Genomic DNA, 57,671 nt, shown 5'->3' on the forward strand with positions numbered 1-57,671 from the left:
TTAATGGTGTTTGGTGTTTTAAGCAAGTCTCTGTTGTCCCAGGCCTGCTCTATGGTTAGTTTTAAGGTATTCATGTTTGTGTGCTATGTTTTTTGCAAATATACAGGTATAATTTTTTAATGATTGGCGAACAACACCAAAACTTTGTAAGGAGTTTTTTATTTTTGCAGTATGATGGGAAGAATCTTAGCAATTGACTTTGGTGCCAAACGAACAGGGATAGCCGTAACCGATGAGTTGCAAATTATCGCCTCGGGTTTAACTACCGTGGCAACCAGTACGCTATTGGCATTTTTAAAGGACTACGTTTCTAAGGAGCAGGTCGAGCTCTTTGTCGTAGGCAAACCCAAACAGATGAACAATCAAGACTCGGAAAGCGAGGTGCTTATTCTCCCATTTTTAGATAAGTTGAAGGCTACTTTCCCTAAAATTCCTATCGAACGTGTTGACGAACGGTTTACGTCTAAAATGGCATTTCAAACCATGCTAGACAGTGGATTGTCTAAAAAGCAACGGCGCAACAAAGCTTTGGTCGATGAAATTAGTGCGACCATCATACTTCAAAGCTATTTATCGTTGAAAAATTAAATTCAACGAATATTACAGGTTTTTTTTGAAGGAACTTTGCTGTTTGTACACTTTCGCCTACAAACTTTTTAAAATTAACAACTTATGAAAAAACATTACTTTTTATTTGTAGGTATGCTATTTGCCTGCATGTTTGTTGCGAATGCCCAAGACTGTCCACCAAGCTTGGCAAATGGCTCTAGTGCAACAACATTAATTTTTAGTTTAACCGGAGGGTCTTATCCTTGTGGTAATTACCCAGAGACCATAACTATAGGGTCTGCAACGTATACAAAAGGCTATTGCCATGGTAATTCATTAGAGTACGTATTAGCTTCAGGAAGTATTGGCGATGATCAAAATTTTACTGTAAGTTTTGGTCTTAACACTTGCGAATATGTTGACGGGGTTTTAGCAAGTGAAACACTTTCTACGGCAGACAATACATTGTTAAGCGAGCGTATAAAATTATTTCCAAATCCAATTGCTTCAGGAAATACATTAAAAATTGATCTAGGAGCACGTTTAGAGGCCAAAATAGAAATATACAACATTACAGGTAAATTAGTTTTAGCCGAAAACACAAACCGTTTAAGCGAGAAAGAATTAAACGTATCGTCGTTAACGAATGGTATTTACATAGTAAAGGTATCTGCCAACACGACGTCTATAAGCAGAAAGCTTGTAATCATGAAATAACATAAGCCTATTTTTATAGCGAAAACTCCTTAATTTTAAGGAGTTTTTTTATTTAAAAAACAAGGCATTCGTTTTAAGTATTGTATTTTTGCAAAAATTAATTTTACAATGATTTTACCAATAGTAGCTTACGGCGACCCTGTGCTTAAAAAAATGGGAGCAGACATACCTAAAGATTATCCTAACCTAAACGCGTTAATAGATAACATGTACGAAACCATGGAGCAAGCCTATGGTGTAGGATTGGCAGCACCACAAATAGGATTGCCCATAAGGCTCTTTATTGTTGATACGGCACCTTTCTCTGAAGATGAAGATTTGCCAGAGGAAGAGCGTACATTTTTAAAATCGTTTAGAAAAACATTTATCAATGCAAAAATCACCCAAGAAGAAGGTGATGAGTGGGCGTTTAACGAAGGCTGCTTAAGCATACCAGATGTACGGGAAGATGTTTTTAGAAAACCTAAAATAACCATAGCTTATCTTGATGAAGACTTTAACGAGCATGTAGAGACTTTCGAGGGGCTGGCAGCTCGGGTAATTCAACATGAGTATGATCATATTGACGGGGTGTTGTTTACCGATAAGCTATCTAGCTTAAAAAAGCGTTTAATTAAAGGAAAACTAAATAACATCTCGAAAGGGAAGGTTCAGGTGGATTACAGAATGCGTTTTCCCAATCAAAAAAAACGCCGATAAATTTGGTGAACCAAGACAAACACAGCATATTTGCACACTTTAAAATTAAGTTATGGGATTAGAAAAAGTTTTAGCCATATCGGGAAAACCAGGATTGTTTAAATTGGTAACACAAACACGTACAGGATTTGTGGCCGAGTCTTTAATAGACAAAAAACGCATGTCGGTTAGTATTCACCAAAACGTTAGTTTGTTAAGCGAAATTGCTATTTATACGCTTTCAGAAGAGAAGCCTTTAAGAGAGGTATTTGCTTTAATTAAAGAAAAAGAAAATGGCGCGCAAACAGCGGTTGGTCACAAGGAAAGCAAAGACAAACTGGAAGAATATTTCTTTGGTATTTTACCAGATTACGATGAAGACAGAGTTTATGCCAGCGACATAAAAAAAGTTATACAATGGTATAATTTATTGCAAAAGCACGATTTGTTGGATTTTGAAGAAACCGAAACATCAACAGACGAAGAAGAATAAAATGTTTATAAAGTTCTTATAAAAATCCAGCATTGTTTGCTGGATTTTTTTGTTTAAGTCCTAACTTACTTATAAATAATAAAACTAATGAATTCAAGAGAAGAACAGCTTACGGCTTTTGATCGTTTGTTGACGATTATGGACGACCTTCGTGAAAAATGCCCGTGGGACAAAAAACAAACCATGGAGAGCCTTCGTCATTTAACCATAGAGGAAACTTACGAATTGGGTGATGCCATTTTAGATAAGGACCTAAACGAGGTTAAAAAAGAGCTTGGCGATGTGTTATTGCATATAGTGTTTTATGCCAAAATAGGAAGCGAAACCAGCGCTTTTGATATGGCCGACGTTTGTCATGGTATTTGTGATAAACTTATAGAAAGGCACCCACATATTTATGGCGATGTTACCGTTGAAAATGAAGAAGACGTAAAACGAAACTGGGAAAACATCAAGCTAAAAGAAGGCCGGAAAAGTGTGCTCGAGGGTGTGCCAAAAAGCTTGCCAGCACTAGTTAAGGCCAATAGAATACAGGACAAAGTGGCCGGCGTAGGCTTTGATTGGGAACAGCCCGAACAAGTGTGGGAAAAAGTACAGGAAGAATTAAAGGAGTTTAAGGAAGAGGTCACGCACGGCAGCAAAGATGGTATAGAGAGCGAGTTTGGCGATGTGCTATTTTCTTTGGTTAATTACGCTAGGTTTTTAGGTGTAAACCCAGAGAATGCATTAGAGCGTACCAATAAAAAATTCTCAAAACGGTTTCAATATTTAGAAGGAAAATCGGCAGAAATAAAGACGCCTTTAAAAGACATGAGCCTAGACCAAATGAATGTGTTTTGGGAGCAGGCCAAAAAAAAGTAATTTTTTTTTGTTTTAGCGTAATCCAAAAACAAACTTGCGGCGTATATATAACAAATGACATTTACATATCATAATTTGGATTAATAGCAAATAATTTCACTTCCTTTTATAAATGTCATTTTACATATACATAAGTAGGTTATTTTAGTTGGGAAAATAACTATTTAGTTAGTTTAGTTAGGAGCCAAAATCCTACTTGCATTTGCAAGTAGGATTTGGTTTTTTTAGGAGTACAATTCTTTTATTTTACCAAGCTTTGTTTGCCATAGTTTTAGCTCGTCTTTATGCGCTTGTATGTTTTTATGCACGTCTTTAACCAATGGGTTGGTGTCGTCTACATTGGTAAAGAATTGCAAATTATTTTCCAGCTGTGTAATTTCTCCTCTTAGTTCTTTTATTTTTTTAGAAATAAATACCCTTTCGTTATCTAAACGCTTCGAGTCGTTATCGTTATTAAGCACCTCAAGCTTTTTATCGAATTTTATAAGTTCGGCCTCTGTTTTGTTAAGTTTTAGGGTTTTAAAAAAGCCGTCCAAGGTGTTGTTAAGCTCTTTTTCAATGTTGCTTTTGTTTCTAGGAACGTTGCCAAAAGCTTTCCATTTTTCTACGTGGTTTTTAATAACGGCAAGGTCTTGCGCTTTGTCTCCAGATAGCGGTATGGCTTTAATCTCTTCTAATAACTTGGTTTTGGCTTCGAAATTTTCGAGCTCTTCTTTGCTGGATTGGTTTTTTAAAGCATGAAGCCTATCAAAATAATGGTTACAAGCTGCTTTAAATTGTTTCCAAACCTTATCGCTGTCTTTTCTGGGAACATGGCCAACCTTTTTCCAATCACTCTGAATTTTCTTCATTAAAGGTGTTGTGGTCTCAAAATCGTCGCTGTCTTTATTGTCTTCGGCAATTTTTACAAGCTCTTGCTTTTTTTCAAGGTTTTTGTATTGTTCTTTTTTAAGGTTTTTGTAAAACGCATTTTTCTTGCGGTTAAACGTTCTTACGGCATCCTTAAATTTTGCCCAAGTGCCTTCATTTACTTTAATAGGCACTTTTCCGGCATTAAAAAACACTTCGCGTAAGGTTTCAACCTCTTTAATGCTTTTTTGCCAGCCGTTGTGAGACGTCGCGCCTTTGCTACTTATCGCTTGAATTTGGTCGATAATCTCTTGCTTTTTCTCTAGGTTTTTTTCGTAGATTTTATTGAGCGCTTCGAAATACATTTGGCGCTTATCGTGTATGGCTCTGGTGGCTGCTTTAAAGCGTTCCCAAATGGCTTCGCGCTGCTCTTTAGCAACAGGGCCAAGTTCTTCTTTCCACATTTTATGTAGCACTTGCAATTCCCTAAAGGCATGGTTAATATCGTCCTCTTTGGCCAATGCTTCGGCATGCTCGATAATTTTTATTTTTTTCTCCAGATTGTGCTTAAAATCCAAATCGCGCAAATCCCGGTTTAAATGCAGAAAATCGTAAAAATTTTCAACATGGTGGTGGTAACTGTTCCAAGCATTGTTATACTTGTCTCTTGGAATAGGCCCAGCATTATGCCAGCGTTCTTGCAGTTCTTTAAAGTGTTTGTACGTGGTATTTATGTTTTCTTCAACGTTAATTAAACCTTTAATCTCATCGATAATGGTTAAGCGTTCCTGTAAATTTTCCTTCAGGTTTTTTTGAAGGTTGCTATAGTGGTTGTTGCGTCTTTCCCTATAGTTGTTATAGGTTTGGTTAAAACGCTTTTGAAGCGGATTGGAGTAGTGGAAGTCTATTTCGTTACCACCATTTTCTATAAATTCTTCTTTTTTCTCTTCAACAAGGGCGTTGAATTGCGACTTAAACTCTTTTCTAATTTCGTAAATGGGCTGTTTTATGGCCTGAATTTTTTCGTTTTTTACGAGGGTTTCTAGCTCATCGGCAAGTTGCTCTAAAGACATTTTTTCATATTCTTTGAGTTCTATTTCTTGGGTTCCACCCTCATGGTCTTCGGCTTCCTTGGCGTTGGAGGCTTCAATTTCTGAAATGGCTTGGTCGTTTTCTGAAACATCACTTAAAACCTCTGGGGTTTCTGGGGTGTCTGTTTCATTTTTTAAGGGAGTTTCGGCCTTGTTTTCTGGGGTAGAATGAGTTTGAGTTTGCTCTTGTCCATCTGCCTGTGGCAGGTTATCTTTCTCTGTTGACATCTTTAAAAAAACGTTAGGGTTCTTGAAATCGCTTCTGCGTTAAAGATAACAACAACTTTATTACAAACAAAACCTTACATTCTGTTTGTTTACCCTAAGGTAAACGGGTGGGTTATTTGTTCCAGATGCGCCAGGCTTTGTCGGCTTGTAACTTTAACATTTTTAGGCCGTTAATGGTTTTAGCGCCTTTTTTCTTGCCGAAGTTTAAAAATGCGGTTTCTTTAGGGTTGTACACCAAATCGTACAGGATATGTGCCGATGTTATGCCTTGGTAGGGAATGTTTGGTGCATCATCTACATTAGGGAAGGTGCCTAAGGGGGTGCAATTAACTATAATTTGATGGTCTTCAACCAATTCCTTGGTAAGCCCGGTATATGTAAAATGCCCTTTTTTTGATGCTGTTCTAGATACAAAATTAACATCTATATGGCTCTTTTTTAACGCGTATGCAATGGCTTTGCTGGCCCCGCCGGTACCAAGAATTAAAGCTCTTTTATGGTGGTCTTCCAATAAGGGAGCGAGCGATTTTTTAAAACCGTAGCAGTCTGTGTTGTATCCTTTTAATTTGCCCTTTTTAGTTATTTTTATGGTATTGACAGCGCCTATTTTTTTGGCCTTTTTATCAATGCTGTCCAAATACGGCATAATACTTTCTTTATACGGAATGGTAACATTTAACCCCTTAAGGTGTTTGGTGGTTTTAATAATGGCTTTAAAATGTTCTATGCTGTCTATATCAAAGTTGTCGTAGGTAGCATTGATGTTTTCCTGCTCGAATTTCTTTGAAAAATAGGCCTTAGAAAACGAATAGGATATATTTCTGCCAATAAGCCCAAATTTATCCATGAATTTTTCTTGTTTTTTGTCCGTAAAGTTCCAGTCCTAAAACAATTAAGATACCTAAAAACACAAACCCAATGGCAGTGTAGGTTTCTGGTGTTAGTTCGGGGATGTAACGGATGTAGTTTTCAACAATCTTTCCTCCTGTAGAGTCTAGGATAAAAGCATTTTGTGCATTGGTTTTATACAGAGTCTCTTTCCAGGGCCAAACCACGCCTAACGATCCAATAATAAACCCTATAATGGTAGAAATGGTAATGTTTTTGTAATGCTTTAAGATGTAGTTAAGTACATGCGAAAAAGTGACCAAACCAGCGACAGATCCAAGGGTGAAAACAGCCAATACTTTAAGCATGCGCACACGATTGGGGTCGTTTAAAAAAGAAAAATCTCCCTGAAAAACACTTGAAATGCTATCGTACAAGGCATTTACCGAATCGACGAGCAGCAACACATAGTTTCCTAAAAGAATAAGTATAAAAGAACCCGAAAGCCCGGGGAGGGTCATACCAGAAACACTTATCATGCCGCAAAAAAACACAAACCAAAGGTTGTCGTTTTCCTTGGCGGGATCTAAAAAACTAATACCCAAACCAAGAGAAATGCCTAAAGCTAAAGCAATATAAGTCTTTGTATTCCAGGATTTAAAATCTTTGCTAATGTAATAAATAGAGCCTATAATCATACCGAAAAAAACACTCCACACATAAAGTTCGTAACGTACAATAAGGTAATCTAGAATTTTAGAGACACTAAAATAACTGATAATCATGCCCGTAAATAACAGAAGTAAAAACCGGCCGTTTATGTATTGGAAAAAACTGCGATATCTTTTGTTAATCAGTAGCTTAAACGCTTTGCCGTTTATTTTTTGAAGCGAATAGATAAACTCTTCATAAAACCCGGCAACAAAGGCAACCACTCCACCAGATACACCAGGTACCTTATTGGCGGCTCCCATGCCCAAGCCTTTTAAGATTAAGAAAATTTTATCTTTAAATGTTCTGGTGCTTTGCATTTATTGTACTTGTTTAGAGCCTAGTTTCTCCAAAAGAAAAATGGTTGAAAATCCTAAAAACATGAGCCCAATTGCCGGAAACAGGTAAGGGTTGGCGCCATCGTTCACAGCATAATATTCAAAGGGCAGGATGCTTTTTTCGGTAACTATTTTATAGGTCTCAAAGTTATTTATCGTTTGCTGGTATAAGTTTAAAGTGTTTAAAGGGGTTAGGTCGCTTAGTGGCATAACTGTTCCTGTTTCTTTTTCAATCACGGTTTGTGTAAGCTTCCAGGGCCAAATTTTATTAAGCGATCCCACTATGAATCCCGTTAAAAGAGCCATAGTTAAATTGTAGTAATGCTTAAAAAGCCATTTTAAAACACGGCTAAAACTTAACAGGCCTACAACAGCACCCAAAACAAAAACAGCGAGCTTCTTAAAATCGAAATCGTGAATGGCATCGCTAAGCGTTTTGTAGGCTCCTAAAATAACCAAAATAAACGATCCTGAAATTCCTGGTAATATCATGGCGCAAATGGCTATGGCACCAGCAAAAAACAAAAAGAATTGGTTGGTGCTACTGGCCAGAGAAGGGAGTGTAGAAATATAAAAGGCAACAGCTGTGCCAATAAGCAATGCGGCAAATGTGTTTGTCCGCCATTGATTTACTTGTTTCCCTACGTAGTAAATACTTGCAATAATAAGCCCAAAAAAGAACGACCAAATAAGGATGGGGTGCTTTTCGATAAGGTATTTGGCAAGCCGCATAAACGAAACAAAACTGATTAAAATACCGGTTACAAGCGCCACTAAAAAATTGCCATTAAGGGCCTTCCAGGCAGCTTTAAACCCCTCCTGTCTTAAAGTAGTAATAAGGCTAAGTTTAATGTTGCTTATGGTTGCAATCAGCTCCTGGTAAATACCCGCTATTAGGGCAATGGTGCCTCCAGATACACCTGGTACCGCATCGGCTGCTCCCATGGCAATACCTTTCATAGAGATGATAAGATAATCAATAGGTTTTCTATTCATGTTTTTAATTCAAAATCAAGAAAACCAAAGGTAGCTAATTTTAGGAAGACGTTACCTACTAAAGCGAAGCATTTAATAAGTTTTTAACTTGTGGCTTATGTAGCATTTTAGGGAAAAGTTCCTCTAAGATAAAAATATAATCGCCGTTGTGGCTCAAGGCATTTTTTAAGTGGTAAATCCCTTTATCGGCTTCTTGTGTTAAATCGTAAAGCCCCGATAGGCGGTATTCTATCTCGGCATTTTCAGGATAAAATTCTTGGGCTTGTAGCAAATTGGTAATTGCCGCTTCGGGCTCGCCAAGTTTAAGTAAGATATCGGCTCTAAGAAGCCAAGTGTCTAATTCGTAGTTGCCCAGTTCTAGAGCTTTTTTGTAGCCGCGTTCGGCTTCTTCAAGCAGGTTTAACCTGTGGTTTATTTTGGCGTAATGTTTCCAGTAAAAAACGTTGTCGCCATCAATATTTATTGCCTTTTTAATATAGTATAAGGCCTTTTGGTAATTTTTTTGTTTGATGTAAAATTTGGTTATGGCAATCCAACCTTTGTCTAGCAAAGGGTCTTCGTGTACTGTTTTTTTGTAATATTGAATGGCCAAGTCTTTTTGCCCAAGTTTTTCATGGCAAAAACCAATTCTTAAAAGCGCAAAGGAGGTTGGGTCGTCTAGTTGCAAGGTGTACATATAGCACTCCAAGGCTTCGTTATAGCGTTTTAACTGCTCTAGTACCTTGCCTTTTTCAAGGTAGGCTCCAAGAAATCTATCGTCAGAGATTATTGCAAAATCAAAAGCAGCTAAAGCTTTTTTAAATGCTTTTGACATAAAGTATTGCTTGCCCAGTTGGTGCCATGCAACTTCGCAATACGGGTTGCTGTCTAGGTACATGTTAAGGTATTCTATGGCTTCGTTGTGTTGCTCCAGAAAATCGAAGCAGTACATAATGTTGTATAGGGCAGAGTAGTCTTCAAGATCGGTTTCTAGGCATTTCATGAAAAAATACTTCGCATCTTCAAATTGATCTAAAAACAAGTATTCCATGCCTATTAAGGAGTAAATGTCTGAAGCATCTTCGGCAAGCTCTAAGGCTTTCTTTAAAGCCGTTATGGCTTTGCCATGATTGTCTTGTTTAGAAAGAATGTTTGCTTTCTGGATATAAATTTCCTCGTTTAACGGTTCGAGTTCATGAAGCGCATTGAGTAAGTTGTCTGCAGGGCTTAGTTTGTTTTCGAAAATAAGCACTTCAACCTTAAATAATTTTAAGTTGGTCGATGATGGGTGCTGCTCAAGCCCTAGCTTAATCGCTTTTTTTGCTAATGCCACTTTACCTTGGGATAGGTAGTGGTGGATTATGTTCTCGAATTCTTCCGAATCAAAAAACAACACATGGTTGGTTTTTAACATGGATTCAAATTTGGTAAGCGGTAAATTGTTGTCTTCGTTATGACTTAATTCCATAAGCAATGGTGTGATTTACTCTAATAAATGTAGGGCACAATTTGTATGATACGATTTGTGAAGCACAAATGTTTTCAACATAATAATCAACAAATTGCGGCTCGTGTTTTCTTTTATTCTGTAAATCAGGTATTTATGTGTTTTGTTCGCGGTGTATTTCATCTAGTGTTTCTAGAATGATTTGGCAGCCTTTAACAATTTCTTCTTCTGAAATGGTTAGAGGTGGGGTAATTCGAATGGCTTTAGGCTCGAAAAGCAGCCAAAATAAGATAAGCCCCTTGTCTTTGCATCGAAGGATAACCTCGTTGGCAATGTCGCTAGAAGGTGTTATTGCGGCCAACATAAGGCCTTTTCCTCTTATGCTCTTAATAAGTGGGTGTTTTAAGTGGTTGTGTATAAGTTTTTCTTTGTTAAGGGTTTCTGGAATTAAGGTGCTGGTTGTCACCTCGTTTAAGGTGGCCAGGGCAGCCGCAGCAATAACAGGGTGCCCGCCAAAAGTGGTAATGTGGCCCAGTTTTGGAGCGTCGCTTAAAAGCGCCATAAGGTTGTTAGAGGCGGTAAAGGCGCCAATAGGCATGCCGCCACCCAACCCTTTTCCTGTAACAAGAATGTCTGGAATACAGTTAAAATGTTCGAATCCAAAAAGCTTTCCTGTACGCCCAATGCCGGGTTGTATTTCATCAAGAATTAATAAAGCGCCAACGGCTTCGCATTGTTTTTTAACCTTGCTAAGAAAGTCGTTCTCGGGCACAATAAAGCCTGCACCGCCTTGTATGGTTTCTAGTATAACGCAGGCGGTTTTTTGGGTTATTTTTTTTAAGTCGTTTTCGTTGTTAAATGTTATAAAGCTGGCCCCTGGAATTAAGGGTCTAAACGCTTGTTTACGCTCTTCGATGCCCATAACGCTCATGGCGCCCATGGTGTTGCCGTGGTAGGCTTTTTGGGCAGCGATAACTTCACTTCTTCCTGTGGCGCGCTTGGCAAGTTTAATGGCACCTTCTACGGCTTCGGTACCAGAATTTGTTAGGTAGGTTTGGTTTAAGCTTGCAGGTAGGTTTTTGGCCATAAGCCTTGTAAGGGCAACGGCCGGAGCTTGTGCGTATTCGCCATAAACCATAACATGCATGTGTTTGTCTACTTGCTGTTTTATGGCCTGGACAACTGCTGGATGGCCATGACCTAGCGTACAAGCCGAAACGCCTGCAACAAAGTCGAGGTGCGCCTTGTTTTGGGTGTCGTAAATGTACGATCCCTTGGCGTGTGAAACCTCCATGGCTAACGGATGGGGAGAGGTTTGGGCTTGGTATTTAAAAAAATCTGAAATCAAGGCTTTACGTAATTAGAGGGTGTCTTTATCCTGCTTTAATTGATCGATGACTTCTTTGGGAAGTTTTCGTGAGGTTTTCGGCCGCTTTTTCTGGATAGAAAGTTGTTTTTTAGGTTGTTTTCCAGTGTTTTTATCAGCGGCTTCAGCTTTTTCAATACGCTTTAGCATGGGGGCATCAAAAAAATCTTTTTGAGGCTCGTATGCGTCCAGCCCTTTTATTACCGGTAAATCCAGAGGAGGGTCGTCGCTAAATAGGTCGTCTACACTTTTGGGGCGTTCGTCTTCGCGCCAAACAAACCCTCGTAGTTTTCTAGCATTTTTAGGGAAAGCAGATTCGGGGTAAATCTTTGCATCAATTTGGTTGTAGCGGCTAAAACGTACCATTTCGCCATTTAAAAAGTTAATGCGTATGCGTCCCGATTTGGCCTTGTCTATTCCTATTAACTCTTGTTTGTCGTTTCTGGAGAAGAAAATCGATTCGGCATTTTTAATAAGGTCTACCTGCTTAAGCTTGTTTTTTTCATTAAACAAACCAACCAGTTCTTTGCCTTTTATTTGGTTGTAGTTGTCTTCGCTTATGGTATCCTTGCTAATTAAAAAAGCATCGTAAAACACAAGAAGCGAGTCTATTTTCTCTGTTTTCGGGTTGGAGATGATGTGAATGGTGTCGCCTGTCATTTGGTTGCCTTCGTTCCAGAGTATAGGTCTGCGTTTGCTGGCAAAGGCATCTTGCGAGTTAAGGTGGGCTAGATTAATAAGTTGTGTTAGCCCGCTTTTATGATCAACGTGAATGGAATCTGCTTTACCGCTTAAGTCGCTTTTGTAAAGTTTTACATTTTTAAAGGCCCTTGTTATTCTGTTCTCTGGGGTTCCGGTAACCATTAAGGTATCGGCATGCATATAAACCGAATCTTTTTCTTGAACGGTGATGGCCAAAGCGCGTTTGGTAATAAAAACCGAATCTTTGTTTTTGTAAACCTCGGCATAATGGCCTTTAATAAGGCTGTTGTTTGCGGTATCGGTAACCTTAATGTTGTTAGAGGCAGAGGCAAAACTCCTGTTGTTGTCGAAGTACATGCTATCGCCCTCAAAAATGCGACTGTCGTAGTCTATGCGTGTATTTTTAACGCCGTAGCCTTGTTTGTTTTCGGTGTCGTAAAACCCTCTTTCGCAGTAGGTTTTGCTGTCTGCTGTGGTTATGGTTGAAGGCCCATAAAGGTAAGCATGGCCGGTTTCGGTATAAAAATCGAGTTGTTGGGTGTTAATGTTGTAGTCTGGGTGTACCAAGATCACATCCTGAACAAATTGGTATTTGCTGTTATTCATATAATAACGTCCAATTTGGCTTGTTATGGTGCCAGACGAATCGCGAACTACGGTGCCACCACTTTTATAAAACGATTCCTGTTTAACACGGTCAAAATACAAAGTGTCTGTGGTAAGCCTGGAGTTGGGGTCGGTTAAAACCACATCGCCACTAGCAAAAGCGAGTTTGGTTTGCCCGCTATATTCCACATATTTGGCGTTCATGTTTATGGTGTCGCCTTGTTTCATTTTAACGTTACCGTAGGCTTCTATAAAATCCTCGTCGCTGTAAAGCAACGCTTGGTCGCACCACATGTTAACGCCTTCGTGAACAACATGTATTTGTTGCTTGTCGTCGCGAGTCATCACTTTTAATCCCGGACTTTCATGGTCGTTAAACTCTAAAAAGCCAGAATATTTTATCTGAATGCGCTTTTGTTCTTGGGCGTGGTTTGTTGCCGAAATAAGCAATAGGGCAAAAAGGCTAAAGAACAGGTGCTTGGTTATTTTCATTTGCCTTGAAATTTGCTTCAAAAATACGGATTTAAACGTTTTAAGTCTTGTTGTTATGATTTTTTTAATACGAAAAAGACCTGTTGGTAATAACAGGTCTTTGGGTTTTATAGGGTGTTATTTCTTATCTGAAAATGGTTTGCTTTCTGTCTGGGCCAACCGATACGATTTTAATAGGAATGTCCAATTCTTTCTCAAGAAAAGCGATATAATCATGAAGTTCCTTTGGAAGTTGTGAGGCATCGCTCATGCCTGTTAGATCGGCTTTCCAACCTTTCATTTCAGCATAGATAGGTGTTACGTTTTCTTCTTCAATATTGTAAGGCAGATGTGTTACGGTTTCGCCTTTATAGGTGTATGCCGTACAAACTTTTAGGGTATCGAAGCCAGAAAGTACATCGGCTTTCATCATCATTAATTGGGTTACACCATTAATTTGGCAGGCGTATTTTAAGGCTACTAAATCTAGCCAGCCACAACGTCTTGGTCTTCCTGTGGTGGCGCCAAACTCGTTGCCCACCTTTGCCATGGTTTCTCCATCCTTATCAAACAGCTCGGTAGGGAATGGGCCAGAACCTACACGTGTGGTATAGGCTTTAAAAATTCCGAAAACATCCTTAATTTTATTTGGGGCAACCCCTAAACCGGTGCAAGCTCCTGCAGCAGTCGTGTTCGATGAGGTTACGAAGGGATAGGTGCCAAAATCGATGTCTAGTAAAGACCCTTGTGCGCCTTCGGCCAAAATGGATTTTCCGTCTTCTTGTGCTTGGAACATGTAGGCTTCGGAGTCTATGAATTGTAGGGTTTTTAATTTTTCTACACTTTCAAAAAACTCAGCTTCCAGTTCGTCTAAATTATATTGAATGTCTACATTGTAAAAGGCAATCATGGCTTCGTGCTTGTTTGCTAAAGCGCGGTATTTTTCTTTCCAATCGGCCATTTCTAAGTCGCCCACACGAATACCGTTACGCCCTGTTTTGTCCATATAAGTTGGGCCAATGCCTTTAAGGGTCGAGCCAATTTTGGCTTTTCCTTTAGCTGTTTCGCTAGCAGCATCTAGCAGTCTGTGGGTTGGCAGTATAATGTGTGCTTTTCTCGAGATAAGCAGGTTTTTTTTGTAATTAACATCTTGCTCCTCTAGCTTTTCAAGTTCTTTTTTGAAAATTACAGGATCTATTACAACGCCATTGCCTACTAGGTTTGTGGCCTCGTCGTGAAATATGCCTGAGGGTATAGTATGAAGGACGTGTTTTTTGTTGTTAAAAACTAGGGTGTGCCCTGCATTAGGCCCACCTTGAAATCGTGCAATAATATTATATTTAGAGGTAAGAACATCTACAATTTTTCCTTTGCCTTCGTCTCCCCATTGTAATCCAAGTAGTAAGTCTACTGCCATTATGTAATTAGGTTAATTTGTTTTTTTTCGGTTACCGTAAAAGTAGAGTGAATGGTTTTTTATTTCGATATCAAAAACCTCTTCGATGGTTTTTTTTATGGATTGAATTCTGGGGTCACAAAATTCAATAACCTCCCCCGTATCTGTAAGAATCACGTGGTCGTGCTGTTTGTCGAAATACGATTTTTCGTAATGGGCCTGATTTTGGCCAAATTGGTGTTTTCTTACCAAGCCACATTCTAGAAGCAGCTCGATGGTGTTGTATAGTGTAGCCCGGCTAACCCTGTATTTTTTGTTTTTCATGGTTAGGTACAGCGACTCTATATCGAAGTGCTCTTCGCTATCGTAGATTTCTTGTAAAATCGCATATCGTTCTGGTGTTTTGCGGTGCCCGTTTTCTTCTAGGTAGGCCGTAAACACATTTTTAACGATTTCTTGGTTTTTTGAATCGGTTTTTACACTCATAATTTCACTGCAAAGTTACACTTTTTTTACACTCTTGATACTTTATCGATACCATTAATTTTTTTGAGGTTATCCATGAGTTTATTAAGCATGTTACTGTTTTTAACCACCACGTTAATCTTGCCTGTAAAAACGCCGCCGTCACTTTCAAAGCTGATACTTTTCATGTTAACATGCATGTTGGATGAGATGACTTGTGTAATTTGATTAACCAGCCCCATGTTGTCTATACCCGACAGCTTGATTTGCGTGGCAAACTCTTGTTGGGACGAGTCGATCCATTTTGCAGACATGATGCGGTAGGCATAATTAGATTGGAGGCTTACTGCGTTAGGGCAGTTTTTTTTATGCACTTTAAGCCCGTCGTTAATGGTTAAAAAGCCAAATACAGGATCTCCTGGAATGGGGTTGCAGCAGGAGGCGAGTTTGTAATCTAGTTTTTGTTCGTCTTTCCCAAAGACCAAGAGGTCGTACTTGTTGGTAATTTCGTCTTTTTCAATCTCTTCTTTGGGAAGGCTAGATTTTCTAACAATCTTGTTTTTAATGTAGCTAACCAGAGCATTGCTTCGTGAAGAGGCGTAGTCTTTAAGTTTGGTATTGTCTATTTTTCCTATGCCAACACGGTAAAATAGGTCGAGGCTGGTTTTAAGTTTAAAGTAATTTACCAGCTCGTTTACGGTGCGTTCGTTTAGGGTTATTTTAAGTTGTTTTAGTTTGCGTCTTAAAATTTCCTTGCCTTCTTCGGCAATTTCCTTCTTTTCGGCTTTTAAGAGCGACTTTATTTTGCTTCTAGCCTTGGCTGTAGTAGCGTATTCCAACCAGTTGGTGTTGGGTTTTATGGTTTCGGAGGTGAGTATTTCTATGCGGTCGCCACTTTTTAGAATGTGGCTTAAAGGGACTAGTTTTCCGTTAACCTTGGCGCCTCGTGTTTTCATGCCTACCTCGGTATGTATGCTAAAGGCAAAATCTAGCGGGGTGGCTCCTTTGGGCAAGGATTTTAAGTCGCCTTTTGGGGTGAACACAAAAATTTCTTTTGAATAGAGGTTGAGTTTAAATTGCTCTACAAAATCTACGGCATTCATCTCGGGGTTTTCCAAAGCGTCTTGAAGGCGGGATATCCAGATGTCTAGATTGTCGTCTTGTTGGGCGCCTTCTTTGTATTTATAATGTGCAGCGTAGCCTTTTTCGGCTATTTCGTTCATGCGTTCGCTTCTAATTTGGACTTCTACCCAGCGACTTTTTGGGCCTATTACCGTTATGTGTAAGGCTTCGTAGCCTGTAGATTTTGGCGAGGAGATCCAGTCTCTAAGCCTGGTTGGGTTTGGCCTAAAGTGATCGGTTACTATGGAGTAGATTTTCCAAGCTAGAAATTTCTCGTTTTCTACATCGCTTTTATAAATGATTCGTATGGCAAACTTGTCGTAAACTTCATCGAAACTAACGCCTTGGTTAAGCATTTTTCTTCTTATGGAAAAAATACTTTTTGGACGTCCTTTTATGTCGTAATTCAGTTTTTCTTTGTCTAATGCCGTTTTTATGGTGTTGCTAAAGGCTTCTATGTAGGCATCTTGCTCTTCCTTACTGTCTTCCATTTTAGTAAGGATGTCGTTGTATACTTCGGGTTCGGTATATTTTAACCCCAGGTCTTCTAGTTCTGTTTTAATGTTGTAAAGGCCTATTCTGTGGGCTAAAGGCGCGTAAATATAGAGCGTTTCTGAGGCGATTTTCACCTGCTTGTCTGGCCGCATCGAGTCCATGGTTAGCATGTTGTGCAGGCGGTCGGCAATTTTAATGATAATAACCCTAACATCATCGTTTAGGGTAAGCAGCATTTTCCTGAAATTCTCTGCTTGCAAGGAGATGTCTCCAGACTTGTTTAGAGAGGATATTTTGGTTAGTCCGTCTACAATGCGAGCAACGGTTTCGCCAAATAGTCGTTCTATATCGGCTAGAGAATAGTCTTCGTTGTCTTCTACCACATCGTGCAGCAAGGCAGCGGCAATAGAGGTAGCGTCCAACCCAATTTCTTGGGCGACAATTTTTGCCACGGCAATGGGGTGGAAAATATAGGCTTCTCCAGATTTTCGTCTTTGGTCTTTATGAGCGTCTAGGGCAACATCAAAAGCTTTTCTAATAAACTTTTTGTCATCCTTAGAAAGGTTGCGGTAACTTACACGAAGCAATTCGCGATAGGCTTTTGCAATGGCCGTGTTTTCTTTTTCTATATCCAATTCTGTCATACAACTAAAATAACATAAAGTATGTTAATGAACAACAGTTGTTTTAAAACAAAATAACCAGCGTTTTACGTGCTGGTTATTAAGTGTTAAGGGTTGGTTTTGGTTATTTTGTTGTGATAATGACAACGCCATTTTTGCCTTTGCTACCATATTTTTCTGTGGCTTTTTCTCCTTTTAAAACATTTATAGACTTAATTTCTGAAGGCGCAATGGCATCGGCCTTGGCTTTTGTGGTTTCTTTGCTGTTAAGGATGTATAGGGCATTTTGTAATTGAGAAAGGGTAACGGCCTGGTTGCCTCCGGTTTTTGTGATAACCTCGTACGTTTTGCCGTCTTGGTCTGTCCAAACGGTTTTGTCGGTGTCGTTGGTTGTCCAGGTGTTACCTTCACCTTTAATCACGATAATCTCTTTTTCGGGGTTGTCGCTGTCTGTGGTTTCGTTTTCAACTATTTTAATGATTTCTACATTTGTGTCGGTGTCTTCATCTACGTTAATTTCGATAATTTTTTTATCTCCAATAACCGTTTTTACATCATCGTTTGTTTTAATGATGATTTCTTTTTTAATTTTTTTGCCGTCTGCCGGAGCTACTACAAAAACCTGTTCGTCATTGCTGTCAAATTCGATGTCGACATTATGTTCGTCAATAATTGTTTTGGCGGTATTAATAGATAAATTTTCGTCTTGGCGGTTGTACGAAATTTTAATTGGGCTAATGGGTGTGCTGTTGTTAATGCTGTAATTGGCATTGGTGTTGTTGGTGCTTAAATCGATTTTTATAGCTGTGATTTCGCCCTTTTCGTTGCGTTTAATGTTTTTAAACTTGGCTTTAACGCCTTCTTTTTCTAGTTTGGATTTTAGCTTGTTTAAATCGGCGTCTGAAGATGCTTTGGTAATGATGAACAGCACGACCTCTTTGGTGCTTCTGTTTGTGGTTTCAGGTGTTGCTTTTTGGCTTGGTAAATAAACTTCTTTAGTGTTGAAGCTCATTAAGAAAAGCGCAAGCACCGGAAGGATTAACGCGTACTTTAAGGCATTTAGTTTGTTTGATTTTGATTTGTGTAACATAACGATTCGTTTTTTGATTAATGAATTGTAAAAATTATTGGCCATAGCCAATTGATGATTGTGAATGCTGGTTTTAACCATGAGCATTTGATAGCTTTTGTTGCAGTTGGCGTGTTGTTGTGCGTGCAAATCGGCTATAAATTCCAGGTTTTGTCTCACTTCTTTTTTGTACAGCCACATTAAGGGGTTCCACCATAATAGAATGGTAGCGATTTCTGTAACAATAACATCTAAAGAGTGCCATTGCTTGGCATGGGCTTTTTCGTGGTTTAAAATGTGTTCTATTTCGGTTTCGCTAAATTGTTTGGGGTTGTAAACAATCCAATTAAAAAACGAAAATGGCAAAGTGTCGGTATTTGTGGTAATAAGTTTGTAGCGGCCTTTGTGTTGTGAGGTGTTTTTACGCAGCACCTTAATTAAAGAAAAGGTTTCTATAATAAGTTTGGTTAAAAAGAAACATACGCCCGACAAATAGCCCCATGTTAAAATGGTAGTTATACTTAGGGATGATGGTGTGGTGGTCTTTTGTGTGAGATTGGTTGTAGCAAAGCCTTGTAGTGTGTAGTGGGGTTGTTCAATATATATAGGGATAACAAGGTAAGGGAGTGTAAAGGCCAAAAGCATGCCAGAGAATAAATACCAGCGGTTGCCATTAAAAAAGGTTTCGCGCTGTAACAGTATTTTGTAGCTTAGGTAAAAGACAACAACAATGGCCGATGATTTTAACAGATACTCCATTACAATTCTTTTTTGTTTTCTATTAAATGAATGATTTCCTTAAGCTCTTCTATGCTTATTTTTTCTTCTTTGGCAAAAAACGAAACAACATTTTTGTACGAGTTGTTAAAGTAGTTTTCGATAGCCGTGTTCATAAACTTTTTCTTATAAGCTTCTTTGCTAACAATAGGGTAGTACTGGTGGGTTTTGCCGTAGGCATTATAAGAGACATACCCTTTGTCTTCTAGGTTTCTAATTATGGTCGACAGGGTGTTGTAGTGTGGCTTATCGTGTGTTATGGCTGCAAGCACATCTTTTACAAAGGCTTTTTCTAGCTGCCATAGTATGTGCATGATCTCTTCTTCTTTGTTTGTTAATTTTTGCATGTGCTGTTTTTCTAACTGAAAACAAACGTATAACTATTTTTGTAGTTATACAACTGTATTAATAGTTATTTAACGAAAATTTTAGTTTTTATGTTAAACCAAAACTAAATATTATCTTCGCCGATTGAAAATGTAATGGCCCTTTTTGGGTGTTTAAAATTAAGTTATGAGTGTTGTTTGGGTCTTGTTAGGATTGCTGCTTTTGGTTGTAGGAGGGGAGTTTTTGGTGCGTTCATCGGTGGCGTTATCGTTTAAGCTTAAGCTTTCTAAATTGGTTATTGGTATGACGGTGGTTTCTTTTGCAACCTCCGCGCCAGAGCTATTGGTGAGTTTGCAAGCGGCGCTGGATGGGTCTTCCGATATTTCATTAGGAAACGTTATAGGGTCTAACATTGCAAACATTGGTTTGGTTTTAGGGGTTACCGCAATCATTTCACCTTTGGTGGTCGACAGGGACTTTTATAGACTAAACTGGCCCATGATGATGATTTTATCGTTGTTGCTTTATGTGTTTTTAAGGCATGATGGCCTTTTGAGTCAGCTTGAAGGAGTGTTTTTTATGTTGGCGTTGTTTGTGTTTTTAGTGGTGTTAATTAGAGACTCGAGAAAGAGCGCAGCGGTTAATTTAGAAGAGGTTGATGATACCCTGCAACAAACCTCTAATTTTAAAATACTCATTTGGCTTTTAATTGGAGCGGCTTCCTTGTATTATGGAAGCGAGTGGTTGGTAAATGGTGCAAAAGACTTGGCGCAATCGCTAGGGGTAAGCGAATATGCGATTTCGGTAACGGTAATCGCTATAGGAACTAGTGTGCCAGAACTGGCAGCCTCGGTAATAGCAGCCTTAAAAAAAGAGAAGGCCATTTCGTTGGGAAATTTAATAGGGTCTAATATTTTTAATATTGCTTCGGTTTTGGGGGTAACGGCCATTATTAAGCCTATTCAGGTTAATCCCAATACCCCAGAAATTTTGTCGACCAATATTTTTTGGATGATTGGCTTTGCGGCTGTCTTAATTCCAATGGTTTTTATTCCTAAACGGTTTGAAATAGGGCGCTTAAAAGGGTTTTTACTTTTTGGGGCTTATCTGGTGTTTATCCTAATTTCGGTGTTGTAGCCTAAACTTGCTGAACAAGATTGTTTGCGTGGCGCGGCATCTTAAATCCGTTTTTTTACTTCTAAATCTTTAAGTCCTTGTAATGGTTGTGTCTGTTAATAAGGTATTGGTTGACGCATTTATTTTTTGTTTGGCGCTATTTTGTAGGGCGATGAACACAATTTTAATTGAGTCTATTCAGATTTGTTTTTGATCAGGGTATTTTTTTAGGGGTGTGTTTGAGGTTTTTGTTCCTTTTCATTGAATCAGCCCTTGTTTTTTAGGGGTATTTTTGTTTTTAGTTGATTTTTTTAATAAAAAAATGTTTTTTTTTCTTTAATGCTAGTGTTTTGATGCTTAAGTTTGTGCCGTAATTAATTAAAATAAAAATAATTATGTCAACGCTAAGGTTTTATGCCATTAAAGAATCTTTAAATAGAAAGGCTATTAAAATTGAAGAGCCTAAAAGACGCTCAGAAGGTTTTGCTGCTAATGTGTTTAATCAAAACGCTATGCGACAGTATTTAACCAAAACTGCTTATGCTAGTGTAACAGATGCTATAGAGAAGGGGACGAAGATAGATAGAGATACTGCCGATCATATTTCTACAGGTATGAAAGAGTGGGCTATTTCTAAAGGAGCTACGCACTATACACACTGGTTTCAGCCGTTAACAGGTACAACGGCAGAAAAGCACGATGCTTTTTTCGAGCCTATTGGCGATGGTTTAGCGATAGAAAAATTTGGCGGCGGGCAATTGGTGCAACAAGAGCCCGATGCGTCTAGTTTTCCTAATGGTGGAATAAGAAACACCTTTGAGGCTAGAGGGTATACCGCTTGGGATCCCACATCTCCAGCATTTATTTATGGGACCACACTTTGTATTCCTACAGTTTTTGTGTCGTACACAGGAGAAGCCTTAGATAATAAAACGCCGCTTTTAAGAGCCTTGCAAGCCATAGATGCAGCAGCGGTTGATGTGTGTAAGTATTTCGATAAAAACGTTAAGAAAGTCAATGCGTCCTTAGGTTGGGAGCAAGAATATTTTTTAATAGACAGGGCTTTGGCGGTGTCAAGACCAGACATAACCTTAACAGGAAGGACTTTGTTGGGGCATTCGGCAGCTAAAGGCCAGCAGTTGGATGATCATTATTTTGGGAGCATTCCTAAGCGGGCGATGTCTTTTATGCAGGACTTAGAAAACGAGTGCTTGCTTTTAGGAATTCCGGTTAAAACACGACATAACGAGGTGGCACCAAACCAGTTCGAGCTAGCGCCAATTTACGAAGAGGCTAATTTGGCAGTTGACCACAACTCCCTTTTAATGGATGTTATGGAGCGTGTAGGTGAGCGTCACGATTTAAAAGTATTGTTGCACGAAAAGCCTTTTGCGGGTGTAAATGGCTCTGGTAAACACAACAACTGGAGTTTGAGTACAGATACGGGGATAAACTTACTTGGTCCGGGGAAGACGCCTATGAGCAACCTTCAGTTTTTAACCTTCTTCATAAATACAATTAAAGCTGTAATGGATAACGAGGAGCTGTTAAGAGCTTCTGTAGCTTCGGCTGGCAACGACCATAGGTTGGGTGCAAACGAAGCGCCGCCAGCTATTATTTCGGTGTTTATTGGAGAGCAGTTAACCAATGTTTTAAATGAATTGGAGCATGTAACCAATGGTAAATTAACGCCGCAGGAAAAAACCGACCTAAAACTTAATGTGGTTGGTAAAATCCCAGAAATTCTTTTAGACAATACCGACAGAAACCGCACCTCGCCATTTGCTTTTACAGGCAATAAATTTGAATTTAGAGCGGTAGGTTCTTTGGCAAACTGTGCAAACCCTATGACGGTTTTAAACACCATAGTGGCAAAGCAGTTAATAATGTTTAAAGAAGAGGTAGATGCGTTAATTAAGGCTAAAAAACTTAAAAAAGATGAGGCTATTTTCAATGTGCTAAGAGAGTATATTAAAGTGTCTAAACGTATCCTTTTCGAAGGAAATGGTTATAGTGAGGCTTGGGAGAAAGAGGCTGAAAAACGCGGTTTGAGTAATAATAAAACCACCCCCGAAGCACTAAAAGTAAAAGTGAGCGATAGGGTTGTTGCTTTGTTTGAGGAAATGGGTGTGATGAATAAGGTAGAGTCCAAAGCACGCTATGAGATAGAGATGGAAGAGTATGTTTTACGAATCCAGATAGAAGGCCGCGTGTTAGGTGATATTGCTAGAAACCATGTCGTGCCAATCGTTGTGAAGTACCAAAATGTGTTGATTGAAAATGTAAAAGGTCTTAAGGAGATTTATGGGGCAGGCTTTAAAAAGCACGCCAAGGAGCAGTTGAATTTAATCGAAGACATTTCAAGACGATTGGAGGTTATTAACTCGACCATAACGCAAATGATCGAAGAGCGCAAAAAGGCCAATAAAATTGAAGATGTAGAAGAAAAGGCCCATGCGTATTGCCATAAGGTAAGACCGTTGTTTCAAGACATACGCTACCATTGCGATAAATTAGAACTGTTGGTAGATGATAAGCTTTGGCCGCTAACCAAATATAGAGAGCTGCTGTTTACTAAGTAGTAAGCAAAAGTACTAGATAAACGTAGTAAAGGCGTTTGATAAAGATGTGTTCTGTCCTGAAAAAAAAGGGGGGGGAGGCAAGTCTTTGTTAAGCGCCTTTTTTTATGGATGTCTTGGGAGGGTTTTAATCGTTAAAACTAGCTTAATTTAAAGCAAAAATAAATTACAATGCTTACTTTTGTGCCTTAAAACCAGCCCATGAGTGAAGAAATAAGCAAAAGGTACTCGCAACGAGGTGTTTCTGCATCTAAAGAAGATGTGCACAGCGCCATTAAAAACATCGATAAAGGTTTGTTTCCAAAGGCCTTTTGTAAAATTGTTCCTGATTATTTAACCGGCGATCAAGATTATTGCTTGGTTATGCATGCCGATGGGGCGGGAACCAAAAGTTCCTTGGCCTATATGTATTGGAAGGAAACAGGAGATCTTTCTGTTTGGAAGGGCATTGCTCAAGATGCATTAATTATGAATGTTGATGATTTGTTGTGTGTAGGAGCGGTAGATAACATCATGCTTTCTTCAACCATAGGAAGAAATAAAAACGTGATTCCTGGCGAGGTAATTGCGGCAATAATTAATGGAACTGAGGCGCTTATTTCAGAGTTGGAAGCATTTGGTGTAACAATCCACTCAACAGGAGGCGAAACAGCAGATGTGGGCGATTTGGTGCGTACAATTATTGTAGATTCTACTGTAACGGCTCGTGTTAAACGCGATCAAGTTATTGATAATGCCAACATAAAATCGGGAGATGTTATTGTGGGGCTGGAGTCGTTTGGACAAGCAACCTACGAAAAAGCATACAATGGCGGTATGGGAAGCAATGGGCTTACATCGGCAAGACACGATGTGTTTCATAAATATTTAGCCGAAAAGTTCCCAGAAAGTTTTGATGGTGCTGTTCCTATGGATTTGGTGTATTCTGGAAATGTTAAATTAACCGATGCGGTTGAGGGTGTGCCAATAGATGCTGGGAAGTTAGTGCTTTCGCCTACAAGAACCTATGCGCCTATAATCAAGAAAATCTTGTCAAAATATAACAGTGCCGATATTCACGGAATGATTCACTGTAGTGGTGGTGCGCAAACTAAGATTCTTCACTTTGTTGAAAATTTACACATCATAAAAGATAATATGTTCGATGTTCCGCCGTTGTTTAAGCTTATTCAGCAGCAATCAGGAACCGATTGGAAAGAAATGTACCAGGTGTTTAACTGTGGGCACCGTATGGAATTGTACGTAAGTCCCGAGGTTGCCGATGATATTATTGCGATATCGAAAAGTTTTAACGTAAATGCCAAGGTCGTTGGTCGTGTGGCAGCATCCGATGAGAAAAAGCTAACCATAAAAAGCGATTACGGAACGTTTGAGTATTAATAATTAATAGTAGCAAAAGCATAAATTTTATGAAAAACCTCTTTTGTTTGTTTGTGTTATTTTTATCCGGTTATGTTTATGCGCAACCGGATTCTTTATTCTTTAAAGTGCCCGGGGGTAAAATCGAGGCGAAAGAAGGGACTTGGGTCCATAAAAATAAAGCAGGATTGGACATTAGTGAGGTGGCTTTTGTAAATTGGAATGCAGGAGGTAGTAATTCCATCTCGGCTTTGTTGAGTTTTGAGAGTCAATTAAAATATGAATTCCGTCATTTTTTCTGGACATCAACCCTGTTAACACGTTATGGTGTGAACAAGCAGCAAGAACAGGAAATGCGAAAAACCGACGATATTATCGACGTGAGTTCTGTGGTGGGCTACCGCAAAGACACATTAACCAACTGGTACTACTCGGCGCGCTTTAATTTTAAGTCTCAGTTTACCAATGGATATCATTATCCAGATAAAAACAAAGCCATTTCTAAGCTTATGGCGCCAGGGTATTTGTTTTTGGGAGGTGGTGCGGAATATGGCAAGAACATCGATAAATTTTCTAGTTACTTTTCGCCCCTAACCTTAAAGGCTACCTTTGTTTTAGATGATGAATTGGCAAACTTAGGATCGTTTGGGGTAAGGCCGGCAGAATATGATAGTGCCGGTAATTTAATACGAGAAGGGGAGCGGGTGAGGAAAGAAATAGGTGTGCTGTTTACCAATGCCTATGAAACCAAGCTTTTCGAGAACATTTCGGTAAAACATTTTGTGAGTCTTTATACCGATTACATTAACAACTTTGGGAATGTTGATATCGATTGGCAGGTAAACTTCGATTTTAAGGTAAACGATTTTGTACGCGCTACTTTGGGGTCGCATTTAAAGTACGACGACGATACCAAGGTTTTGGTAGAAACAGATGTGGCTGGAGAGTATGAGGAAGAAGGTGCTACGGTACAATGGAAGCAGCTGTTAGGTGTGGGGGTTGTTGTTGATTTTTAGTCTTCTTATGTTTTTAAAACTTTTTAAAAATTGTTAACTTTTCTGTGTTGATAAATTTTTAATCTTCTATCTATCAGCACATTAACAATTGGTTATTGATAACTTTATAGTTTCGGTTGTTTTTTTAATTGGTTTTTTTGTTAAGTTCACACTTTAATTCTAATCCATTAAAAAACCAAAAGTCACTATGAGTACCAATACAGTCACAACACAAAAAAAAACGTACACACAGCAGCAAGCTTTTGAAGCTGCGGTGGAGTATTTTAACGGTGATGATTTGGCAGCGCGCGTATGGGTAAATAAATATGCTTTAAAAGATTCTGAAGGGCATATTTATGAGCTTACACCCAACGATATGCATAAGCGTATTGCCAAAGAAATTGCCAGAATTGAAACCCGTTATCCAAATCCAATGTCAGAGGAGGAGGTGTTTCAGCTTATTAAGAATTTCAAATACATCGTCCCTCAAGGCAGCCCAATGGCGGGTATTGGTAACCCCTACCAAATGGCCTCCTTATCTAATTGTTTTGTAATTGGTAACGATGGCGATTCTGATTCTTATGGAGGAGTCATGAAAATCGATCAAGAGCAGGTGCAGCTCATGAAACGCCGCGGGGGCGTTGGCCACGATTTGTCGCACATAAGACCCAAAGGCAGCGCTGTTAAAAACTCAGCCTTAACATCAACTGGGATTGTACCTTTTATGGAGCGATATTCCAATTCTACAAGAGAGGTTGCTCAAGACGGTAGGCGAGGTGCTTTAATGTTGTCGGTGTCCATAAATCATCCAGATTCAGAAGATTTTATCGATGCTAAAATGGAGCAGGGCAAGGTAACTGGAGCCAATGTGTCTGTACGTATAGACGATGGCTTTATGCAGGCTGTTAAAAACAATGCCGACTACACACAAAAATACCCGGTTTTTAGTAGCAATCCTAAGGTTTCAAAAACGATTAAAGCCGAAAAACTTTGGAAAAAAATAGTGCATAACGCATGGAAATCAGCAGAACCGGGCATCCTGTTCTGGGATACCATAACCCGCGAATCGGTTCCAGATTGTTATGCCGATTTAGGCTATAAAACCGTATCGACCAACCCTTGTGGCGAAATTCCTTTATGTCCATACGATTCTTGTCGCCTATTGGCCATTAACTTGTTCTCTTATGTAGAAAACCCTTTTACGGCTCAGGCAACGTTTAATTTCGATCTGTTCAAAAAACACGTGGCTTACGCACAGCGTATCATGGACGACATTATAGATTTAGAGCTGGAAAAGATAGATGTGATTATTAAGAAAATAGATGATGACCCCGAATCTGATGAAATAAAAGGCACCGAGCGCCGCTTGTGGATGAACATTAGAAAAAAGGCAGAAGAAGGAAGAAGAACGGGAATAGGTATTACGGCAGAAGGCGATATGTTGGCAGCTCTAGGAATTCGTTATGGCTCTGAAGAAGGAAATGCTTTTTCTGTAGAGGTTCATAAAACCTTGGCTATAGCAGCCTACAGAGCTTCGGTATATGCTGCTAAAGAGCGTGGAGCATTTGCCATTTTTGATGCCGAGCGCGAAGCGGAAAACCCATTTATCCAACGCTTAAAAGAAGCCGATGAGAAATTGTATTACGAAATGTTGGAGTATGGCAGACGAAACATTGCCTTGTTAACCATTGCGCCAACAGGTACGACAAGCTTAATGACACAAACCAGTTCTGGAATCGAGCCCGTGTTTATGCCGGTGTATAAAAGACGAAGAAAAGTAAATCCAAACGATAAAGATGTGCGTGTGGATTTTGTTGATGAAGTAGGAGATTCTTGGGAAGAGTATGTGGTGTTCCATCATAGGTTTAAGCAATGGATGGAAGTTAACAACATAAAAGTAGACGATAATTGTCCGCAAGATGAGCTGGATGCCATAGTAAAACAATCGCCGTATTACAAGGCAACATCCAACGATGTAGATTGGTTGAGCAAAGTGAGTATGCAAGGGGCGGTTCAAAAATGGGTAGACCACTCAATAAGTGTAACCATTAACCTGCCAAACGATGTGTCTGAAGATTTGGTGGGCGAATTGTATTTGAAAGCCTGGGAAGTAGGCTGTAAAGGAGTAACCGTTTATCGTGATGGATCGCGATCTGGAGTGTTAATTTCTAACGACGACAAAAAGGAAGAGACAGAATCGTTAACCGATTTCCCGACCAAACGACCGCAAACCTTAGAGGCAGAAGTGGTTCGTTTTCAAAATAATAAGGAAAAATGGATTGCTTTTATAGGATTAATAGATGGTAAGCCCTACGAAATCTTTACAGGTTTGGCTGATGATGAAGATGGTATTTTAATGCCACGCTGGGTAACAGGAGGTTTAATTATAAAAAACAGAAACGAAGATGGGAGCTCGCGATACGATTTTCAATACCAAAACAAACGCGGGTACAAAACCACAATCGAAGGGCTTTCGCATAAGTTTGATCCGGAGTACTGGAACTATGCCAAGCTAATATCCAGTACCTTGCGCCACGGTATGCCAATAGATAAAATTGTAGATTTAATTAACAGTTTGCAGTTGGATAGCGAATCTATTAATACCTGGAAGAATGGTGTGGGACGTGCCTTAAAACGTTATGTAGAGGACGGAACAAAAGCAAAAGGAACGTGTTCTAATTGTAATTCAGACAAGGTAGTTTATCAAGAAGGCTGTTTAACCTGCCAAGATTGTGGCTCGTCTAAATGTGGATAAACACATTGTTGCTATAAAACTTTTAAAAAGGGCGCTCTTAGGTGCCCTTTTTTTATACCAACGCGTCACAGTAGTTAATGTTTTTGGTGATGTAGGGTTAAGGCATTTTAAGTGGTGATATGGTTTAATGTTGCTTGGGGGTGTTTGGCAATTCATAAATTATCGTATTTTTGCCCAACTAATAAAACAGGTAGATGTTAGAGAAGTTAGAAATAGTTAAACAACGCTTTGATGAGGTTAGCGATTTAATTATCCAACCGGATATTATTGCCGACCAAAAGCGTTACGTTCAATTAAATAAAGAGTACAAGGACTTAAAAGTCTTGGTCGATAAACGCGAGGAATACAAAACAATTTTAGATAGAATTGCCGAGGCTGAAGAGATTATTAGCGATGGTAGCGATGCTGAAATGGTAGAAATGGCCAAGATGCAAATGGATGAAGGCAAAGAGCGAATTCCGCTTTTAGAGGATGAAATTCGATTTTTGCTTATTCCTAAAGACCCGGAAGATGCCAAGAACGCAGTAGTAGAATTACGTGCCGGAACCGGTGGTGATGAAGCGAGTATTTTTGCCGGGGACTTGTTTAGAATGTATACCAAATATTGTGAAAGCAAAGGGTGGAAAGTTAGCACCGTAGATTTTAGCGAAGGCACTAATGGTGGCTTTAAAGAAATCCAATTCGAGGTTGAAGGTGATGATGTTTACGGAACTTTAAAGTTCGAGGCAGGTGTACACCGCGTGCAGCGTGTTCCGCAAACCGAAACGCAGGGGCGAGTGCATACCAGTGCAGCAACGTGCATGGTGTTTCCAGAAGCCGAGGAGTTTGATGTAGAAATCGACCCTAAAGATGTGCGTATCGATTATTTCTGTTCTTCAGGGCCTGGAGGGCAATCGGTAAACACCACTTATTCGGCGGTTCGTTTAACACATACACCAACAGGATTGGTAGCCCAATGTCAAGATCAGAAATCGCAACACAAAAACAAGGAGAAGGCCTTTAGGGTATTGCGCTCTCGTTTGTACGATTTAGAATTGGCTAAAAAACAAGCAGAAGAAGCCGCAAAACGTGGGAGCATGGTAACTTCTGGCGATAGAAGTGCTAAAATTAGAACATACAACTACCCGCAAGGGCGTGTTACCGATCACAGAATAAACCTTACCCTGTACGATTTACAGAACATCATTAATGGTGACATACAAAAAATTATAGATGAATTGCAGTTGGCCGAAAATACCGAAAAACTAAAAGCTAGCGACGAAACAATTTAAACAACAAGCCTCATTTTGGGGCTTTTTTTATAAGATGACAACACAAGAGCTAATAAACCAGATTAAAGTAAAAAAATCCTTTTTGTGTATAGGATTGGATGTCGATTTAAATAAAATACCGCCACACCTTTTAAGTGAAGAAGATCCTATATTTGCTTTTAATAAAGCCATTATCGATGCAACACACCACCTGGCGGTGGCCTATAAACCCAATACGGCATTTTACGAAGCTTATGGTGTAAAAGGGTGGGAATCCCTCGAAAAAACCATAGCGTATCTAAATGCAAATCACCCAGAAATGTACACCATTGCCGATGCAAAACGTGGCGATATAGGGAATACAAGTAAAATGTATGCCCAAGCATTTTTTGAGGATCTGGGGTTTGATAGTGTTACCGTTGCACCCTATATGGGAAAAGATTCGGTAGAGCCTTTTCTGTCGTTTAAAAACAAGCATACCATTTTATTGGCGCTAACCTCTAATGCGGGCGCCTTCGATTTTCAAACTCAAGAAATAAACGGTAAAGAACTTTACAAACAGGTGTTAGAAACATCTAAAACTTACGAAAACTCTGAAAATTTAATGTATGTGGTTGGTGCTACCAAGGCTGAATTTTTAGCAGAAGTTAGGCAGATTGTTCCCAGCAGTTTTTTATTGGTGCCTGGTGTTGGAGCTCAAGGTGGCGACCTAAAAAGTGTTTGCAAATACGGCATGTCCCCAAACGTTGGACTGCTTATAAACTCATCAAGAGGCATTATATATGCGTCTAATAACACTGATTTTGCACAAGCGGCTGCCATAAAAGCTAAAGAACTTCAGCAGCAAATGGAAGAGATCCTGAATCATGCAGGTTAAGGATCAATTGCAAAGAACATTGGTTTTTTCAAAGCCTCCAAGGCGAATTGTTTCTTTGGTGCCTAGCTTAACAGAGCTTATCTGCGATCTGGGGCTAAAACAGTCTTTGGTAGGGGTTACAAAGTTTTGTGTACATCCAGAATCCATTAGAACGCAAGCAGACGTTGTAGGAGGAACCAAGCAGGTTCATTTTAATAAAATTAAGGCCTTGCAGCCCGATGTTATTCTGTGCAATAAAGAAGAAAATACCAAAGCACTTGTTGAAAGCTGTGCCGAGATAGCACCTGTTCATGTAAGCGATCTTAATAATCTGGACGATTGCTTGGAGCTAATAGGGATGTATGGCGATCTTTTTGAAGTGGAGCCTAAGGCCTTGAAGCTGGTTAGTGCTATTGAGGAGGCTCACCGTAATTTTAAAGCATTTATAAAGAACAAGGTATCGTTAAAAGTTGCTTATTTTATTTGGAAGGATCCTTGGATGGTAGCGGCGCAAAATACGTTTGTAGATTGCTTGCTAAAGCTAAATGGCTTTGAGAATGTGTTTGCTAATTTAGAGCGGTATCCAGAAATTGCTTTGGATGATATTGAACTTAAAGAGGCCGATTTGATCTTGCTGTCTAGTGAGCCTTACCCGTTTAAAACAGCGCATAAAATGACCTTAGAAAAACAATTTCCAAAAACTAAGGTGTTGTTGGTAGATGGCGAAATGTTCTCGTGGTATGGATCAAGGTTGCTTAATGCGTTCGATTATTTTAGGCATTTGCACAAACACGGGTTGCATTAAGGTAACATTCAAATGGTTAGTTTATGGGTTTTGCAACACAGTAACTGTTAAGGCCTAGTTTTTTAGATAAGTCCAATGTAACCTCAGAAAGACTTCCTTGTAATCTTTCGGCGCTTTTGGCCATGCTGCTTTTGGTTGGTTTGGATGTAATTTTTCCTACTTTACAAAATTGGTTTTTCATACGTAATCTTTTTTCTTGGGTTTATTTGTAATTACGTAATAATAAAGCGCTTAGATGTAATGTAAAGGTTAAAGTTATTATAAATAATTATAACATACTTTTTTTAAGAGCATCCCGATCCAAATATTTTAGCTTATTAAGCTTGTTAAGCAACTTAATGGCCCGGTATTCTGAAAAATCGCTCTCTGCAGAATCTGTTTGCCTTAGGTTATAGGCTTGTTCTACGAGTTCTTTGTATTTGGTTAGGAGCTTGCTTTTCTGGTGTTTTATGTCCTTAGTATTTCCCATGGCTGAATAGTTGAATATAAATATATTTAAAATTTTGAGATACAGCAAGTTGTGATTAAATATTGTTGAAAAAAAAATCGACCCCGCAAAAGAGTCGATTTTTCCAACTAACTAACTTGTACTAATCCAAATGTCTTAAATGAAGAAATGTTCCATCGATTTTGAAATACGGGGCAAAAATACGGTTTTAAGGCAAGGCTAGTGTTATGCAAACATTAGCTTTAGATTAAGGAAGCATAAACAATACAGCCAAAACACAAGGCATACAAAAAGAGCCTAATGCTTTTTTAAAAAGCATTAGGCTCTAAATAACGATAGGTTTTTTTGTTAATCCTGTAGTGCAAATACTTTTCTAAGCAGATCTGTTGTACGTGAAGATACCTTTGTTCGTATTTCTTTTTCTTCAACGGCAATCATTTTGTAAACGCCTTGTAGGGCTTCGCCAGTAACATAGTCTGTTAAGTCTGGGTTTACATCGGTGGTAAACGGTATGCTGTTGTATTTGTTTATTAGGTTGCTCCAGATTTGATCGGCACCAACCTTAGCAAAAGAGGTGTTTATTACAGGATGAAACTTATTGTATAAGGCTGTTTGCGTTTTCGAAGTTAAATACTGTGTTGCCGCATCGTCGTTCCCAAGCAGGATGTTTTTAGCATCGGCAAAGGTGATGTCTTTTACGGCGCTTACAAAAATAGGTGTGGCTTCTTTTACGGCATCCTCGGCGGCACGGTTTAGGGCTTTTATACCTTCGTCGGCCAGATTGTCTAAGCCTATATCACGTAAACCTTTTTCAACTTTTTTTAATTCTTCGGGAAGCACGATTTTAACCAGTTCGTTTCTGTAAAATCCGTCTTTTTGGGTAAGCTTTGTAACTTGCTCATCAATACCTTTATCTAAGGCTTGTCTTAGGCCAGAGGCAATATCGTCATTACTTATTCCTACAGTGGTGGTGTCTGGTAGTTGTTCTACAACTTGCTGAAGTTCGGCACAACTAAAAAAAGAAATCATTAAAAAGAAGGTGAGTAATTTACGGGACATAATATGTTGTTTTTTTATTTTTCAAAGATAACTTTTTTGCCCATCTATTTTGTTTTTGCAAGTATTAAAATAGCAAAGCCGGTGTTTGTAAATAGAATAACCATACATAAAGCTACAGCTTTACATTTGTTTTGGATGCTGCCGATTTTGTAGGAAGTTGATTTAAAATGTTTTTTACCGTTTTGTTTAAAGGCTTATAAAATAAAAAGGAGCGGTATTTTATTGAATAATCCGTAAATTTGTGCTCCTTAAAATTATATTTTTTATCAATGGAACAAATTACACCTTATAAACCTAAGCATAAAGTAAGAATTGTAACGGCAGCTTCGCTCTTTGATGGGCACGATGCAGCTATAAACATCATGCGTCGTATCATTCAATCTACAGGCGTAGAGGTTATTCACTTGGGCCACGATCGCAGTGTAGAAGAAGTGGTTAATACTGCCATACAGGAAGATGCCAATGCTATTGCCATGACCTCTTACCAAGGGGGGCATAACGAGTATTTTAAATACATGCACGATTTGCTGAAGGAAAAAGGAGCCGGCCACATCAAGATTTTTGGTGGCGGTGGCGGGGTTATTCTTCCGGAAGAAATCCAAGAGTTGATGGATTACGGAATTACACGCGTTTATTCGCCAGACGATGGCCGCGAAATGGGCTTGCAAGGTATGATTAACGATTTGGTAAAGCGATCCGATTTTGCCATTGGCGATCAGTTAAACGGCGAGGTAGATACACTCTCCAATAAGAACTCTAAGGATATTGCCCGTGTTATTTCTTCTGCCGAGAATTTCCCAGAAGTAGCCAAAGACGCTCTAGAGACCATTCATAAAAAAAATAAAACTTCAAAAACCCCCGTTTTAGGAATTACAGGAACAGGAGGTGCCGGTAAATCCAGTTTGGTAGACGAATTGGTGCGTAGGTTTTTAATCGATTTTCCAGAAAAAACCATCGGTATTGTTTCTGTCGATCCTTCTAAACGTAAAACTGGAGGGGCCTTATTGGGCGACCGTATTCGTATGAATGCCATTAATTCACCAAGGGTGTACATGCGAAGTTTGGCCACACGCCAGGCCAACCTAGCCTTGTCGAAATATGTAAATGAAGCGGTAGAAATTCTAAAAGCCGCCGAATACGATATTATTATTCTAGAAACCTCAGGTATTGGTCAAAGCGATACCGAAATTCTAGAGCATAGCGATGTGTCACTATATGTTATGACACCAGAGTTTGGAGCCGCTACACAGTTGGAAAAAATAGATATGTTAGACTTTGCCGATTTGGTAGCCATTAACAAATTTGATAAACGCGGTGCTCAAGATGCGTTGCGCGACGTGAAAAAACAATACATGCGCAACCATCAATTATGGGATGTTAAACAAGAAGACTTGCCTGTGTTTGGTACTATTGCATCGCAGTTTAACGACCCGGGAATGAACACGCTATACAAAGCGATTATGGATAAGGTGGTTGAAAAGACCAACGCCGATTTACAATCGACCTTCGAGATTTCCAGAGAGATGAGCGAGAAAATATTTGTTATCCCACCTTCTAGAACACGTTACCTGTCTGAGATTTCAGAAAATAACCGGGCTTATGATAAAACAGCTTCAGAGCAGGTTGTTGTGGCTCAGAAATTATACGGTGTTTACAAAACCATTTGTTCCGTAGCAGAAATAGCAGAAGACAAAGAAATAGCTGTACTTGGAAAAAATGGTTTGCATCAAGAGGCGATTTTAGACCAAGTTAACGATGACAGCGCTAAGGATTTCTTAAACCTGTTGTTGAAAGAATTTGACCGTGTTAAAATGAATCTTGATCCCTATAATTGGGAAGTGATTACGGGATGGCATGAAAAAGTAAACAAATATAAAAACCCTATTTATTCGTTTAAGGTTCGCGATAAAGAAATTAAAATAGAAACCCATACCGAGTCGTTGTCGCACACACAAATACCAAAAGTAGCCTTGCCGAAATACCAGGCTTGGGGCGATGTGTTGCGTTGGGTGTTACAAGAAAATGTGCCGGGAGAATTTCCTTATACATCAGGATTGTATCCGTTTAAACGAACAGGTGAAGATCCTACAAGAATGTTTGCCGGCGAAGGTGGGCCAGAGCGTACCAACCGCCGTTTTCATTACGTGAGTTTGGGTATGCCGGCTAAGCGTTTGTCAACAGCTTTCGATAGTGTGACGCTTTATGGTAACGATCCTGATCACAGACCCGATATTTATGGAAAAATAGGAAATGCCGGTGTGAGTATTTGCTGTTTAGACGATGCTAAAAAACTGTATTCAGGATTTAACTTGGCCGATGCCATGACCTCTGTGAGTATGACCATTAATGGTCCTGCGCCTATGTTATTAGGCTTTTTTATGAATGCCGCTATCGACCAACAATGCGAATTGTATATTAAGGAGCACGGTTTAGAAGCTGAGGTAGAAGCTAAAATTAACAACATATATAAAGGTAAGGAACGTCCAAAATATTATGGCGAACTTCCAGAAGGGAATGACGGCTTAGGGTTAATGTTATTAGGCGTTACAGGTGATCAAGTGTTGCCAAAAGAGGTTTACGCCAAGATTAAAGCCAGAACCATTGCGCAAGTACGTGGTACTGTGCAAGCTGATATTTTAAAAGAAGATCAAGCGCAAAATACCTGTATTTTCTCTACGGAATTTGCCCTGCGTTTAATGGGCGATGTGCAGGAATATTTTATAGAAAACCAAGTGCGTAATTTCTACTCGGTGTCTATTTCTGGGTATCATATTGCCGAGGCTGGCGCTAACCCAATTACACAATTGGCCTTTACCTTGGCTAACGGATTTACTTATGTGGAGTATTATCTGTCGCGCGGTATGGATATTAATAAATTTGGCCCAAACTTATCGTTCTTCTTTAGTAACGGTATCGATCCAGAATATGCGGTAATTGGTCGTGTGGCGCGTAGAATTTGGGCCAAGGCCTTAAAGCATAAATACGGTGCCAATGCCAGAGCACAAATGTTGAAATACCACATTCAAACGTCTGGACGTAGTTTACATGCTCAGGAAATCGATTTTAACGACATTCGAACAACGCTTCAAGCCTTGTATGCGATTTACGATAACTGTAACTCATTGCATACCAATGCCTATGACGAAGCGATTACTACACCAACCGAAGAAAGTGTGCGTCGTGCCATGGCTATTCAGCTTATTATTAATAAAGAATTGGGCTTAGCTAAAAACGAAAACCCAATTCAAGGTGCATTTATTATAGAAGAATTAACCGATTTGGTTGAAGAAGCGGTATTAACCGAATTCGATAGAATAACAGAGCGTGGTGGTGTGCTTGGTGCTATGGAAACCATGTACCAACGTAGTAAGATACAAGAAGAAAGCTTGTATTACGAAACCCTAAAGCACAATGGCGAATTCCCAATTATTGGGGTAAATACGTTCTTGAGCAGTAAGGGGTCGCCAACCATTCAGCCTAAAGAAGTCATACGTGCAACTGAAGAAGAGAAACAAAACCAGATTAGCACATTAGAACATCTTCATAAAACTTATGAAGATAAGATAGAGGCGACTTTAAACAAAGTACAACAAGCGGCATTAAATAATAACAATATGTTTGAAGAGCTTATGGAAGCTACAAAGGTATGTTCGCTTGGTCAAATTACAACAGCCTTGTTTGAAGTTGGCGGGCAATACCGAAGAAACATGTAGGTAGGTTGCTTATTAAAGAAATAAAAAAATCCCAACTCGCATAGAGTTGGGATTTTTTGTTTTTATAAAGTGTTTAAATTAATCTTTTAAAACACTTCTTGAAATCACGATTTTCTGAATTTCACTTGTACCTTCATAAATCTGGGTAATCTTGGCATCACGCATAAGGCGTTCTACATGGTACTCCTTTACAAAGCCGTTTCCACCGTGAATTTGAACCGCCTCAACAGTGGTGTCCATAGCAACTTTACTGGCATAAAGTTTTGCCATGGCGCTAGATTGGTCGTAGTTGTTGCCTTGGTCTTTATCCCAAGCAGATTTCATCACCAAATGACGGGCAGCTTCAATCTCGGTAGCCATGTCTGCCAATTTAAACGCAATGGCTTGGTGGTTGCATATTTCGGTGCCAAATGCTTGACGTTCCTTAGAGTATTTTAAGGCAAGCTCGTAAGCTCCAGATGCAATTCCTAAGGCTTGAGAAGCAATTCCAATACGGCCTCCAGATAGGGTTTTCATGGCAAATTTAAAGCCAAATCCATCTTCGCCAATGCGGTTCTCTTTAGGTACTTTTACGTTGTTAAACTGTAGGGTGTGGGTATCGCTACCACGAATGCCCAGTTTATCTTCTTTTGGACCAACATCAAAGCCTTCAGCGCCTTTTTCAACAATAAAAGCATTAATCCCTCTGTGGCCTTTGTCTCTGTCGGTTTGGGCAATCACCAGGTACACATCGGCGCGTCCACCACTGGTAATCCAGTTTTTTGTTCCATTTATCACATAGTGGTCGCCCATATCGATAGCTGTAGTTCGTTGCGATGTCGCATCACTTCCAGCTTCTGGTTCGCTTAAACAGAAGGCTCCAACAAATTCTCCGGTGGCTAATTTGGTTAGGTATTTTTGTTTCTGATCTTCGGTACCATAGGCTTCAAGACCATAACAAACCAATGAGTTATTTACCGAAACGATTACAGAAGCAGAGGCGTCAATTTTAGAAAGTTCTTCCATAATTAACACATAAGAGATGGCGTCCATGCCGCTACCGCCGTATTTGGGGTCAACCATAATGCCCAAGAAGCCTAGTTCGCCCATTTTTTTTACTAATTCCTGTGGGAATTCCTGTTTTTCGTCACGTTCTAGAACACCCGGTAAAAGTTCGGTTCTTGCAAAGTCGCGAGCAGCGTCGCGAATCATCATATGTTCTTCTGTTAAGCTAAAATCCATAAACCTGTATATAGTATTATTAATTTGATAAAAAATGTTGTCAAAGATAACGGTTTAATGTTATTTTTTCAATAAGGATGTCTATTTTTACACCATATGCTAAAGGAAAAATACAGGGTGCTAGGGGTGATGTCTGGAACATCTCTTGATGGGATAGATCTAGCCTACGTCGATTTTAGGCTGGAAAAAGGGCAATGGACTTTTAACTGCACTGTAGCAGAAACCTTGCCTTATCCTAAAGTTTGGGTCGATAAATTACAGGGGTTAATTGCGCTTTCGGAAACACAATTGCACGATCTGGATGCCGAGTATACCCAGTATTTGGCCAAAACCATAAAAGCGTTTATCAATAAAAACAAACTGCATCATATTGATGCTGTTTGCTCCCACGGCCACACGGCTTTACACCAACCCAAGCGTGGCTTTACATATCAAATAGGCAATAAAGCAATCTTAGCAAAGCTGTTAAACCACGTGGTGGTCTGCGATTTTAGAGTCCAGGACGTTGCTTTAGGGGGCGAAGGCGCCCCGCTTGTTCCTATTGGCGATGCCTTACTTTTTTCAGCATACGACTTTTGCCTGAATTTGGGTGGCTTTGCAAACATATCGACAGCACTAAACAACACCCGAATAGCGTACGATATCTGCCCTGCAAACATTGTGCTTAATTATTATGCCGCCAAGCAGGGTCTTGAATATGATAAAGGAGGGCGGTTGGCAGCTTCTGGCACCATAAATGAAGCTCTTTTAACCGATTTAGAGGGGTTAGCATACTATAGCGGTAAGCCCCCAAAATCTTTGGGATTAGAATGGGTTAAAGCCACCTTTTTGCCTGTTGTAAGGCAGTACGATTTACAGGTTAGGGATGTGCTTTGTACCCTTTGCGAACACATAGCTTTACAAATCGCCCGCGCCGTAAACATAAAGCAGAACGCTACCGTACTGGCAACAGGAGGAGGGGCGTATAATGCGTATTTAATTAAACGTCTGGAGCACCATACGTTAAACAGCATCGTTGTGCCCAACCATACTTTGGTAGACTTTAAAGAAGCCATTGTTTTTGCGTTATTGGGGGTGTTGCGGTTAAGGGGCGAAACCAACTGTTTGGCCAGTGTAACAGGCGCAGCACACGACCATAGTTCAGGAATGGTTTTTACCCCATAATTTTGCTGTAATTTTAACATTAAAGGATTAATGTTTTATATATTTGTTGGCGTTAAATAACTTACCTAAATGAAAGATTTACTTCAAAAGTACGAGACAAAAGAGCCCGAAATAGTTTTTAATTGGAAAGACCCTGAAACAGAAGCAGAAGGGTGGACGGTAATTAACTCATTAAGAGGAGGTGCCGCCGGTGGCGGAACCAGAATGAGGAAAGGATTGGATATGAACGAAGTGCTGTCTTTGGCTAAGACCATGGAAATAAAATTTACCGTTTCTGGCCCTCCGATTGGTGGCGCTAAGTCGGGAATTAATTTCGATCCTAGCGATCCCAGAAAAAAAGGCGTTTTAGAGCGCTGGTATAAAGCCGTATCGCCATTGTTAAAAAGCTACTATGGTACGGGGGGCGATTTGAATGTCGATGAAATACACGAAGTTATCCCCATTACAGAGGAAAGTGGTGTGTGGCACCCACAAGAAGGCGTTTTTAGTGGCCATTTTAAGCCATCGGAAGCCGATAAAATTAACCGAATTGGGCAATTGCGCCAAGGTGTGATTAAGGTGTTAGAAAACCCTAATTATTCGCCAAGTGTTGCCAGAAAATACACGGTTGCCGATATGATAACAGGTTACGGTGTTGCCGAGGCCGTAAAACAGTACTATAACATTTATGGCGGAACCGTTAAAGGCAAACGCGCCATTGTTCAAGGTTTTGGAAACGTAGGTTCGGCCGCCGCTTTTTACTTAAGCCAAATGGGCGCTAAAATAGTGGGAATTATAGATATTTCGGGAGGTTTGATAAACAAAGATGGGTTTACTTTTGAAGAGATAACCGCACTGTTCCTCTCTAAAGACGGAAACAAATTGCGTGCCGATAATTTAATTCCTTTTGAAGAGATGAATGAGAACATCTGGTCGTTGGAAACCGAAATATTTGCACCTTGCGCCGCTTCAAGACTTATAACAAAGGATCAGATAGACGCCATGATTAATACAGGACTTGAGGTAATCTCTTGCGGAGCTAATGTGCCTTTTGCCGATAAAGAAATCTTTTTTGGTCCTATTATGGAGCATACCGACAATAAAGTTAGTCTTATACCAGACTTCATTTCAAATTGTGGTATGGCAAGAGTATTCGCATATTTTATGGAGCGTAAAGTTCAAATGACAGACGAGGCCATTTTTAACGACACTTCAAGAACCATAGAGCAAGCATTAAGAAAAGTACATAATAACAACCCTTCGAAAACCGGAATTAGTGAAACGGCTTTTGAAATAGCATTAAGTCAACTCGTATAAAAACAACATGGAAGCAATTATTATTAGCGTATTTGTTATTGGTTATTTAGCAATTACTCTAGAGCACAACTTGAAAGTCGATAAGCTTATACCGGCATTGGTTATGATGGCCATTTGCTGGGCCTTAATAGCCTTAGGATTAGACCAGTTTACCCAATGGTTCGATTCTGGAAAACATGCCTTGTTAGATAATTTTGGCATGTTGCCCCATGACGATAAAATGCACCTTATGGAAGAAACCCTGCTGCACCATTTGGGCAAGACAGCAGAAATTCTGGTGTTTTTATTGGGGGCCATGACCATAGTAGAAATCATCGATTATTTTGATGGGTTTTCTACCATAAAAGGTTATGTTAAAACCAAAAGTAAAAAACGCATATTATGGATTTTTGCTTTTCTGGCCTTTTTCTTATCGGCCATAATAGATAACCTAACCGCAACCATTGTTCTTATTTCAATCTTGCAAAAACTTGTCGCCGATAGAAACATCCGTATTTGGTATGCCGGATTAATTGTTATCGCTGCAAATGCAGGAGGGGCATGGTCGCCAATTGGGGATGTAACCACAACCATGCTATGGATAGGCGATAAGGTAACAACAGGGCACTTGTTTGTGTATTTGTTTATCCCATCGTTATTGTGCATGTTAGTGCCTGTGTTTATCGCATCGTTTTTGCCTGCCTTTAAAGGCGATTTGGAAACGTTTGAAACCGATGCAGATGATAAACCTAAAAACAAATACAGTTCAACCATGCTTTATTTAGGGTTGGGCGGTATTGTATCTGTACCGGTTTTTAAAACATTAACCCACCTACCACCTTATGTAGGCATGATGTTAGCCTTGGGGATTGTGGGTATTTTTGCCGAAATTTATAGCAATTCAAAATTTGCCATGTCTTATGATGCAACTGGCGATGGCGATCATGAAGGACACCACAGCCCTGTACACCAATCGTTATCTAAAATAGAAATGCCAAGTATCTTATTCTTTTTAGGTATTTTAATGGCAGTAGCAGCTTTAGAGTCTTTAGGAATTCTTTTTGGTTTTGCAGAAAGCCTACAAGCACATATGCCAATGTTAGGAACCGAGCTACACCACGAAGGCGTGTCGGATCTTGTGGTACTTTTATTGGGTGTAGGATCGGCTGTTATAGATAATGTGCCGCTGGTGGCCGCGAGTTTAGGGATGTTCTCTGAGCCAACAGATAACGAACTGTGGCATTTTATAGCGTACTCTGCAGGTACAGGCGGTAGCATGCTAATTATAGGATCGGCTGCTGGAGTTGTCGCTATGGGAATGGAAAAAATAGATTTCTTTTGGTATTTAAAAAAGATTGCATGGTTGGCCTTAATCGGGTTTTTAGTGGGAGCAATAGCTTTTATGTTCACCAGAACAATTTTTTAGCCAAAACGCAGTTATGTATAGTTTAAGGAAAATAAAACCATAATAAATCAATATGATAAGTAGTATCATTCAAGACGCTCAAGAAAGCGAACAAGTATTGGTAGATGGCGAATCTGTCGAAAAAACCTTGTCCATTATAGAATTAATAGGAAGTGGCGGTGCTGCAGGCCAAATTATTATCGGACTGTTGTTTATTTTGCTGGTTGTAGCCTGTTATATCTATTTTGAACGGTTGTTTGCCATTAAAGCTGCATCGCAAGTAGATGCCAATTTCATGAATCAAATTAAAGATCATGTTAGTAATGGTAAAATAGAATCGGCACAAATGCTTTGCGCCCAAGAAAACTCGCCTGTGTCACGATTGATTAACAAAGGTATTACCCGTATAGGAAAACCTTTAGAGGACATTAATACGGCTATAGAGAATGCCGGGAGATTAGAGGTGTATAACCTTGAAAAGAACGTTAGCGTTTTGGCAACCATTTCTGGAGCAGCCCCTATGATAGGGTTTCTTGGTACGGTTATTGGAATGATATTATCCATATTCGAAATTGCAAACTCCGGTGGGCAAATAGATATAAAACTCTTGGCAGATGGACTGTACACCGCAATGACCACAACCGTAGCCGGTTTAATTGTGGGGATTGTAGGCTATATTGCTTATAACCATTTGGTGGTAAAAACCGATAAGGTGGTTTATCAAATGGAAGCAAATTCGTTGGAGTTTCTAGACCACTTAAATGAACCTATTTAATGAAGATAAGAGGAAGAAATAAGGTAACACCAGAGTTTAACATGTCGTCTATGACCGACATTGTTTTCCTGTTGCTTATCTTTTTTATGTTGGCATCCACTTTGGTTACTACCAATGCCATAGACATCTTATTGCCAAAGGCAAGCGGTAAAACAGAGAATAAAAAATCTGTAGCGGTGAGCATTAAAAAGGATCTAACGTATTATATAGACCAAAAGCGCGTAGGCGTAAGCGTTCTGGAAAACGAACTAATTAAGGCCTTATCGGGAGATGCAAAACCAACCATAGTGCTGCGTGCAGAAAAATCGGTGCCTGTGGACAATGTGGTTAAGGTTATGGATATTGCCAACAGGAATAAGTTTAAGGTTATTTTGGCTGTAAAGCCTAATTAATATGAAATACATTGAAACCAAACACGAACGTAATTCAGCAAAAATCACGGCTTTAATTACCCTGATTTTAGTGCTGTTGTTGTTTGTGGTTGGGCCACCGTATATGGATCCTCCCATAGAATACGGTGTTGCGGTTAATTTTGGAACAACCGATTTTGGCTCTGGTCAAGTGCAACCCAAAGCGCCAGTAAAATCAGAACCTAAAGAAGTGGTTCAACCTCCAGAAGAAACCGTGTCGGAGGCAGTGGCTTCTACAGCATCTGAAGCAAAAGAAGAGGTGCTTACTCAAGAAACAGAAGAAGCCATAGCCATAAAAAAGCAAAAAGAAGCCGAAGCCAAAGCTAAGGCCGAGGCAGAAGCCAAGGCAAAAGCCGAAGCCGAACGTATTGCCAAAGAAAAACGAGAGCAGGAAGAAAAAAAGAAAAAACTAGACGCTTTAATAGGCGGGGTTAGCAAATCGGAAGGTGTTACGGGAAGTGAAGGCGACGATAACCAAGCAGGCGATAAAGGGCAACTAGATGGCGACCCCTATGCCCCAAGCTATTTTGGTGGTCCCGGAAGCGGTAGTGGAGGTGTAGGTTATGGTCTAAACGGCCGCGGTAAGGCAACATATCAAACTTTAAAACAGGACTGCAACGAAAGCGGGATGGTTATCGTTAAGATTGTGGTTAATCAAAGCGGTAATGTTATTCAGGCAACGCCAGGTGTAAAAGGAACAACAAACACGGCATCTTGTTTGTTGGAACCAGCAAAAAAAATAGCCCTATCACATAAGTGGCGCCCAGATGCCAATGCACCGGCTAAGCAGATTGGCTTTGTAAGAGTAAACTTCAATTTAGGACAGTAACGGTCCCATGACATATCAAGAAACCATAACATGGATGTTTTCCAAGTTGCCCATGTACCAACGGCAAGGGAAATCGGCATATAAAAAAGATTTGAGCAACACGCTGGCACTAGCAGCGCATTTAGGGCACCCAGAGCGAACATTGCAAACCATACATGTCGCAGGAACCAATGGTAAGGGATCGACAACCAACATGCTGGCAGCTGTTTTTCAGGAGGCAGGCTACACCACAGGCATGTTTACCTCACCACATTTAAAAGATTATCGCGAGCGTATTAAGGTTAATGGTAACTTGGTGAGCAAACAGTTTGTAATGGGCTTTATAAAGCGAAACAAAGCTTTTTTAGAGCGTACATCTTTATCGTTTTTCGAAATGACCACGCTCATGGCTTTCGAGTATTTTTCAAAAAAGAAAGTAGACATCGCCATTATTGAAGTTGGTTTGGGTGGTCGTTTGGATTCTACTAACATCATCCATCCCTTAGTTTCTGCTATTACAAACATAGGGCTAGACCACACGCAGTTTTTAGGAAATGATTTGGCAACCATTGCAAAAGAAAAGGCCGGGATTATAAAGCACAAAACCCCTGTTGTTATAGGCGAAACACAAGATGAAACCGCGCCTGTTTTTAAAGCCGTGGCAGAAGCGAACGAGGCACCAATTTATTTTGCCGACCAGCTGGTGAAAAAAACATCTTATAGCAGTGATCTGCTAGGGGTGTATCAACAAAAAAATATGAAAACGGTTTTGCAGGTGCTGGAGTGTGTAAACGCAATGGGCACATATACCATTACACCAAACCATATAAAAGACGGCTTGCTAAATGTTGTTAAGCATACGGGCTTGCAAGGACGTTGGCAGATATTGCAGCATGCCCCTAAGGTTATTTGCGATACGGCACATAACAAGGAAGGACTAACCTTAGTTTTCTCCCAGCTACTTCAGGAGAAGTTTAGTAAGTTGCATATCGTGTTTGGCGTGGTAGACGATAAAGATTTAGGGGCTATATTAAACATTTTGCCCAAAACAGCACAATATTATTTATGCAGACCAAATGTTCCTAGGGGAATGAGTGAAAAAAAATTAAAAGTAGCTTTCGACAAGGCCGAACTAACATCCGAGTCATATATAAGTGTAAATCAGGCGCTTTTAAACGCAAAATTAAAGGCCAAACCAAACGATTTGATTTTTGTTGGGGGTAGTACCTTTACTGTGGCAGAAATAATTTAATTTTTTTTCAAAAAAAGTTTTGCAGTATCAAAAACTGCTTTATATTTGCAGTCCAATTACGAAAGGGCGCGTAGCTCAGTTGGTTCAGAGCACTTGGTTTACACCCAAGGGGTCAGGGGTTCGAATCCCTTCGCGCCCACTAAATCCCGAAGTTAACTTCGGGATTTTTTTATGCCCATAAGTTGTGAAACATTATGAAAAAAACTCTAATAATATTAATAATAGTTCTGACTTCAAATTTAGCTGAAGCACAGTTTATAAAAGAAAAATCAATAAACGCTCAAATTGGGTATGGCATAAGCGTACCTTATGAAAGTGTTGATGACATTGCTAACCGAGGATTTTTTGCTCAAGGTGAATTAGTACTTAAAGCGACTTCTTGGTTTGAGCTTAGACCTTACGCTGGTTTTATATTGACAAGTTCAAACGGAAAAGACCTAAATGACAATCCGACAGACGAAAAAGCGGAATCAAAAGCATTTTTACTTGGAGGAAAAGCAAGGGTTCGAGCCCCAATTCCTTGGGTAGCACCTTATGTTGAAATTGGAATTGGAACTTCTATTGGAAAATTCGAAACATTAACAGCATTTGACAATATCGATAAAGGTGGAATAATTTATCACATACCTTTTGCTTTCGGACTCGAATTAGGAAAAAATAACAATGTTGATTTAGGACTTACTTATTATTTCCAACCGTCAGTCGAGCAATTCGTTGGAGCATTTGCAGTTGGGATTACATTTCCGCTGAATAATAAAAAATAACGTTTTACAACACCGGCTATAGTTCATTGCTTCTGACTTTCCTCTCGGAAAATCTCCTCACGGATTTTCACGCAACGAAACCATAGCGAAACACGTTAAGGGTAGCCATATTTTTCCTCTCTTAATTTCTGTTTGGTGACAGCCCCTTTTATCGACATTAACGGTATTTAAGCATTTTTTTTCTTATTATTAATCAGATTTGCTTTTTTTGTGTCCTGAATCCTTAAACCTGATTTTTAATCTTTTTCTTAAATGAAGATCACCAACATTAAAAGTACGTATAAAGAAATTTTTCAGTCTTACGACATGCCTGCTCTAGAGGAGCATATTGAAAAAATTATAGAGCTAGATGCGTATTTGCCTTATTCAAGTACCTTTTTTTGTGTTACCAACACACAAAACTTGTCGTTTGAATACATTAGTAAAAACATGACGGCTTGTATTGGGTTAGATGCGACCCTGTTGAAAGCAGAGGGGATGCGGTATTTTTGGAGCAGGATTCACCCAGAAGATCTCGATAATTGGTTAACTGCCCTTAAGGATTTAATGGCCTTTACGTTAAGTGAAATTCCTTTAGAAGAGCGCAACCGAATGACTTATACCTGGAATTACAGGTTGATGAATGGTGAAGGGAAGTATGTTAACATCGTTCAAAATACATCGCCGTTAAAATTTGATTTTAACGATAAGCCTATAGTAGGCCTAGCCCATTATACTGTTTTAGATCCTAAGGTTAAGTTGGAGGTTAGTGCAACGGCAAAGCTGCTAAACGAGCAAAACGCTTACGAAACAAAATATTTTAACAACTATAACCAGAAATTATTAGCCGATGGCTTGAGCAATAGGGAGCGCGATATCGTGCGTTTGCTTATTTTAAAGTACTCTAGTAAGGTTATTGCCGAAAAACTAAGTATAAGCCCTAATACCGTAGATACCCATAGGAGAAACATACTTAAAAAGCTTAACGTAACCTCTACGGGAGAGCTTATAGGCATGATGAAAGCCAGTAAATTTGTCATTTAATTATAAAAATACTCAAATTGAGTATTGCATGTTAGCCAAATGATGCCGATTTTTGATATGCTATTATTAATCTAAGGGAATATTAGGGCGCTTTTCGTTATTTTTAATGTTGAGTGCTCTTTTTTTTACAATAAATCCAAGGCCCTTTCTAAAGCCATACCTCTAGAGCCTTTAATTAAAATGTGTTGTCCTGAAATGGGACTGTTTTTAAGATGTTCTGCTAGGGCTTGGTAATTCTTAAAGGCATGTAAATGGGCAGCGTTAGTTTTTGCTTCAAAAAAAGCTTGCCCCACTATAAAAGCTTTCAAATCTTTTTGCCCCTCGAGAAAGGAAACAACATGTTGGTGTTCTAGCTGGCTGTCTGTCCCAAGTTCGAACATGTCTCCAAGAATAACCAATTTTTCCTTACCGGCAAGACTAGTAAAATTTTCAAGAGCAGCCATCATGCTTGTGGGATTGGCGTTATAGGCATCAAGAAGCACGCTATTCTTGCCCGTTTCTATCATTTGCGACCGATTGTTGGCGGGAATGTAATTTTCTATGGCGTGTTTTATAAGTGTTGGGGCAACATTAAAGTGTTGCCCAACGGCAATAGCTACTGCAATATTGTTAAAATTGTAACGCCCAATTAAATGACTGTTTATTTGTTGTCCCATGTATGTTACCGAAACCAAGGGATTGGCGCTTAAAAAGCTTACGGTAGTTTTCTTGGCGTTGGGGCCAAAGGGTATGGTGTTGTAATATTGGCCAACTTGTGCGACTTGTGTTTTGTCGGTTTCGTTTAAAAAAATGGGTTTGTTGTGGTTTTTTAGGTGGTTGTATAATTCAGATTTGGCTTTAACAACGCCGTCTAAGCTGCCAAAACCTTCTAAATGGGCTTTGCCAAAATTGGTGATTAACCCAAAATCGGGAAGGGTTAAACCACAAAGAAAGTCTATTTCGTGGTGGTGGTTGGCGCCCATTTCTACAACGGCAATTTCGGTTTCCTTTTTAAGATCTAATAGGGTTAGCGGTACGCCTATGTGGTTGTTAAGGTTGCCTTTGGTGGCGCTTACCTGATATTTTTGAGACAAGACAGCTTTAATCAGCTCTTTGGTTGTTGTTTTCCCGTTACTGCCAGTTAAAGCGATAATGGGAGTGTTTAATTGTTTTCTGTGATGGGTGGCTAAGTGTTGTAGGGTTGTTAAAACATGATCAACAAGAATATGTTTTGGGGAAGTTTTGTATGCTTCTTCATCAATAACAACATATTTGGCACCGTTTTCCAGCGCTTTATCGGCAAAGATATTCCCGTTAAAGTTTTCGCCTTTTAAGGCAAAGAACATGCTGTTGTTTGTAATGTGTCTTGTATCTGTGCAGGCGCCGCTACACTCTAAAAAACGTTGGTAAAGCGAGTCGATTGTCATAAAGTAAATGTAATAAAAAAGCCCTGATTTTCATCAGGGCTTTAACTATTTTAAAACAGGAAGTATATTAACCTTTTGTTTTGTTTTTGCTTTTAGATTTTGATCCTACTCTAGACATAGCACATCTAAAGCCAATGTAGTCTGTAGCCATGGTTTGTGGGAAGTAGCGTCTTTGAGCTGGGTCTAACCAGTACTCTCTATCTTTCCAAGAACCACCTTTATAAACTCTAACCTCGTCGTTAATAAGCGATGTTCTTTTGTTTGATTTATCGTATTCTCTTACCATTTCACCGGTAGAGTCTATAACCTCAACATTGTGCTTAGGCGAGTTGTACATTTTGCTGGTTTGTGCGGTAACTCCAGAGCCTTCTTCACCAAACTCATCGAAATCTCTATAGTATCTAGAAGAACGCTTGTCACCATCTCTAAAGTTACGGTTGTCACTTCTGTCGAAGTTTTGTCTTAAATACGTTTCGTCTTCATCTACGGCAACTTGGGCAATTTCACCAGGAAGGTCTCTTGCAATTACTTTTCCGTTAGGAAGCGTGTCGTAAACAATATCGTCAACCGTTACAATTTTTACAGTACCGTCTTCGCCAATGGCGTTTTTGGTATACACATTACCACGGTAGTAGTTAAAGTCGTTAAACTCATCGTCTACTATAGGTCTGTAAACATCGGCTACCCATTCGGCAACGTTACCGGCCATATCGTATAGTCCGAAATCGTTTGGTTCGTAAGATTTTACTTGGTTTGTAATGTCGGCATTATCATCAGACCATCCGGCAATTCCACCGTAATCTCCTTTTCCTTGTTTGAAGTTTGCTAATTGATCACCTCTTACTTTACGTTTTCCAGAGCGGGTATATTTACCATCCCATGGGTATTTTTTTCTACCTCTATAAATGTTGTAGTTACGTAATTCTGTTAATCCTAAGGCGGCATATTCCCACTCAGCTTCTGTAGGAAGTCTGTAGGCAGGCGTAAGCAGTCCAGTTTCTCTTCCAGCGTAAACCCCTATAGTATCACCAGATGCTGTAGTTTGTACACGTCTTCTGTTGTTTTCAGGACTAGTAATACTATCGTTTCCACCATAGGCCTGAGTTGGCGCATTGATGTAGGTTTCTGTATTAAAAGTAGAACCAGCTTCGGCCGTTAAGTGTGAGCCTCGGGTAATGTAACCCTCGTCCATAAGGTATTTTTCATTAACACGATCGGTTCTCCAATTCGCGTATTCTACCGCTTGAATCCAACTTACACCAACTACAGGATATTCTCCGTAAGCAGGGTGGCGCAGGTAATTTTCGGTCATAACTTCGTTAAACCCTAAGCGGTTTCTCCAAACTAAAGTGTCTGGAAGGGCACCGTCGTAAATGGCTTTAAAGTTTTCTTCGGTAGGGGGGTAGGTTCTTTTAATCCAATCTAAGTATTCTAAATACATTTTATTGGTAACCTCTGTTTCGTCCATATAAAAAGACTGAACGTGTTGTTGGTTCGGGCTGTTGTTCCAGTCGTGCATAACATCGTCCTGTACTCTACCCATGGTAAAAGTACCTCCTTCAACAAAAACTAAACCTGGGGCAGTTTCTTGTTCTTTAAAATTTGTGTTGTATTGAAAACCACCCTCTCTGTCGTTAATGTCCCAACCGGTTCCTTGTGAGACACTAGAGCTTGATGATCTTTTACAACCAACAACAGATACGGCTAATACTGTAATTAACAATATCTTAAATGTCATTGCTTTTTTCATATCCATACGTTTAAGTAAGCTTAAAATATTTTTGGTGACGCAATATAACAATTATACCCAAGATTACAAGCAAATTTTTAAAAATAACATAAAAAAAGGTGCATTTCATCCTGTTTATTAAGCATTACAACGATGATTTTTGGGTTTTATTGCTCATATTAACGTCAATATAACGCACGTTCATTTAATTTATTATTGTAATTTTGAAACTTGTTATTAAAAAGCTGTTTTGGTTTAATAATAATGCGGCTTAATTTACGTTATTGCTTTTAAATGAAAAAGAAACTACTGCTTGTCACTTTTTTGCTTGCACTTATAAGCATGCAAGCCCAGCAAAAGAAATTTGATGTTATTTGGGAGGGCACCAAAACCTTTTTTACCGAGAGTTATGCCTTAGAGATTCCCTATTTTTCGGGAGGGCATTTTAATTTTAGCCCGACTAGCGGTATAACATATACTGCCCAATGGCAGGGGGCGGCCGTAAACGAGTCTTCTGTTACGTTAACAAATGTGGTTTACGAAACAATTTCTAGAGCAGAATTAAAAGGTTTAGATGAAGCCACACTTTCAAATGAGGTTAAGGTGACATTAAAAAACACCTCGGCTAGGGGCAAGCATGGGGTTGCTTTAACATTAACTCCTATTATTAAAAGTAATCAAGGCTTTAAACGCATAACATCTTTTGTTGTTAATTATGCTGTTGGCAACCCCAATCGGGTAGCCTACAATAATGCGGTAAACATGGTTAATTCGGTTTTGAGTTCTGGACAGTGGTATAAGTTTTATATCGAGAAAACAGGCGTTTTTAGAATATCTAAAAGCTTTCTTTCCCAATTGGGGGTAAATGTTAATGGAGTAGACCCAAGAACTTTAAAACTTTATGGTAATGGGGGTGCCATGATACCTTATGCCAATGCCGAGCCGCAAGATTTCGATGTTAGGGAAAATGCCATTCGTGTGGTTGGCGAAAGTGATGGCGTTTTTAACGATGGCGATTACATTCTTTTTTATGGGCAAGGTCCCAAAGGGTTTGATGCAGAGAAAGGCACGCATGTTAACTGTTATACCAGTAGAACCTACTATTATATAAATGTAAGTCCAGGGCAAGGAAAGCGTATCCAGCCCTTTATACAGCCTCAGGGTGCAGTCGATATGGTGGTCGATACCTTTCACGACTATAAATTTCATGAACTCGACGAATATAACTTGGTAAAAGTAGGAAGGCGTTGGTTTGGAGACCGATTTGATATAGAAACCAATAAAACGTTTACGTTTAATTTTCCAGATCGCATAACAACAACACCACTTAAATTAAATGTGGTGGTTGCTTCAACCTCCGAAGTCCAGACCAGCATGGATGTTTCGGTAAACTCCCAAAACCTAACAACGTTAAACCTGCCTGCCACGACAGATTCTAATCTGGCAGTTTCGTCTTCCTATGTCAACAATCAATTAATGGTAAATGCCAACGATGTTGCCGTAACCCTAAACTATAATAATGGTGGTAATCCCAGTGCACTGGCTTATATAGATTATATTACCTTAGAGGCAACACGCGCTTTGAGTTTCTCCGGAAACCAATACACTTTTCAAAATCGCGATGTGGCTGGCGAAACGGGCATAGCGCAGTACGATATTGCCAATACCTCACAAGTATTGGAAGTTTGGGACGTTACCGATATTTATAATGTAACCAACCATGTTAATGCTAATAGTAGCAATAGCCTAAGCTTTAGGTCTACTTTAGGGACCGAAAAAAAGTACGCTTTGGTTACTAACCTAGATTACTACGCGCCTTTAATGGGCGATCAGACCACTGTGCGTAACCAAAATATAAAAGGCACCATTTTTCAAAACCAACAAGGCGTTTTTCAGGATGTCGATTATTTAATTGTTGCACCCACAAACATGCTGGGCCAGGCAGAACGGTTGGCACAAATTAACCGCCAAGTCTATAACTTAAATGTAAAAGTGGTTTCTTTAAACCAAATTTACACCGAATTTAGTACAGGCAATCCAGATATAGGCGCCATACGAAACTTGGTAAAGTACGTGTACGATAATGCGAGTACGCCACAAAACAGAATAAAATATTTGTGTTTGTTTGGAGATGCTTCTTTCGATTATAAAAATAGAATAGAAAACAATACCAACATTGTGCCGTCTTGGCATGCTTATGATAGCTTTAGCTTGACCAATTCTTATGTTTCGGATGATTTTTACGGGATGATGGACCTTAACGAAGGAACCATGATTACAACAGACCTACTCGATATTGCCGTAGGCAGGATTTTAGCCGATACCCCACAGCGTGCCAAAACCCTTGTCGATAAGATAGAAACCTATTACAAAGAGGCTTCCTTTGGGAAATGGCGCAATAATTTTGTTGTGCTTTCAGACGATGTAGACCACGACTGGGAAGGCGTATTACAGGAGACCACCGATGAGATGGCCAATACAATTACCCAAGAAAAACCGTTTTTAAACCCGATTAAAATCCATATGGATGCCTACCAGCAGCAATCAACTGCTGGAGGAGATAGCTATCCTGCCGTTACCGAGGCCTTTTTAAATGCCATTGAAAAAGGCGCCTTGGTGGTTAACTATTTTGGCCATGGTGGCGAGGATGGTCTGGCCCATGAACGTGTTTTTCAAAAACCACATTCACAAGGCTTAAATAATGTGTGTAAATATAATTGCTTTGTAACCGTTACTTGTGAGTACACCCGTTTTGATAACCCCTTAAGGCCTACAGCGGGCGAGTATACCTATTGGAATAAAAATGGCGGGGCAATTGGGCTTATATCAACAACACGGCAGATTTTCGTGAATGTTGGCATTAATTTTAATAACGTGCTTAAGGAGTATTTGTTCTCGTTTAATCCGGACGATATTTACCAAGATCACGAATACCCTTCTATGGCAGAAGCATTAAGATTAACTAAAAACCACAACTCCATTTCGGGGTCTGGCCAACGCCGATTGGTGTTTTTTATAGGCGACCCGGCTATGAAGCTTGCTTTTGCAAAGCCCAATGTCAGACTTACAGCTGTTAACGACATTCCTGTAAACCAAAATATAGGGGTGTTAAAAGCCTTGGACAAAGTAAAACTTTCGGGCGAAGTAACCGATGTTTTTGGCAATGTGCAAACCAATTATAACGGGGTGCTGTCTACCGTGCTTTTCGATAAAAATATCATGCGCGAAACGTTGGCCAACGATGGTACCACCGAAAATGGCCAGCTTATAAAACTAGCCTTCGAAACCTTAGGAGAAGTGGTTTTTAGAGGGCAGGCCTCGATTACCAATGGGCAGTTTGAATTTGAATTTGTCATGCCTAGAGACATTGGTATAGAAGAAGGCTATGGTAAAGTTAGTTTTTATGCCAAGCAAGACGGCCAACTTAACGATCAGGCGGGTGCAGCGGTAAATACCATTTCAATAGGCGGTCTTAACGCAAACGCCCCAGAGGACAATACAGGGCCTGTTATAAACGTGTATATGAACGACGAAAGCTTTGTGTCTGGCGGCATTACTAATAATTCGCCAAATTTACTGGTTAAACTAGAAGACGATAACGGAATTAATACCGCTAGTGGTATTGGGCATGATATTGTAGCCATAATTGATGGCGATGAAACAAACCCCTTTATCCTGAACGATTATTACGAAACCGAGTTGGATAATTACCAACGTGGGGTAGTGAATTACCCTTTTAGAGATTTGGAGCCAGGATTACATACCTTAACCCTTAAAGCCTGGGATGTTTATAATAATTCTGCTACCTCGGAAATTCAATTTGTGGTACACGACGAAAATCAGCAACTGGTTATCGATAATGTATTGAATTATCCAAACCCTTTTGTTAATTACACCGAATTTTGGTTTAACCACAATAGTTCGGCGCCTTTAAACGTTTCAGTACAAATCTTTACGGTTTCGGGCAAGTTGGTAAGAACACTAAACGGTCAGACCAATGCCGAAAGCTGTTGCAATACGGGCACAGCTTCCTTGTCGCGGGATATTGTGTGGGATGGCCGGGACGATTTTGGCGATAAAATAGGAAAAGGCGTGTATGTGTATAAATTAAAGGTACATTCGCCAGCCCTAAACAAAACGGTAGAGAAAATAGAGAAGCTTGTTATCCTTTAATAAAAAATTATATTTGCTAAATAAATCAATTTTATGAAAAAATACATTCTAGCCCTATCTGCTTTATATTTTGGAGCACAAATACAGGCGCAAACAACAGTGTTACAACTTCCAGAGTCACAAGATTCGCGTGTAATAACAACAGGATTGCCTTTTGTGTTAATAGCACCCGATGCACGATCGGCAGCTATGGGCGATATGGGGGTGGCCACTTCGGTCGATGCCTTTTCTCAACAATGGAACTCAGCTAAATATGCCTTCTCCGAAACCAAACAAGGGGTAGGGGTAAGCTACACGCCTTATTTAAGCAAGTTGGTAGATGATATTTTTTTAGGGGGCATCACCTATTTTAATAAATTAAACGAACGTAGTGCCTTTGGAGCAAGTTTTAGATATTTTTCGTTGGGAGAAATAGAATATGTACAAGATGAAATTTCAGAAGCCTTGGTGCAAAAACCTAACGAATTCACCATAGATGCCTCTTACGCCCTTAAGCTAAGCGAGCGCTTTTCAACATCGGTAGCCATGCGGTTTTTACATTCCGATTTAAAATTACCAAACTATTCTGGCGATCCAGAACCAGCAAGCACCTTTGGGGTAGATATTTCGGGGTATTACCAGAGTGAAGAAGAGGCCTATGGTACCTTTAATGGACGCACCCGTTTGGGGTTTGCTATTCAAAACTTGGGGCCAAAATTTAAGTACGATGCCCAAGGGCAAGAAAACTTCCAACCAACAACCTTGCGTTTGGGGGGTGGATTCGATTTTATCCTAGACCAGCACAATACAGTAGCCGTAACAGCAGAATTTACCAAACTATTGGTGCCAACGCCTCCAATTATTGGTCGTGAATATGCTTATGATGACACAAATGGTAATGGTAGTTATGATGAAGGGGAGGAAGTAGGTTACCCAAATGACCCTATTAATGAAGAGGTGTATTATCTTGAAGGAAAAGACCCTAATGTCGAGTTCTTTAAGGGGGTGTTCCAATCTTTTGGCGATGCACCAGGAGGCTTTAGAGAAGAAGTAAAAGAAATTACCTGGGCTTTGGGAGCCGAGTACCGCTACCAAGATTCGTTTGCCTTTAGAGCCGGATATTTTAACGAAGCTGAAGACAAAGGAGCGCGTAAGTTCTTTGCCATAGGCGCCGGATTTAACTACAATGTTATAGGGGTGGATTTGTCGTATTTGTTCTCGGCATCAAAAATACCAAGCCCTTTAGAAAACACCTTGCGCTTTACACTATCGTTTAATATCGATAGAGAGGCTTACCAAGAATACTAGTTCATACAAGTTTAAAACAAATTAAAAAAACTATTGCCCAGGCAATAGTTTTTTTGTCTAAGATTGTTTTTTATAACTTTAGCCATATGAAAACGATAAAAATAGAAGCCACATTAGCGGTTTACGACAGTGTGGATGAGTTGCCCAAAGATGTTATGGAATTAATGTCTAAGGCCATGGAAGCAAGGAGCAAGGCCTATGTGCCCTACTCAAATTTTAGCGTTGGTGCAGCTATTCTTTTAGATGATGGCGAGGTGGTTTTGGGCAATAACCAAGAAAATGCGTCTTACCCTTCGGGGCTTTGTGCCGAGCGTACCGCCATTTACTACGCCGGGGCAAACTATCCAGAGGCCAAAATTTTAAAAATGGCCATAACAGCTGGTTCTAGAACCCAGCCAACCATTACCCCCATACCGCCCTGCGGAGCATGTAGGCAGGCCATTGCCGAGTATGAGGTGAACCAGAATAGCGCTATAGAAATTTACTTTATGGGAGAAACAGGAAAGGTTGTTAAGGCTAACTCGCTGGCCGATTTGCTGCCTTTAGGTTTCGATAAGTCCTTCTTGTAGCGATTTCGTGAATTTTAACCGATTAGGGTTTTCTCATTAATAAGTAAAGTGCTATTTTTGTGTTCCGTTTTTAAAGAAACACAAGCAATGCAAAAAATTACCAAAGAAACATACCTAAAGTGGTATGAAGATATGTTGTTTTGGCGCAAGTTTGAAGACAAACTAGCAGCTGTTTACATACAACAAAAAGTAAGAGGATTTCTTCACTTGTACAATGGTCAGGAAGCCGTATTGGCAGGAGCCTTGCACGCCATGGATTTGACCAAGGATAAAATGATTACAGCGTATCGTAACCACGTACAACCTATAGGTATGGGCGTAGATCCTAAAAAGGTTATGGCAGAGCTGTACGGTAAGGCTACCGGAACCTCGAAAGGTCTTGGTGGCTCCATGCACATTTTTTCTAAAGAGCATGGCTTTTATGGCGGCCACGGTATTGTGGGAGGGCAAATCCCTTTAGGAGCAGGCATTGCCTTTGGCGACAAATATAAAGGAAACGATGCCGTTACCATTTGCTGCTTTGGCGATGGTGCCGCAAGACAAGGGTCGTTGCACGAAACCTTTAACTTGGCTATGCTTTGGAAGCTGCCAGTAGTATTTGTTTGCGAAAATAACGGGTATGCCATGGGAACTTCGGTAGAGCGTACTGCCAACCATACCGATGTATGGAAATTAGGACTTGGGTACGAAATGCCATGTGGCCCAGTAGATGGAATGAACCCCGTAAAAGTAGCCGAAGCGTTTGATGAAGCCATTCAGCGTGCCAGACGTGGAGAAGGGCCAACATTCCTCGAACTAAAAACTTACCGTTACCGTGGACACTCCATGAGCGACGCCCAACATTACAGAACAAAAGAAGAAGTAGAAGAGTACAAGAAAATTGACCCAATTACACAAGTAAAAGACATTATTCTTGAAAACAACTACGCTACAGAAGAAGAGATAAAAACCATAGATAAGCGTGTTAAGGATTTGGTGAAAGCCTGTGAGAAATTTGCCGAAGAGTCTCCATATCCAGACAAAAGCGTGATGTACGATGCGGTTTACGAACAAGAAAACTATCCATTTTTACAACATAAACTATAAGCTATGGCCGAAGTAATTAACATGCCGCGTTTAAGCGATACCATGGAAGAAGGAACCGTCGCCACTTGGTTAAAAAAAGTAGGCGATACGGTAGAAGAAGGTGATATTCTAGCAGAAATAGAAACCGATAAAGCGACCATGGAGTTTGAATCCTTTCATCAGGGCGTACTTCTACATATAGGGGTGCAAGAAGGTGAAACGACCAAGGTTGATGAACTATTGGCCATTATAGGTGAAGCTGGTGAAGATATTTCAGATTTAATAACTGGAGCATCTAATAATGCAAATGCCCCATCAAAAACCGAAGCATCCAGTTCGGCAGAACCTGTAGAGGAAACTTCAGAAGCTGTAACGCTTCCAGAAGGCGTAACAGTTGTAACCATGCCGCGTTTAAGCGATACCATGGAAGAAGGCACCGTTGCTACTTGGCTAAAAAATGTAGGCGATACGGTAGAGGAAGGCGATATTCTAGCTGAAATAGAAACCGATAAGGCAACTATGGAGTTTGAATCGTTCCAATCGGGAACGTTACTACACGTTGGTTTGCAAGAAGGCGAATCGGCAAAGGTCGACGCTTTGTTGGCCATTATAGGCCCAGAAGGAACAGATGTTTCTCAAGTGGCAAAAAACTTTAAGGTGGCAACCAATACAAGTGCTGGTGCAGAAGATAAAGCACCAAGCAAAGCCGAGCCAAAACAAGAAGTTAAAAAAGAAGTCGCAGCAACAGAACCTGCTAAAGAGACTCCTAAAACCGAGGTGTCGGCTTCTGGAGACCGCATATTTATATCGCCGTTAGCCAAGAAAATGGCCGACGAGCGTAAAATTAACCTAGCCCAAGTACAGGGTACGGGAGAGAACGGACGCATTATAAAACGTGATATAGAAAACTACACCCCTTCTGCTGCAGGCGTATCGGTTGGTAAATTTGTGCCTGTAGGCCAAGAAGATTACGAAGAGGTTGCTAACTCTCAAATGCGAAAAACCATAGCAAAACGCTTAGCGCAATCTAAATTTACGGCACCGCATTATTACTTAAATGTGGAGTTTGATATGGATAATGCCATAGCATTCCGCGAGCAGTTTAATACATTGCCAGATACCAAAATTTCGTTTAACGACATGATTGTTAAGGCTTGTGCCTTGGCTTTAAAACAGCATCCGCAAGTAAACTCGCAATGGTTTGATGACAAGATGCGATTAAACAA

Annotated in this window: 47 protein-coding genes and 1 tRNA gene (2 of these 48 only partly in view); 29 read left to right on the forward strand and 19 right to left on the reverse strand. The window is 39.8% G+C overall.

Annotation, left to right across the window (positions count from 1 at the left end):
- Positions 1-74 carry the beginning of a 2,3,4,5-tetrahydropyridine-2,6-dicarboxylate N-succinyltransferase gene (locus IA57_RS08485; protein WP_036122006.1) on the reverse strand. The gene continues 742 nt to the left of window position 1, outside the view, so 74 of the gene's 816 nt are visible here — the first part of the coding sequence; it begins with the start codon at positions 72-74; its stop codon lies off the left edge, out of view.
- 100 nt (positions 75-174) lie between these two features.
- On the opposite strand from IA57_RS08485, the gene ruvX reads away from it, so the two are divergent.
- The 5 genes from ruvX to mazG all read left to right on the forward strand — a co-directional run bounded on the left by ruvX (position 175) and on the right by mazG (position 3,298).
- A complete protein-coding gene (ruvX, locus tag IA57_RS08490) occupies positions 175-588 on the forward strand; it encodes a Holliday junction resolvase RuvX (protein WP_036122009.1) in 414 nt (137 codons plus the stop codon).
- A gap of 84 nt (positions 589-672) precedes the next feature.
- The gene (locus IA57_RS12360; protein ID WP_051881020.1) at positions 673-1,266 is read left to right on the forward strand and encodes a T9SS type A sorting domain-containing protein; all 594 of its coding nucleotides are present in this window, start codon (positions 673-675) and stop codon (positions 1,264-1,266) included.
- A gap of 108 nt (positions 1,267-1,374) precedes the next feature.
- Entirely contained in the window at positions 1,375-1,965 is a 591-nt protein-coding gene (gene def, locus IA57_RS08500) for a peptide deformylase (protein ID WP_036122011.1), read from the forward strand.
- 52 nt (positions 1,966-2,017) lie between these two features.
- Entirely contained in the window at positions 2,018-2,437 is a 420-nt protein-coding gene (locus tag IA57_RS08505; protein WP_036122014.1) for a DUF5606 family protein, read from the forward strand.
- 87 nt (positions 2,438-2,524) lie between these two features.
- Complete coding sequence (mazG, locus tag IA57_RS08510) at positions 2,525-3,298, forward strand: nucleoside triphosphate pyrophosphohydrolase (RefSeq protein ID WP_036122017.1); 774 nt, start codon at positions 2,525-2,527, stop codon at positions 3,296-3,298.
- Positions 3,299-3,522: 224 nt separating this feature from the next.
- On the opposite strand, the gene IA57_RS08515 is transcribed toward mazG, so the two are convergent.
- The 12 genes from IA57_RS08515 to IA57_RS08570 all read right to left on the reverse strand — a co-directional run bounded on the left by IA57_RS08515 (position 3,523) and on the right by IA57_RS08570 (position 19,204).
- Entirely contained in the window at positions 3,523-5,466 is a 1,944-nt protein-coding gene (locus tag IA57_RS08515; RefSeq protein WP_036122020.1) for a DUF349 domain-containing protein, read from the reverse strand.
- A gap of 112 nt (positions 5,467-5,578) precedes the next feature.
- Positions 5,579-6,313, reverse strand: a complete 735-nt coding sequence (gene aroE, locus IA57_RS08520; protein WP_036122022.1) for a shikimate dehydrogenase — start codon at positions 6,311-6,313, stop codon at positions 5,579-5,581.
- Positions 6,306-7,325 (reverse strand): DUF368 domain-containing protein, encoded by a 1,020-nt coding sequence (locus IA57_RS08525; RefSeq protein ID WP_036122025.1) that lies wholly within the window; start codon positions 7,323-7,325, stop codon positions 6,306-6,308. Before IA57_RS08525 ends, aroE begins: the two co-directional genes overlap by 8 nt.
- Positions 7,326-8,339, reverse strand: coding sequence for a DUF368 domain-containing protein (locus IA57_RS08530; protein WP_036122028.1), 1,014 nt, complete (start codon positions 8,337-8,339; stop codon positions 7,326-7,328).
- 58 nt (positions 8,340-8,397) lie between these two features.
- A complete protein-coding gene (locus IA57_RS08535; protein ID WP_036122030.1) occupies positions 8,398-9,786 on the reverse strand; it encodes a tetratricopeptide repeat protein in 1,389 nt (462 codons plus the stop codon).
- A gap of 133 nt (positions 9,787-9,919) precedes the next feature.
- Complete coding sequence (locus IA57_RS08540) at positions 9,920-11,113, reverse strand: aspartate aminotransferase family protein (protein ID WP_036122034.1); 1,194 nt, start codon at positions 11,111-11,113, stop codon at positions 9,920-9,922.
- Between the two features lie 12 nt (positions 11,114-11,125).
- Positions 11,126-12,952: an OstA-like protein gene (locus IA57_RS08545; protein ID WP_229730306.1), complete on the reverse strand. Its 1,827-nt coding sequence runs from the start codon at positions 12,950-12,952 to the stop codon at positions 11,126-11,128.
- Between the two features lie 103 nt (positions 12,953-13,055).
- Complete coding sequence (locus IA57_RS08550) at positions 13,056-14,327, reverse strand: adenylosuccinate synthase (protein ID WP_036122038.1); 1,272 nt, start codon at positions 14,325-14,327, stop codon at positions 13,056-13,058.
- A 12-nt stretch (positions 14,328-14,339) separates the two neighbouring features.
- A complete protein-coding gene (locus IA57_RS08555) occupies positions 14,340-14,792 on the reverse strand; it encodes a Fur family transcriptional regulator (protein ID WP_036122040.1) in 453 nt (150 codons plus the stop codon).
- Positions 14,793-14,818: 26 nt separating this feature from the next.
- Entirely contained in the window at positions 14,819-17,032 is a 2,214-nt protein-coding gene (locus IA57_RS08560) for a RelA/SpoT family protein (RefSeq protein ID WP_036122043.1), read from the reverse strand.
- A 103-nt stretch (positions 17,033-17,135) separates the two neighbouring features.
- Positions 17,136-18,839, reverse strand: a complete 1,704-nt coding sequence (locus IA57_RS08565) for a M56 family metallopeptidase (RefSeq protein WP_036122046.1) — start codon at positions 18,837-18,839, stop codon at positions 17,136-17,138.
- Entirely contained in the window at positions 18,839-19,204 is a 366-nt protein-coding gene (locus IA57_RS08570; protein WP_036122049.1) for a BlaI/MecI/CopY family transcriptional regulator, read from the reverse strand. Before IA57_RS08570 ends, IA57_RS08565 begins: the two co-directional genes overlap by 1 nt.
- 166 nt (positions 19,205-19,370) lie before the next feature.
- Between IA57_RS08570 and IA57_RS08575 the strand changes: the two genes are divergently transcribed.
- The 8 genes from IA57_RS08575 to IA57_RS08610 all read left to right on the forward strand — a co-directional run bounded on the left by IA57_RS08575 (position 19,371) and on the right by IA57_RS08610 (position 30,899).
- Positions 19,371-20,321 (forward strand): calcium/sodium antiporter, encoded by a 951-nt coding sequence (locus IA57_RS08575; RefSeq protein WP_036122051.1) that lies wholly within the window; start codon positions 19,371-19,373, stop codon positions 20,319-20,321.
- 374 nt (positions 20,322-20,695) lie between these two features.
- Positions 20,696-22,882 (forward strand): glutamine synthetase III family protein, encoded by a 2,187-nt coding sequence (locus IA57_RS08580; RefSeq protein WP_036122054.1) that lies wholly within the window; start codon positions 20,696-20,698, stop codon positions 22,880-22,882.
- 198 nt (positions 22,883-23,080) lie between these two features.
- Entirely contained in the window at positions 23,081-24,259 is a 1,179-nt protein-coding gene (locus tag IA57_RS08585; protein ID WP_036122057.1) for an AIR synthase related protein, read from the forward strand.
- A 29-nt stretch (positions 24,260-24,288) separates the two neighbouring features.
- Positions 24,289-25,254, forward strand: coding sequence for a DUF3078 domain-containing protein (locus IA57_RS08590; protein ID WP_036122060.1), 966 nt, complete (start codon positions 24,289-24,291; stop codon positions 25,252-25,254).
- A gap of 187 nt (positions 25,255-25,441) precedes the next feature.
- Entirely contained in the window at positions 25,442-27,988 is a 2,547-nt protein-coding gene (locus tag IA57_RS08595; RefSeq protein ID WP_036122063.1) for an adenosylcobalamin-dependent ribonucleoside-diphosphate reductase, read from the forward strand.
- 194 nt (positions 27,989-28,182) lie between these two features.
- Positions 28,183-29,259: a peptide chain release factor 1 gene (prfA, locus tag IA57_RS08600; RefSeq protein ID WP_036122076.1), complete on the forward strand. Its 1,077-nt coding sequence runs from the start codon at positions 28,183-28,185 to the stop codon at positions 29,257-29,259.
- Between the two features lie 34 nt (positions 29,260-29,293).
- Positions 29,294-30,115 carry an orotidine-5'-phosphate decarboxylase gene (pyrF, locus tag IA57_RS08605; RefSeq protein ID WP_036122079.1) on the forward strand — a complete coding sequence of 274 codons (822 nt, stop codon included), beginning with the start codon at positions 29,294-29,296 and terminating at the stop codon, positions 30,113-30,115.
- Complete coding sequence (locus tag IA57_RS08610) at positions 30,105-30,899, forward strand: ABC transporter substrate-binding protein (RefSeq protein ID WP_036122081.1); 795 nt, start codon at positions 30,105-30,107, stop codon at positions 30,897-30,899. The genes pyrF and IA57_RS08610 overlap by 11 nt, the downstream gene beginning before the upstream one ends.
- A gap of 16 nt (positions 30,900-30,915) precedes the next feature.
- Here IA57_RS08610 and IA57_RS12635 read toward each other — a convergent pair whose 3' ends face one another.
- From IA57_RS12635 to IA57_RS08620, 3 genes are all read right to left on the reverse strand, one after another.
- Positions 30,916-31,080: a hypothetical protein gene (locus IA57_RS12635; RefSeq protein WP_160171687.1), complete on the reverse strand. Its 165-nt coding sequence runs from the start codon at positions 31,078-31,080 to the stop codon at positions 30,916-30,918.
- An 87-nt stretch (positions 31,081-31,167) separates the two neighbouring features.
- Positions 31,168-31,368, reverse strand: a complete 201-nt coding sequence (locus IA57_RS08615; RefSeq protein WP_036122084.1) for a Lacal_2735 family protein — start codon at positions 31,366-31,368, stop codon at positions 31,168-31,170.
- Between the two features lie 327 nt (positions 31,369-31,695).
- Entirely contained in the window at positions 31,696-32,406 is a 711-nt protein-coding gene (locus tag IA57_RS08620; RefSeq protein ID WP_036122087.1) for a DUF4197 domain-containing protein, read from the reverse strand.
- A gap of 269 nt (positions 32,407-32,675) precedes the next feature.
- Here IA57_RS08620 and IA57_RS08625 point away from each other — a divergent pair, with 269 nt between their 5' ends.
- On the forward strand, positions 32,676-36,119 hold the full coding sequence (locus IA57_RS08625) for a methylmalonyl-CoA mutase family protein (protein ID WP_036122090.1): 3,444 nt from the start codon (positions 32,676-32,678) through the stop codon (positions 36,117-36,119).
- A 78-nt stretch (positions 36,120-36,197) separates the two neighbouring features.
- Here IA57_RS08625 and IA57_RS08630 read toward each other — a convergent pair whose 3' ends face one another.
- Positions 36,198-37,340 carry an acyl-CoA dehydrogenase gene (locus IA57_RS08630; protein ID WP_036122094.1) on the reverse strand — a complete coding sequence of 381 codons (1,143 nt, stop codon included), beginning with the start codon at positions 37,338-37,340 and terminating at the stop codon, positions 36,198-36,200.
- A 96-nt stretch (positions 37,341-37,436) separates the two neighbouring features.
- Between IA57_RS08630 and IA57_RS08635 the strand changes: the two genes are divergently transcribed.
- From IA57_RS08635 to IA57_RS08680, 10 genes are all read left to right on the forward strand, one after another.
- Complete coding sequence (locus IA57_RS08635; RefSeq protein ID WP_036122097.1) at positions 37,437-38,504, forward strand: anhydro-N-acetylmuramic acid kinase; 1,068 nt, start codon at positions 37,437-37,439, stop codon at positions 38,502-38,504.
- Between the two features lie 69 nt (positions 38,505-38,573).
- Positions 38,574-39,800, forward strand: coding sequence for a Glu/Leu/Phe/Val dehydrogenase dimerization domain-containing protein (locus IA57_RS08640; RefSeq protein ID WP_036122098.1), 1,227 nt, complete (start codon positions 38,574-38,576; stop codon positions 39,798-39,800).
- 7 nt (positions 39,801-39,807) lie between these two features.
- Complete coding sequence (gene nhaD / locus IA57_RS08645; protein WP_036122099.1) at positions 39,808-41,205, forward strand: sodium:proton antiporter NhaD; 1,398 nt, start codon at positions 39,808-39,810, stop codon at positions 41,203-41,205.
- A gap of 52 nt (positions 41,206-41,257) precedes the next feature.
- Entirely contained in the window at positions 41,258-41,959 is a 702-nt protein-coding gene (locus IA57_RS08650; protein WP_117595843.1) for a MotA/TolQ/ExbB proton channel family protein, read from the forward strand.
- Complete coding sequence (locus IA57_RS08655; RefSeq protein ID WP_036122100.1) at positions 41,959-42,351, forward strand: ExbD/TolR family protein; 393 nt, start codon at positions 41,959-41,961, stop codon at positions 42,349-42,351. The genes IA57_RS08650 and IA57_RS08655 overlap by 1 nt, the downstream gene beginning before the upstream one ends.
- Before the next feature lies 1 nt (position 42,352).
- Positions 42,353-43,198, forward strand: a complete 846-nt coding sequence (locus IA57_RS08660) for a hypothetical protein (protein WP_036122107.1) — start codon at positions 42,353-42,355, stop codon at positions 43,196-43,198.
- A 7-nt stretch (positions 43,199-43,205) separates the two neighbouring features.
- A complete protein-coding gene (locus tag IA57_RS08665) occupies positions 43,206-44,429 on the forward strand; it encodes a bifunctional folylpolyglutamate synthase/dihydrofolate synthase (RefSeq protein WP_036122109.1) in 1,224 nt (407 codons plus the stop codon).
- 64 nt (positions 44,430-44,493) lie between these two features.
- Positions 44,494-44,568, forward strand: a tRNA-Val gene (locus tag IA57_RS08670).
- 55 nt (positions 44,569-44,623) lie between these two features.
- On the forward strand, positions 44,624-45,193 hold the full coding sequence (locus IA57_RS08675; protein ID WP_036122111.1) for a hypothetical protein: 570 nt from the start codon (positions 44,624-44,626) through the stop codon (positions 45,191-45,193).
- Positions 45,194-45,445: 252 nt separating this feature from the next.
- On the forward strand, positions 45,446-46,216 hold the full coding sequence (locus IA57_RS08680; RefSeq protein ID WP_036122114.1) for a helix-turn-helix domain-containing protein: 771 nt from the start codon (positions 45,446-45,448) through the stop codon (positions 46,214-46,216).
- Between the two features lie 125 nt (positions 46,217-46,341).
- Here the strand turns inward: IA57_RS08680 and IA57_RS08685 are convergent, their stop codons facing one another.
- The gene (locus IA57_RS08685; RefSeq protein WP_036122118.1) at positions 46,342-47,622 is read right to left on the reverse strand and encodes a UDP-N-acetylmuramoyl-tripeptide--D-alanyl-D-alanine ligase; all 1,281 of its coding nucleotides are present in this window, start codon (positions 47,620-47,622) and stop codon (positions 46,342-46,344) included.
- A gap of 67 nt (positions 47,623-47,689) precedes the next feature.
- Positions 47,690-49,378 (reverse strand): gliding motility lipoprotein GldJ, encoded by a 1,689-nt coding sequence (gldJ, locus tag IA57_RS08690; protein WP_188358258.1) that lies wholly within the window; start codon positions 49,376-49,378, stop codon positions 47,690-47,692.
- A gap of 267 nt (positions 49,379-49,645) precedes the next feature.
- Here gldJ and porU point away from each other — a divergent pair, with 267 nt between their 5' ends.
- From porU to IA57_RS08715, 5 genes are all read left to right on the forward strand, one after another.
- Entirely contained in the window at positions 49,646-53,524 is a 3,879-nt protein-coding gene (gene porU / locus IA57_RS08695) for a type IX secretion system sortase PorU (protein WP_036122122.1), read from the forward strand.
- 33 nt (positions 53,525-53,557) lie between these two features.
- A complete protein-coding gene (gene porV, locus IA57_RS08700; RefSeq protein WP_036122125.1) occupies positions 53,558-54,811 on the forward strand; it encodes a type IX secretion system outer membrane channel protein PorV in 1,254 nt (417 codons plus the stop codon).
- A gap of 86 nt (positions 54,812-54,897) precedes the next feature.
- Positions 54,898-55,380, forward strand: coding sequence for a cytidine deaminase (gene cdd / locus IA57_RS08705; protein WP_036122128.1), 483 nt, complete (start codon positions 54,898-54,900; stop codon positions 55,378-55,380).
- Between the two features lie 87 nt (positions 55,381-55,467).
- The gene (gene pdhA, locus IA57_RS08710; RefSeq protein WP_036122130.1) at positions 55,468-56,466 is read left to right on the forward strand and encodes a pyruvate dehydrogenase (acetyl-transferring) E1 component subunit alpha; all 999 of its coding nucleotides are present in this window, start codon (positions 55,468-55,470) and stop codon (positions 56,464-56,466) included.
- Between the two features lie 3 nt (positions 56,467-56,469).
- A protein-coding gene (locus IA57_RS08715) for a pyruvate dehydrogenase complex dihydrolipoamide acetyltransferase (RefSeq protein WP_036122133.1) crosses the window boundary here: on the forward strand, positions 56,470-57,671 show its 5' portion. Its footprint extends 418 nt past the window's final position; the window shows 1,202 of its 1,620 coding nt (coding positions 1-1,202); the start codon lies at positions 56,470-56,472; its stop codon lies beyond the right edge, outside the window.

It is taken from the genome of Mangrovimonas yunxiaonensis (assembly GCF_000733475.1).
GTDB classification, from domain to species: domain Bacteria; phylum Bacteroidota; class Bacteroidia; order Flavobacteriales; family Flavobacteriaceae; genus Mangrovimonas; species Mangrovimonas yunxiaonensis.

Excerpts from the sequence above, each read along its gene's own strand:
- def (WP_036122011.1), top strand. The coding sequence starts at position 1,375 with ATGATTTTACCAATAGTAGCTTACGGCGACCCTGTGCTTAAAAAAATG.
- IA57_RS08555 (WP_036122040.1), bottom strand. The coding sequence starts at position 14,792 with ATGAGTGTAAAAACCGATTCAAAAAACCAAGAAATCGTTAAAAATGTG.
- ruvX (WP_036122009.1), top strand. The coding sequence starts at position 175 with ATGGGAAGAATCTTAGCAATTGACTTTGGTGCCAAACGAACAGGGATA.
- IA57_RS08640 (WP_036122098.1), top strand. The coding sequence starts at position 38,574 with ATGAAAGATTTACTTCAAAAGTACGAGACAAAAGAGCCCGAAATAGTT.
- IA57_RS08505 (WP_036122014.1), top strand. The coding sequence starts at position 2,018 with ATGGGATTAGAAAAAGTTTTAGCCATATCGGGAAAACCAGGATTGTTT.
- IA57_RS08560 (WP_036122043.1), bottom strand. The coding sequence starts at position 17,032 with ATGACAGAATTGGATATAGAAAAAGAAAACACGGCCATTGCAAAAGCC.
- IA57_RS08655 (WP_036122100.1), top strand. The coding sequence starts at position 41,959 with ATGAAGATAAGAGGAAGAAATAAGGTAACACCAGAGTTTAACATGTCG.
- IA57_RS12360 (WP_051881020.1), top strand. The coding sequence starts at position 673 with ATGAAAAAACATTACTTTTTATTTGTAGGTATGCTATTTGCCTGCATG.
- prfA (WP_036122076.1), top strand. The coding sequence starts at position 28,183 with ATGTTAGAGAAGTTAGAAATAGTTAAACAACGCTTTGATGAGGTTAGC.
- IA57_RS12635 (WP_160171687.1), bottom strand. The coding sequence starts at position 31,080 with ATGAAAAACCAATTTTGTAAAGTAGGAAAAATTACATCCAAACCAACC.
- IA57_RS08575 (WP_036122051.1), top strand. The coding sequence starts at position 19,371 with ATGAGTGTTGTTTGGGTCTTGTTAGGATTGCTGCTTTTGGTTGTAGGA.
- nhaD (WP_036122099.1), top strand. The coding sequence starts at position 39,808 with ATGGAAGCAATTATTATTAGCGTATTTGTTATTGGTTATTTAGCAATT.
- IA57_RS08675 (WP_036122111.1), top strand. The coding sequence starts at position 44,624 with ATGAAAAAAACTCTAATAATATTAATAATAGTTCTGACTTCAAATTTA.
- IA57_RS08585 (WP_036122057.1), top strand. The coding sequence starts at position 23,081 with ATGAGTGAAGAAATAAGCAAAAGGTACTCGCAACGAGGTGTTTCTGCA.
- IA57_RS08615 (WP_036122084.1), bottom strand. The coding sequence starts at position 31,368 with ATGGGAAATACTAAGGACATAAAACACCAGAAAAGCAAGCTCCTAACC.
- IA57_RS08580 (WP_036122054.1), top strand. The coding sequence starts at position 20,696 with ATGTCAACGCTAAGGTTTTATGCCATTAAAGAATCTTTAAATAGAAAG.
- IA57_RS08565 (WP_036122046.1), bottom strand. The coding sequence starts at position 18,839 with ATGGAGTATCTGTTAAAATCATCGGCCATTGTTGTTGTCTTTTACCTA.
- porU (WP_036122122.1), top strand. The coding sequence starts at position 49,646 with ATGAAAAAGAAACTACTGCTTGTCACTTTTTTGCTTGCACTTATAAGC.
- IA57_RS08650 (WP_117595843.1), top strand. The coding sequence starts at position 41,258 with ATGATAAGTAGTATCATTCAAGACGCTCAAGAAAGCGAACAAGTATTG.
- IA57_RS08620 (WP_036122087.1), bottom strand. The coding sequence starts at position 32,406 with ATGTCCCGTAAATTACTCACCTTCTTTTTAATGATTTCTTTTTTTAGT.
- gldJ (WP_188358258.1), bottom strand. The coding sequence starts at position 49,378 with ATGGATATGAAAAAAGCAATGACATTTAAGATATTGTTAATTACAGTA.
- IA57_RS08550 (WP_036122038.1), bottom strand. The coding sequence starts at position 14,327 with ATGGCAGTAGACTTACTACTTGGATTACAATGGGGAGACGAAGGCAAA.
- IA57_RS08610 (WP_036122081.1), top strand. The coding sequence starts at position 30,105 with ATGCAGGTTAAGGATCAATTGCAAAGAACATTGGTTTTTTCAAAGCCT.
- IA57_RS08665 (WP_036122109.1), top strand. The coding sequence starts at position 43,206 with ATGACATATCAAGAAACCATAACATGGATGTTTTCCAAGTTGCCCATG.
- IA57_RS08530 (WP_036122028.1), bottom strand. The coding sequence starts at position 8,339 with ATGAATAGAAAACCTATTGATTATCTTATCATCTCTATGAAAGGTATT.
- IA57_RS08570 (WP_036122049.1), bottom strand. The coding sequence starts at position 19,204 with ATGCAAAAATTAACAAACAAAGAAGAAGAGATCATGCACATACTATGG.
- IA57_RS08635 (WP_036122097.1), top strand. The coding sequence starts at position 37,437 with ATGCTAAAGGAAAAATACAGGGTGCTAGGGGTGATGTCTGGAACATCT.
- pyrF (WP_036122079.1), top strand. The coding sequence starts at position 29,294 with ATGACAACACAAGAGCTAATAAACCAGATTAAAGTAAAAAAATCCTTT.
- IA57_RS08680 (WP_036122114.1), top strand. The coding sequence starts at position 45,446 with ATGAAGATCACCAACATTAAAAGTACGTATAAAGAAATTTTTCAGTCT.
- mazG (WP_036122017.1), top strand. The coding sequence starts at position 2,525 with ATGAATTCAAGAGAAGAACAGCTTACGGCTTTTGATCGTTTGTTGACG.
- IA57_RS08685 (WP_036122118.1), bottom strand. The coding sequence starts at position 47,622 with ATGACAATCGACTCGCTTTACCAACGTTTTTTAGAGTGTAGCGGCGCC.
- IA57_RS08515 (WP_036122020.1), bottom strand. The coding sequence starts at position 5,466 with ATGTCAACAGAGAAAGATAACCTGCCACAGGCAGATGGACAAGAGCAA.
- porV (WP_036122125.1), top strand. The coding sequence starts at position 53,558 with ATGAAAAAATACATTCTAGCCCTATCTGCTTTATATTTTGGAGCACAA.
- pdhA (WP_036122130.1), top strand. The coding sequence starts at position 55,468 with ATGCAAAAAATTACCAAAGAAACATACCTAAAGTGGTATGAAGATATG.
- cdd (WP_036122128.1), top strand. The coding sequence starts at position 54,898 with ATGAAAACGATAAAAATAGAAGCCACATTAGCGGTTTACGACAGTGTG.
- IA57_RS08630 (WP_036122094.1), bottom strand. The coding sequence starts at position 37,340 with ATGGATTTTAGCTTAACAGAAGAACATATGATGATTCGCGACGCTGCT.
- IA57_RS08660 (WP_036122107.1), top strand. The coding sequence starts at position 42,353 with ATGAAATACATTGAAACCAAACACGAACGTAATTCAGCAAAAATCACG.
- IA57_RS08535 (WP_036122030.1), bottom strand. The coding sequence starts at position 9,786 with ATGGAATTAAGTCATAACGAAGACAACAATTTACCGCTTACCAAATTT.
- IA57_RS08525 (WP_036122025.1), bottom strand. The coding sequence starts at position 7,325 with ATGCAAAGCACCAGAACATTTAAAGATAAAATTTTCTTAATCTTAAAA.
- aroE (WP_036122022.1), bottom strand. The coding sequence starts at position 6,313 with ATGGATAAATTTGGGCTTATTGGCAGAAATATATCCTATTCGTTTTCT.
- IA57_RS08595 (WP_036122063.1), top strand. The coding sequence starts at position 25,442 with ATGAGTACCAATACAGTCACAACACAAAAAAAAACGTACACACAGCAG.
- IA57_RS08590 (WP_036122060.1), top strand. The coding sequence starts at position 24,289 with ATGAAAAACCTCTTTTGTTTGTTTGTGTTATTTTTATCCGGTTATGTT.
- IA57_RS08625 (WP_036122090.1), top strand. The coding sequence starts at position 32,676 with ATGGAACAAATTACACCTTATAAACCTAAGCATAAAGTAAGAATTGTA.